This is a genomic window from Methylobacterium sp. 092160098-2, from assembly GCF_028920805.1.
Classification (GTDB): Bacteria; Pseudomonadota; Alphaproteobacteria; order Rhizobiales; family Beijerinckiaceae; genus Methylobacterium; species Methylobacterium fujisawaense.
Window position 1 is genome coordinate 746847 of sequence record NZ_JAQPZJ010000001.1, and the last position, 54165, is coordinate 801011.

The window sequence follows — 54165 nt, forward strand, 5'->3', positions numbered from 1 at the left end:
CGCAGCCCCTTCGACATCCGCATCGCGCGGCCGATATCCTGCGTCCAAACGCCGGCGGCGAGCCCGTAGATCACGTCGTTGCCGAGCCGGAGCGCCTCGGCCTCGTCCTCGAAGCCGATGATCGACAGGACCGGGCCGAACACCTCCTCCTGGGCGATGCGCATGTCGTTGGTGACGCCGGTGAAAATCGTCGGCTCGACGAACTGGCCGCCGAGCACGCCGGGACCGGAGGCGGGATTGCCGCCGAAGACGCAGCGGGCCCCTTCGCTCTTGGCCAGCGCGATGTAGTCGAGCACCTTCGTGTATTGCGGCGGCGTGGTGATCGGCCCGATATTGGTGTCCGCCTGCATCGGGTCGCCGAGCTTGGCGGTTCGGGCGAGTTCGATCAGTCGGTCGGTGAATTCCTGGCGGATGCTGTTCTGAACCAGCAGGCGCGAGCCGGCGATGCAGGTCTGCCCGGTGGCCGCGAAGATGCCCGAGATCGCGCCCGCGGCGGCGGCCTTCAGGTCGGCATCGGCGAAGACGATGTTGGGCGACTTGCCGCCGAGTTCCAGGGAGACGCGCTTGATCTGGCGCGCGGCCGCTTCGTAGACCTTCGCGCCGGTCACGTCAGAGCCCGTGAAAGTGATCTTGGCAACGTCCGGATGCTCGACGATCGCGCTGCCGGCCTCGCCGCCGAAGCCGGTGATGACGTTGAACATCCCGTCGGGCAGGCCGGCCTCCTTGGTGAGCCGGGCGAATTCCAGCGTGCTGGCTGAGGCGAACTCGGAGGGCTTCACCACGACCGCGCAGGCGGCCGCGAGCGCGGGCGCGCATTTCCAGGCCACGAACAGGAGCGGCGAGTTCCACGCCGTCAGCGCCCCGACCACGCCCACCGGCTCGTGCCGGGTGAACGCGAAGGTCTCGGGCTTGTCGATCGGCACCTGGGCGCCCTCGACCTTGTCGGCCAGCCCCGCATAGTACCACCACCATTCCGGCTGGTAGCGGGTCTGGCCGTACATCTCGGCGAACAGCTTGCCGTTGTCGCGGACCTCGACCTCGGCGAGAGCCTTCGCTTCGCGCTCCACGAGGTCGCCGATCCGGCGCAGCACCTTGCCGCGCGCGGTGGCCGTCATGGTGGCCCAGGGGCCCTCCCACATGGCGCGCTTGGCGGCGGCCACTGCCCGGTCGACATCGGCCCGCCCGGCACGCGGGATCCGGGCCCAGGGCTCACCACGATAGGGATCGATGGACTCGAACCACGAGCCCTCGACCGGATCGACGAATTGCCCGTCGATGTAGAGCTGGTAGGTCTTCACGGCGCGCTCCTCCGACTGCGGATGCGCGCCATATGGATCCGGGGCCCGCCTCCGGCGAGCCCGGCCGTCTCAGGCGTTGGCGCTGAGGCGCTTGATGTCGGCGTCGACCATCTCGGTGATCAGGGCCTCCAGGCTGGTCTCGGCCTCCCAGCCGAAGGTCGCCTTCGCCTTGGCGGGGTTGCCGAGCAACACCTCCACCTCCGCGGGCCGGAACAGCGCCGGGTCGATGACAAGGTGGTCGTCCATGGTCAGGCCGACATGCTTGAACGCGATCGCGCACATGTCCCGCACCGTCGTGGTCCGGCCGGTGGCGATCACGTAATCGTCCGGGCGGTCCTGCTGCAGCATCAGCCACATCGCCTGCACGTAGTCGCGGGCGTGACCCCAGTCGCGCTTGGCGTCGATGTTGCCGAGCCGCAGCTCCTTCTGCGTGCCGAGCTTGATCCGCGCCACCGCGTCCGTGACCTTGCGGGTCACGAACTCGACCCCGCGCAGCGGGCTCTCGTGGTTGAACAGGATCCCGTTCGAGGCGTGCAGCCCGAAGCTCTCGCGGTAGTTGATGGTCATCCAGTGGGCGTAGAGCTTGGCCACACCGTAGGGCGAGCGCGGGTAGAACGGCGTCGACTCGCTCTGCTTGGCCTCCTGGATCAGGCCGAACATCTCCGAGGTCGAGGCCTGGTAGTAGCGCGCCTGGGGGGCGACCGAGCGCAGGCATTCCAGCATGTGCGCGGCGCCGAGGCCGGTCACCTGCCCGGTGAGAAGCGGCTGCTGCCACGACGAGGTCACGAAGGACTGGGCGGCGAGGTTATAGATCTCGTCGGGCTTGGCGGCCTGGACGATGCGCATCAGCGCCGAGAGGTCGAGCAGGTTGCCGTCGACCAGCTCGACATCGTCGAGGATGCCGAGCCACTTCAACCGGTGGTCGAACACGCCGGCATGACTGGAACGCCGCACGATGCCGGTGACGGCGTAGCCCTTCTGCAGCAGCAGCTGTGCCAGATACGCGCCGTCCTGGCCCGTCACACCCGTGATCAGCGCTCGCTTGGCCGTCATGAACCCGTCCCGTCCCGAAGATGCCCGGCTGCTACGACCGCAACGGGCCGCGCGTCAAGGCGAGGTGTCGACATCAGTATTGTGCCAGGCGAGCGGGGCCGGACTGGCCCATCACCAGACTAGCGTCGCAGAGGCACGGCCAACCGCAATGGATGTGCGGCATATGTGCGGCGTGACTAAGGTCGCGCGAGCCAGTCCGTCACACCGCTGAGCGAGCGGAATTCCTCGACGGCGTGGACGCGTGCCGCCGGGAGGGCGGCCCGGGCCATCGTGGCGAGGGCATGCCCCGGTCCGAGTTCGAGCACGCGGTCCGCGCCGTACTCGCGACACGCCTCAAGGCAGGCGGCCCAGTCGATCGTGCGCGAGATCTGAAGCGCCAGCTTCTCGCGACCGTCCGCGTCGCGAAACACCGCGCTCCCGTCCAGCCCGCTGACCAGGCGCGGCGCGCGGGCCGGCGGACGGCGCGGCGACACCGCGGCGAGCGCGTCCCGGAAGGCCACCGTTGCGGCATCCAGCAGGGGCGTATGCGACGGCGTGTGGACGGGCAGGACCACGGCCCGCTGCGCGCCCGAGCCGGTCGCATCCCGGCACAGCGCCGCCAGCGCCTCGCGCGGACCGCCGACGACGCCGCTGTCGGCCGCGTTGCGGATGGCGATGTGGCAACCGTGGCGTGCCGCAAGATCCGCGAGCGCGTCGAGGCTCAGACCGCGGATCCCCGCCAGCCCGAACCCCGCGCCGGAAGCGGCATCCATGGCCTCCGCGCGTCGCGCAGCGAGAGCGAGCACGTCCGCGTGGTCGAGGCGTCCGGCGACGCCCCAGGCCGCGAGATCGCCGATGCTGTAGCCGGCCACGATCGAGCGGTCCGATGCCGCCCCGGCCAGCGCCCGCCACGCCGTCAGGGCGGCGACGCAGCACAGGATCTGACCGGTCCGATTCGCCTGCAGGTTGTCGCCGCCCGCGCGGGCCAAGTCGCGCGGATCGGTGCCGCCGAGAAGCGGTCTGGCGGAAGCGAACACGTCCTGCGCGGCCGGATGATCGGCCGTGAGGTCGAACATGGCCGGGTGCTGGCCGCCCTGCCCGGAGAGGAGGATCGCGAGGGTCATGCCGGGCCGGGGCCGCGCAGGCCCGCGACCGCCTGCAGGGCCAGACGGCCCAGGCTCTTGGCGAGCACCGAACCGTCTTCAGGCGCGTCGCGCAGCTCGCGCCAGTGCAGACCGGCGCCGTCCGGCAGCAGGATCTCCCCATCGATGCCCATCGGTGCCGTCTCAGCCACGGCGGCGATACCGTCGAGAAGACCGACCGGCACCGGAACTCGGCACGGCCAGAGCAGGTCGAGGTCGGAGGCGGCGCTCAGGTAGGTGAGGCCCGTGACAGCCTGCCAGAGGAGGCTGCCGAAGGGGCGCGGCACCAGGCCGTGCCGTCGGCCGAGCGCCGTGAGGGCGTCGACGGCCGGACCCCAGCACGCCGGGGCGTGGGCGGTGGCCTCGGTGAGGCTCACCGCCGGTACGGGCGACAGCGCGGATGCCGGCAGGGCAAGCCCGATCCGCCGCTTACCGTCCGCGGGCGGCAGCGGCAGGCCGAGCGGCACCGCGTCGCCGGTCTCCCCGGGAACACGGCGGCGGACGATCAAGGGCCGGCCCGCCGCGGCCCAGCCCTCCAGATGGGGGACGGCGCAGAGATCGGGCCGGTCCGCGCGCCACGCCGCCCAGGCCGCCGGATCGACGCGGACGAGGTCGTGGCGTCGGAAGGGCTCAGCCAAGGCGCGCCTGATCGGCGACGGCCGCCGCGACGGTGTGGGCGACCGGGCGGCCGCCCCGCTCGGCGCCCAGCCGGTCGCGGACGTCCTCCGCCTCCATCGTGTCGATCACCGCGCGGATCTGGCCGCCAAGGGGCCGGTCCGGGTCCAGAACGACGTGAACGGCACCGGCCGCCACCATGTTGTCGAGGCCGGGGGCGAAGACGGGGGTCGACTTGGCCATCTCCTCAAGGGTGTCGAGGGGCAGCTTGGTCACCCGGGCGACGGACGGCAGATCCATGACGCTGGGATTGGCCCCGGGCAGTGCCGCCAGGACCCGCGTCGCGAGGGCCGTGGCGATGAAGGCGCCGGCGGCCGAGTGGCCGTAGATCAGCCCGATCGTCGGATGGCCCGACCGATCCGCCAGGAGCAGCGCCTTGGCGAGATGGGCGAGGCATTCGTTGAGACCCAAAAGCTCGTCACGGCGGCTCATGCGTTGGCTGTCGGAATCCACCGCCACCAGGATCGGCGCGCGGTCGCCGGTGCGCACGGCATTGAGCACGGCGCGCGACAGGACGAGCGCCCCGTCGACGCCGAGGGGCGTGTCGCCGTCGATGCCCACCACGTGCATCGGGCCGTCCCCGAACGGACCGGTGCCGGTCACGAGGCCCTCGCGCACCGCGACCGCGTGGCCCTGCGGGAAGAGGGAGGCGAGGATCTCAGCGAGCGTCATGGTCGGCCTCCGGGCTCCGCGCCACGGTCTCCGCGAAGGCGTCCGTATCCATCGCCGGCACGGATTCTGGATCGTTCACGCCCAGGCGGGCCCAGACATCCGTGGCGTCGCGGCAATCGCCGAACCGGTCGATCCGGGTTTCCAGGCGGGCCTGCTCGGCCTCAAGGGTGTCCAGGTCGAAGGCCGGCGCGCGGCCGACGAGATCGCGGGCGGCCTTGCGGAAGGCCGAGACGGTGTCGGCGCAGAAGGCGTCGGCACCCCCGATCAGGCGGCGGTGCTTGCCGCCCATGGTGCGCCAGACTAGCGCCCGGTCGCGGGAATCGAATTCCTCCGCGCCCTTGTTGGTCTCGATGACCTCGGGGCCGGACACCGAGATGCGGCCGCCCTCCGAGACCGCGAGCCGCGAGCAGGTGCCGGCGATCAGGCCGCCGCCGCCGTAGCAGCCGGCCCGGCCGCCGATCAGCCCGATCACCGGGATGCCTGCGGCGCGCACATCGACGATGGCCCGCATGGCCTCGGCGATGGCCGTCTCGCCGGCATTAGCCTCCTGCAGGCGGACGCCGCCGGTGTCGAACAGGATCAGCACCGCCTTCGGCTTCAGCGCCAGGGCCGCCCGGAGCAGGCCGACCAGCTTGCCCCCATGCACCTCGCCGAAGGCCCCGCCCATGAAGCGGCCCTCCTGGGCGGCGATCAGGACCGGTTCGCCGTCGAGGCGCGCGCGGCCGACCACGATGCCGTCGTCGAAGGCGCGCGGCAGGTCGAACAGCGGCAGGTGCGGGCTCATGCGCCGCTCCGTCGGCGGCAGGAACTCGCGGAAGCTTCCCGGATCGGTGAGCGCCAGCACCCTCTGGCGGGCGGTGGCCTCGTACCAGCTCAGGGCGTCCGGATCGATGCTCGCGGCGCGGTCGCCAGCCATGGTCAGGCCTCCATCAGCCGCGCGCCCTGGAGCAGGCGCAGCGACACGGTGTCGGGGCGGGCACCGCCGTCGTTGATGCTGATGCGCAGGCCCCCGGGCTGCGCCCGGGCGACGAAATCGGCCACCACCGCCTCCCAGACGTCGCCGTAGCCGGCGATCGGGGTCTCGACGGCCACCTCGCAGGCATCCGGCGGCAGGACGCGCTCCAGCAGAATCTCCAGGTTGCCGGACGCCACGACGCCGGTGATCGCGCTCGGCACCGAGCCGGGCAGCGGCTTCTTCGTGGTGTGGCGGAAGGTCAGAGATTCCATGGCCGGCTCCTTGCCAGAGGACCCTTCATCGCGCGCCGCTCACCAGTTCCGGAACCGGGCCGGCGGCTCGTAGAGCCCGCCGGACCAATGCACGAGATCCTTGATCGACTTCGCGGCGAGCAGCGCCCGGTCGGCGTCCAGGGGCTCGATGCCGAGATCCTCGGGGCGACGGATGACACCCCGGGCGCGGAGCGCCTCCACCTTCGCCCGGTCCCGGCCGCGACCGACCTCGGTGTAGCCGGCGACGCCCCGGATCGCCTGCTCGCGCTCGTCCGCGTCCCGGCAGAGCAGGAGGTTCGCGATACCCTCCTCGGTGACGATGTGGGTCACGTCGTCGGCGTAGATCATGACCGGCGCCAGTTCGAGGCCGATTTTCTTCGCCAGTTCGAGGGCGTCGAGCTTCTCCACGAAGGTCGGGACCAGCTTGTCGCCGAAGGTCTCCACCAGCTGCACCACGAGTTTGCGCCCGCGCATCAGCGCCGGGTCGCCGACGATCTGGCCCTCACGGCCGGCCTTCATCCAGGCATCGGAGGGATGGCGCCGGCCATGCGGGTCCGAGCCCATGTTGGGGGCGCCCCCGAAACCCGCCACCCGGGACTGCGTGACGGTCGAGGAATGGCCCATCAGGTCGATCTGGAGCGTCGCCCCGATGAACATGTCGCAGGCGTAGAGACCGGCGGTCTGACAGAAGGCCCGGTTCGAGCGCAGACTTCCATCCGCGCCGGTGAAGAAGATGTCGGGCCGCTCACGGATGTAGCGGTCCATCCCGACCTCGGAGCCGAAGCAGTGGACCTGCTTGACCCAGCCGGATTCGATCGCCGGGATGAGGGTCGGGTGCGGGTTGAGCGCCCAGTGGGTGGCGATCTTGCCTTTCAGGCCGAGCTTCTCGCCGTAGGTCGGCAGCAGCAGCTCGATCGCCGCGGTCCCGAAACCGATTCCGTGGTTCAGCCGGCGGATGCCGTACTCGGCGTAGATCCCCTTGATCGCCATCATGGCGATTAGGATCTGGGTCTCGGTCATCGCCGCCGGATCGCGGGTGAAGAGCGGCTCGACGTAGAACGGCGTGTCGGCCTCGACCACGAAGTCCACCCGGTCGCCCGGGATGTCGACCCGCGGCACCGTGTCGACGATCTCGTTGACCTGCGCGACCACGACGCCGTTCTTGAAGGCGGTCGCCTCCACGACGGTCGGCGTGTCCTCGGTGTTCGGCCCCGTATACAGGTTGCCGTTCCGGTCGGCCGAAACGCCGGCGATCAGCGCCACGTTGGGCGTCAGATCGACGAAGTAGCGGGCGAACAGCTCCAGGTAGGTGTGGACCGCGCCGAGCTCGATCTGGCCGCCGTAGAGCATCTTGGCGATGCGGGCGCCCTGCGGACCGGAATACGAGTAGTCGAGCCGCTTCGCGATCCCGGTCTCGAACACGTCGAGGTGCTCGGGCAGCACGATCCCCGACTGGACCATGTGCAGGTCGTGGATCTTGTCGGGATCGCAGGCGCTCAGGCCGCGGGCGAGGCAGTCGGCCTGCTTCTGATTATCGCCCTCGAGACAGACACGGTCGCCGGGCCGCAGGATCGACTCCAGCAGGTCGACCACGGCCCCGGCCGGCACGACCTTGCCGTCCGCGTGGGCGCGCCCCGCCGCGATGCGCGCGTCCCGCGCCCGCCTCTCACCGCGCCACTCGCCCATCCGCGTGCTCCAACCGGTGTACCAAATGATATCTAGCGGTTGTTCCGGTATTTTCAAACCCGGCGCAATCACAGTTTCGTATACGGGATTGCGTGCGTGTGAACATATTGCATACTTCGCGCAACGGCCCCCGAGGCCGATCCGGGAAGGGAACGCGCCATGTTGCACGCGTCCACACGGCTGTCGGATGCGGCCGGAAGCGCCGCTCCAGTGAACGGGCAACGCCGATGATCGTCCTCGGTGTCGCCCTGCTCGCCGCCGCCACGCTGATCGGCGTGTATCTCGGCGACCTTCTTGGCCTCGCTCTCGGCGTCAAGGCGAATGTCGGCGGCGTCGGCATCGCCATGATCCTGCTCATCGCCGCGCGCCTGTGGCTGTCGCACCGGGGTCGCCTGACCAAAGGGGTCCAGTTCGGCGTCGAATTCTGGGCGGGGATGTACATCCCGATCGTGGTCGCCATGGCGGCCCAGCAGAACGTCGTGGCGGCCGTGAGCGGCGGTCCGATCGTGCTGATCGCGGCGACAGGCTCCCTGGTCCTGTGCTTCGGCGCCGTCGCCCTGCTCAGCCGGATCGGACGGCGCGATCCCGGCAGCGACGCCGTGGAGCATGGCGGCTCCGTGATCGGCGGCGACGCCGAGCCCGAAGCGGTGGCGCCGGCCGCCGCGCCCGGCGCCAGGAAGGGGTGAACGCCATGGGACACGACATCTGGCACGGCATCGAGCACGTCTTCGTCGAGCAGAGCCTCGTGGCCGCCTTCGCGGTGGTCGGCGCGCTGATCCTCGTCTCGAACTACGCCGCCAAGCGCCTCACCAAGGGCCGCGTCCACGGCTCCGCGATCGCGATCGTGCTGGGGCTGGCGCTCGCCTATCTCGGCGGGCTCTACACGGGCGGGAAGAAGGGCCTCGCCGACATCCCGGCGCTTGCCGGGATCGGCCTGATGGGCGGGGCGATGCTGCGCGACTTCGCCATCGTCGCCACCGCCTTCGAGGTGGACGTGATCGAGGCGCGGCGTGCGGGCCTGCTGGGCGTCCTGGCCCTCGCCCTCGGGACGATCCTGCCGTTCATCGTCGGCACCCTGACCGCCGTGGCCTTCGGCTATCACGACGCGGTCTCGATCACGACGATCGGCGCGGGGGCGATCACCTACATCGTCGGGCCCGTCACCGGCGCGGCGATCGGCGCGGATTCCACCGTGATGGCGCTGTCCATCGCGACCGGGGTGACCAAGGCGGTCATGGTCATGGTCGGGACGCCCCTGGTGGCCCGGTTGATCGGCCTCGACAACCCGCGCTCCGCGATGGCGTATGGTGGCCTGATGGGCACGGTCAGCGGGGTCGCGGGCGGCCTCGCGGCGACCGATCCGAAGCTCGTCCCCTACGGCGCGCTGACGGCGACGTTCCACACCGGAATCGGCTGCCTCGTCGGCCCCTCGATCCTGTTCCTGACGGTGCGGGCCCTGGTCGGCTGAAGCGGCTTCGTTCCGGCGCGTCCGGTCGCGATGCGGATTCGCCCGTGCGGATTAGGGTATGGTTCCGCATCGTCTTCCCGAAGACTGGCAGGCGCCGCTCATGGGATGATTGAGGAACGGCGGATGCACGGCGACTTTCAGAAGATCGACAGCGGGCTGCTCTCGGACCGGATCCGCGACGCGCTCACCGACGCCATCGCGTCAGGGACTATCGCGGCCGGCACGGCCCTCGACGAGCAGAACCTGGCCGATCGCTACGGCGCGTCGCGCACGCCCGTCCGGGAGGCGCTGCGCCAGCTCGCGGCCTCGGGGCTCGTGGAGATCCGGCCCCGCCGGGGCGTCGTGGTGGTGCGCCTCACGCCGCAGCGGATCGCCGACATGTTCGAGACGACCGCCGAGATCGAGGCGATGTGCGCCCGGCTCGCCACCTACCGGATGACGCCCCTGGAGCGCGGGGAGCTCATGGAGCTTCACGAGGAATCCGCCAAGGCGGTCGAGGCGGGCGACGTCGACGCCTACGACCGGTTCAACCGCGCCTTCCACGAGGCGCTCTACACGGCGACCCACAACGGCTTCATGGCCGAGCAGGCCCTGGCGATCCGCGAGCGCCTCGCCGCGTTCCGGCGCACGCAGCTCCGCCACGCCGACCGGATCCGCCGTTCGCGGGAGGAACACGGCGAGATCCTGGCGGCGATCGCCGAAGGGGACGGCGAGACGGCCGCCCGGCGAATGCGCGCGCACATGCTCCGGGCGGCGGCGGCGCTGGGGCGCTACATCGCCGAGACGGAATGAGGTTTTCGGCGGCGATGATCGGTCCGGCGCGGCAACCCGGCCCCGGACGGTCTCACGGTTGCGCGAAGACCAGTCCGACCACGAACCGAAAGGGCCTCGAACGGTCGATCAGCACCGGCAGCCGGTGACGGTCGTGTTCAAGGGGACCGGCGTCGTGCCCGCATCCACGTCAGTCCAGAGGGGGTGAGGCTTCCCGGCAATCCCGCCGCTGTCGGCGCCGCCGGGGTCGGATTGCGGTCCGCGAATGGCTCGCGCGCGGCGTCGGAATGCGAACCGGTTCGACAGTGCAGGCGTCCGGCTCCTTTTCGTTCACGTGGTGTCGTTCACGTGCGCGGACTCACCCCGCCGAGCGCGTCGGCGAGCTTTCCGATATGCTCGGCCGCCCGCCCGATTCCGACGGCCGCCCGCTCGGCATCCTCCGCTCGCCCACGCTCGGCAGCCTCGGCAGCGGCGCGCAGCGCCGCGACGTCGGTCTCTAGGGTCGCGTACCGCATGCGCAGCTCCGCGAGCTCGTCGACGATGGTCAACGCCGCCATGACCTGAAGGCGCATGTCCCCGATCTCGCCGAAGCTCTTGCGCATCTCGCCGATGCGCCCATCGAGGGTGGCGGCGAGGCCGGTGAGATGCGCCTCCTCCCCCTCCCCGCAGGCCATGCGGTAAGAGCGGCCATCAATGGTCACGTTGATCTGCGGCAAAGGCGGCTCCGCTGTGCGCTCGACAGGCGTAGGCGTGGGGATCAGGCGCGCCCGAGCACATCCTGGACGGTCTCGATCGCCCGGTCGAGCCGATGCCCGACCTCCCCCGTGGTCGCCGAGACGGTGGCGAGACGGGCGCTCGCAGCGTCGAGAGCCGCGGCGAGGCGGGCCCGATCCTCGTCCATCAGCGCGAGTTCCGCATCCCGGTCGTCGGGCTGCGCGGCCACCTCAAGGCGGCGCTGGACGACGGCATCCAGGCGGTTGATGGCCGCCTCGAGGCGGCGGAGGGCGTCGTCGATGGAACGGAGCTCGGTCTCGTCGGCCATGGTTCTGTGTCTACCTCGACAGCAAGCTTTCCGTCGAATGCAGCCGAAATTCCAGGGGGAAATGGCCTTCGATCCCCGATCCGGGTGAACTCCGAATGGATCGTGCCGATCCCTGTTTATTGGACGGTGGATCGAAGGTCTTTGTCACGGCGACGCGTTTGACAGGTCGAGGCTCCATGCTAGACAGCCGCGCGATCCCGAGAGGGACCGCGCGAGACATGCCGGAGGGCCGGTCCGCGACAGTTCCGAGGCCTCAGCCGGCACCGTCCGATCCGACGGTCACGCGCGTGGAAGCCCGGCCTCTCCCGGTCCGGTTCATCGCAGGTTCAAACCCGCCCGCACAGATCCCGCCCGGCCCGGCCCGGACGGTATGGCGGGCCGCCGAGACCGCTCCGCGGACCATCCCCCAGGTCCGGCGCGCGGCGAGCCGCATCAGGAAGGAGTCACGCCGTGACGAAGGTTGCCATCAACGGGTTCGGACGCATCGGCCGCAACGTCCTGCGCGCGATCGCGGAGGCCGGCCGCAGCGACATCGAGGTCGTGGCGATCAACGATCTCGGCCCGGTGGAGACCAACGCCCACCTGCTCCGCTACGACTCAGTGCACGGCCGCTTCCCCGGCGAGGTCGCCGTGGACGGCGAGTTCCTGGTGGTGAACGGCAAGCGCATCAAGGTCACGGCCGTGCGCAACCCGGCCGAGCTGCCGCACCGCGACCTCGGCGTCGACATCGCGCTGGAATGCACCGGCATCTTCACCTCGAAGGACAAGGCGAAGGCCCATCTCGACGCCGGCGCCAAGCGCGTCCTCGTCTCGGCCCCGGCCGACGGCGCCGACCTGACGGTGGTCTACGGCGTCAACCACGACAAGCTCACGGGCGAGCACCACGTCGTGTCGAACGCCTCCTGCACCACCAACTGCCTGGCGCCGGTCGCCCAGGTGCTGGACGCCGCGGTCGGCATCGAGCGCGGCTTCATGACCACGATCCACTCCTACACCAACGACCAGCCCTCGCTGGACCAGATGCACAAGGATCTCTACCGGGCCCGCGCCGCGGCGCTCTCGATGATCCCGACCTCGACCGGCGCCGCGAAGGCCGTCGGCCTCGTGCTGCCGGAGCTGAAGGGCAAGCTCGACGGGACCGCGATCCGCGTGCCGACCCCGAACGTCTCGGCGGTGGACCTCGTCTTCACGGCCAAGCGCGCGACGACGGTCCAGGAGATCAACGACGCCATCAAGGCCGCCGCAGCCGGCCCGCTCAAGGGCGTGCTGGGCGTCACCGACCGGCCGAACGTCTCGATCGACTTCAACCACGATCCCCATTCCTCGACCTTCCACCTCGACCAGACCAAGGTGATGGACGGCGTGCTGGTGCGCATCCTGACCTGGTACGACAACGAGTGGGGCTTCTCGAACCGCATGGCCGACACCGCCGTGGCGATGGCCAAGCTCATCTGAGCCGGACTGCAGCGGTCGCCGCCTCCTGAGAGGTCGGCGGCCGCACCACTCTTCGGACGGCCTTTCTTCGAACCAGGGACTCTCCAGGGATGACCGACGCTTCGCAGGGCACGTCGAGCGGGCCGGCTGCCGTGCCGCCCGCCCCCAAGCCGGCTCCGCCGCCGCCCGCCACACCCGCCGCCGCACCGACCGCGGCCCCTGCCGCACCCGCGGTCCCATCCCACCCGCTTCCGGCCAACCAGCTCTTCGATCAGCTCGCGCGGATCGAGGACAAGTGTTCGCGGATCGAGGACAAGTATGCCCGCTCCGAGGCACTGCTGTCCCGAGTCGAGGACAAGGTCGAGAATGCGGCGAACCGGATGAATGAATCGGCGCGCCAGTCCGACCTGGCGGCGCTCCGGACGGAGATGCGCGGCCTCGCCGAGCGCACCCGGCGCCTGCCCGGGACCGGCGCCCTCGTCCTTACCGCCGTGATCACCGCCATCCTGACCGTGGTCCTGATGGTCGCCGTCCAGCGTCTGAATCTCGACCGCCTGCTGCCGCAGCGGGCCACCATCGGCACCACCGCGCAGTAATCGCCCTCGCCCCGCACAGGACCGCACCAGACCGCATGAGCGCCTTCCGCACCCTCGACGATGCCGGCTCCCTCAAGGGCAAGCGGGTACTCATGCGCGTCGATCTGAACGTGCCCATGGAAAACGGGCGGGTGACCGACGCGACCCGCATCGCGCGCGTCGCGCCGACGATACGCGAGGTCGCCGAGCAGGGCGCCAGGGTGATCCTGCTGGCTCATTTCGGCCGGCCGAAGGGCAAGCGCGAGCCGAAGGATTCGCTGGAGCCGGTAGTCCCGGCCCTCGGCGCGGCCCTCGGGCACACCGTCGCCTTCGCGGCGGATTGCGTGGGCGACGCCGCCGCGCAGGCGGTGGCGGCCCTGAAGGACGGCGACGTCCTCCTCCTGGAGAACACCCGCTATCATCCCGGCGAGGAGAAGAACGACGCGGCTTTCGCGGACGCCCTGGCGGCGAACGGCGACGTCTACGTCAACGAGGCCTTCTCGGCAGCCCACCGCGCCCACGCCTCCACCGAGGGTCTGGCGCACCGGTTGCCGGCCTATGCCGGCCGCGAGATGCAGGCCGAGCTCGACGCGCTGACCAAGGGCCTGGAATCGCCCCAGCGCCCGGTGATCGCGCTGGTCGGCGGCGCCAAGGTCTCGTCCAAGATCGATCTCCTGGAGAACCTCGTCGCCAAGGTCGACATGCTGGTGATCGGCGGCGGCATGGCCAACACGTTCCTGCACGCGCAGGGCAAGGCGGTGGGCAAGTCCCTCTGTGAGAAGGATCTCGCCGAGACCGCCACGCGCATCCTGGCGGCGGCCGAGAAGGCCGGCTGCCGGATCATCCTGCCGGTCGACGCGGTCGCCGCGACCGAGTTCAAGGCGCAGGCTCCCCACGAGACCGTGCCGGTGGATTCCGTGCCGGACGCGAGCATGATCCTCGATGCCGGTCCGCGCTCGGTCGCCGAGATCAATGCCGCCATCGACGGGGCCAAGACCCTGGTGTGGAACGGCCCGCTGGGCGCCTTCGAGCTGACCCCATTCGACGCCGCCACCGTGGCCGCCGCCAAGCACGCGGCCGCGCGGACGAAGGATGGCCAGCTCGTCTCGGTTGCGGGCGGCGGCGACACCGTGGCCGCGCTCAACCATGCCGGCGTGGCGCAGGACTTCACCTACGTCTCGACCGCCGGCGGCGCCTTCCTCGAATGGCTTGAGGGCAAGGCCCTCCCGGGCGTCGAGGCGCTGCGGGCGAAGGGCTGAGACGGCCACCTTGCGCTCCTCCCCCATTGGCCCGACCCTATCTATACTGCCGGCCTTGATCAGCCGGGGGGCCGGGGCGATGGGTGACGATGGGGAGAACGGGACCCTCAAGAATCTAAGGGGCATCCAGGCGAGCCTGGCGGATCTGCGGTCCGAGACGGTGACGCGCTTCGACAGGCTCGAGGCGCGGATCGATCGTCTGAACGCGGCCGGGATGCGCGTGACGATGCGGGCCACGGCGGTAAGGTCTGACGCGCGGGTCAGCGAGGTCGAGGACCGCGTCGCGTCCCTGGTGAGCCGGACCGACCGGGGATCATCCGCCGAAAGAATGGCCTGCGCCGCGTCGGAGATTGACCGAAAGCAAGGCACCCGGCAGAGCGAAACGATACAGCCCAGCTGAGGGCCTCACCGCGCCTCCGGCGATCGGTCGGACAACGAAACGGGAAACGGGAAGACACGCACGATGGCACGCATCACCCTCCGGCAGCTCCTTGATCACGCCGCTGAGTACGAGTACGGCGTGCCCGCCTTCAACCTGAACAACATGGAACAGGGGCTCGCCATCATGGCGGCCGCCGATGCCACCGACTCGCCGGTGATCCTCCAGGCGAGCCGTGGCGCCCGCGCCTACGCCAACGACGTCGTGCTGGCCAAGCTGATCGACGGCCTCGTCGAGATCTACCCGCACATCCCCGTCTGCATGCATCTCGACCACGGCAACAACGAAGCCACCTGCGCCACCGCGATCCAGTATGGCTTCACCTCGGTGATGATGGACGGCTCGCTGAAGGCCGACGGCAAGACCCCGGCCGACTACAACTACAACGTCGAGATCACCCGCAACGTCACCAAGATGGCCCACTGGGCCGGCGTCTCGGTCGAGGGTGAGCTGGGCGTGCTCGGCTCGCTGGAGAGCGGCCAGGGCGAGGCCGAGGACGGCCACGGCGCCGAGGGTACGCTCAGCCACGACCAGCTCCTGACCGACCCGGAGGAGGCCGTGAAGTTCGTCGAGGCCACCAAGGTGGACGCGCTGGCGGTGGCCATGGGCACGAGCCACGGCGCCTACAAGTTCACCCGCAAGCCCGACGGCGAGGTGCTGGCGATGAACGTGATCGAGGAGATCCACCGCCGCCTGCCGACGACCCACCTCGTCATGCACGGCTCCTCGTCGGTGCCGCAGGACCTGCAGGACATCATCAACCAGTACGGCGGCCAGATGAAGCCGACCTGGGGTGTTCCGGTCGAGGAGATCCAGCGCGGCATCAAGCACGGCGTGCGCAAGATCAACATCGACACCGACAACCGCATGGCGATGACCGGTCAGATCCGGAAGGTCCTCACCGAGAACCCCTCCGAGTTCGACCCGCGCAAGTACCTGAAGCCCGCCATGGAGGCGATGACCAAGCTCTGCAAGCAGCGCTTCGAGGAGTTCAACACCGCCGGCAAGGGCTCGAAGATCCGGCCGATCTCGGTCGCCGAGATGGCCAAGCGCTACGCCAGCGGCGCCCTGGATCCGAAGATCGGCGCGCGGTAAGGCGCCGGTTGTCGCCCCCGATGAGCACCAGTGCCCGCCTCGCCCTTCTCGGACCGCACGGTCTCGACGCCGAGGGACTCGAAGGCTTCGTGGCGGCCCTGAAGGCCGCCTGCGAAGCGGGCGATGTCGCCGCCGTAATCCTGCGGCTCGCCGCCACCGACGAGCGCGGGCTGACGGCCCGCGTGAAGGCGGTCGCTCCGGTGGCGCAGGAGCGGGGCGCGGCCCTGGTCGTGGCCTGTCCGGGTTTCACGGGTGATCTCGCCACGGTGGCGATCCGCGGCGGCGCCGACGGCATCCATGTCGACAAGCCGCGCGACCTGAAGGATCTGCGCGGCCGGCTGCGCGACGGGCGCATCCTCGGTGCTGGAGGCATCGAGACCAAGCATGGCGCCATGGAAGCCGGCGAGGCGGGTATCGACTATCTGATGTTCGGCGGGCTGTATCCGGACGGTGTCGCGCCGGAGGCTGAGACCGTCCGGGCCCGCGCCACCTGGTGGGCTGAAATCTTCGAGACGCCGTGCATCGCGGTGGCCGTCGCCGCCGACGAGATCGGGCCGCTCGGCGCGACAGGCGCGGAGTTCGTGGGATTGGAGAGCGGCCTCTGGCTGTCGGATCCGGCAGCTGTCGAGCGGGCCCAGCGCGTCCTTCGGGAGGCTGCCGCGTGAGGCGCCGCAACGCCCGTCATCTGTTGGCTTTCGTCGGAGCGGCAGTGCTCGCACTGCCGACCTGGGCCGTCTCCGCTCCGGCCGACCCGGCCGCGGCCGCGGCGCCCGGATCGATCGGGTCCCCCGCGCAGACCGGCAAGAAGCCGATGCCGGAACTGCCGAGCCCCTATACGCCGAACTACACCCGGGGCGCCGTGCCGCCGCAGGGCGGTCAGCCGCCGGATCTCGCCTACGGCGCCTATCAGAAGGGCCAGTACGTCACGGCCTTCCGCGAGGCGACGAAGCGCATCGAGGCGAATCCGAAGGACGCCGCCGCCATGACGCTTCTCGGGGAGCTGTACAACCAGGGCCTCGGCGTGAAGCAGGACCCGGTGAAGGCCGCCGACTGGTATCGTCTGGCCGCCGCACAGAACGACCCGTCCGCCATGGCATCCCTCGGGCTCATGGCGCTCGACGGACGCGGTATGCCGAAGGATCCGAAGGCCGGGCGCCGATGGCTGGAACAGGCCACGTCCCAAGGCTCGCCGACCGCCGCCTACAATCTCGGCCTGATCCTGATCGGCACCGGGGCCACGGCCGACGAGGCGGCGGCCGCCGCGCAGTTCCGCAAGGCGGCCGATGCGGAGATCGGCCCCGCCCAGCACGATCTGGGCGTTCTCTACCTCCAGGGTCGCGGGGTACCGAAGGATCCGTCCAAGGCGGCGGAGTTGTTCAGGCGCGGCGCCGACAATGGCGATCTCGCCAGTGAGGTCGAGTACGCGATCCTTCTGTTCAACGGCACCGGCGTCACCAAGGACGAGCGGGCGGCCGCCCGCTATTTCCTGCACGCAGCCTCGCGCGGCAACGCCATCGCGCAGAACCGCGTCGCGCGCCTCTACGCGGTCGGCCGTGGCATCGCCAAGAATCCCGTCGAGGCTGCGGCCTGGAACCTTGCCGCTGCCGGACAGGGCCTGTCCGACGCGTGGCTGGATCAGACGCTGTCCGGCCTTTCCGCCGACGAGCGCTCGCGCGCCGAGCGCCTCGCCAATGAGCGGATCGAACAGCGCTGAGCGCTACCCCTCGGCCTTGGACCAGTCGACGCCGGCCTCGAGGTGCGGCAGCAGGACGACGCTCTCCTGCTCGTTGGGATCCGTCCGGGCGATCACGGCGGTGACGGGCTCCGTCTGGCTGCGGTTGTAAGGCAGGTGCGGCACGTCGGCGGCGATATAGACGAACTCGCCGGCCCCCGCGATCGCGTGATGCTCCAGCCGCTCGCCCCAGAAACAGCCTGACACCCCCGACAGCACGTAGATTGCCGTCTCGTGCGATTCGTGCTTGTGCGCATGGGCACGCTCCCCAGGCGGTATCTCCAGGAGCTGCATGTGCAGCGCCTTCGAGCCCACGGCTTCGGCGGAGACCGCCGGCCGGTAGATGTGCCCCTGCTTGCCGCGGAAGGGCGCACTCTCGCGAAGCACCCGGAAACCCTGCTCCCCTTGACCGGACACGGAACTCATGGACCTTCCTCCACTCTGAAGGCGGGATCGACCGGGATCTGCATGCCGTTCACCAGCGCGTTGGTCTGGTTGGCCATGCCGACCACCGCCAGGAACTCGCCGTGCTGCGCGTCCGTCAAGCCCTTGGCCCGCGCAGCGGCGGTGTGGGAATGGATGCAGTACGGGCATCCATTGGCGATCGAGACCGCGATGTAGACCAGCTCTTTGGTCAGGGGATCGAGTGTTCCCGGTCCCATGACGGTCTTCAGGACGGACCAAGTCCGTTCGAGCAGTGCCGGATCGTTGGCGAGGCCCCGCCAGAAATTGTTGATGAAGTCGGAGCCGCGGGTCGCCCGGATGTCGGCGAACACGGCGCCGATGCGCGGGTCGGTTTCGGCCTCGGCATCGGACCAGAGTTTGACGGTGGCCATCGTGCCCCCTCCCCGCGAAGCTCGTCCTCAGAGTTTGCAGGCCCCTTCGAGGGCCCGGTTCTCCGCGTCGGAGAACAGGCGCGAGCGAATATGGAAGCGCTTCTCGCGTCCATTCTCCAGCGAGAACATGCCGCCGCGCCCCGGCACCACATCGAGGAGCAGGTGGGTGTGCTTCCAGACCTCGAATTGCGACCGGCTGATGAAGAACTCGGCGCCGCCGACGGTGCCGAGTCGGACGTCCCCGTCGCTCACCAGGAAATCACCGACGGGGTAGCACATGGGCGAAGAGCCGTCGCAGCAGCCGCCGGACTGATGGAACATGACCGGGCCGTACTCGCTCCGCAACTCGTCGATGAGGGCGAGAGCCGCCGGGGTGGCGGTCACCCGCAGGGGTGTTCCGTCGGCGCCGGCCTGCTCGGCGACGTTGGCGTCCAAGGTCTGATCCGAATTCATGCCATCCTCCCCAGTCGATGTTGAAATATGCGCGGTTGCCGGCGGGTTTCCACCGCAACGCGAGCGAATGCAGGTCCCGAAACGTCGCGATGCGCGTTGTGTCGACGGAGGGCGGCGGTTGCCGCCCGACGCCTCGGGAGCGCCCGTCATGTCAGTTCTCAGAAAAGCCGCCTGCGTTGTCCTTGCCCTGACCGGTCTTGCCGGGCCCGCCGCCGCCGAACCGCTGTCGCTCCGCGTCCAGCCGCGCGAACAGCCGCTGTTCGTCCAGCATGCGTGGCGCGTCGCGGGGAATCCCAACGTCACGCCCGACAATCCCATGGGTGTCGTCGGCTGGGACGGTCCGCCGGACGACGTGCCCAGCGTCAGCGGCGATGCCGGCCCGATGGCGCCGGGCTCGATCGTCAACGCCCCCTTCGAGGGCTACGGCTACGGCCTCTACTGAGCGCGGTGTTGCTGGATCGAAAAAGCCCCGGCCGTGAGGCCGGGGCTGAAGTTGTCTCGGGGGGTTAACCCGGGAAGAAGCTCAGAAGAAACCGAGCTTCTTGGCCGAGTAGCTGACCAGCATGTTCTTGGTCTGCTGGTAGTGATCGAGCATCATCTTGTGGGTCTCACGGCCGATGCCGGACTGCTTGTAGCCGCCGAAGGCCGCGTGAGCCGGGTAGGCGTGGTAGCAGTTCGTCCAGACGCGGCCGGCCTGGATCGCCCGGCCGAAGCGATAGGCGCGGGTTCCGTCGCGGGTCCAGACGCCGGCGCCGAGGCCGTAGAGCGTGTCGTTGGCGATCGCGAGCGCCTCGGCATCGTCCTTGAAGGTCGTGACCGACAGGACCGGGCCGAAGATCTCCTCCTGGAAGATCCGCATCTTGTTGTGGCCGCGGAACACCGTCGGCTTCACGTAGAAGCCCTCGGCGAACTCGCCCTCCTTGACGTTGCGCTCGCCGCCGGTGAGCAGCTGGGCGCCCTCCTGCTTGCCGATGTCGATGTAGCTGAGGATCTTCTCCATCTGCTCGCCCGAAGCCTGGGCGCCGATCATCGTGGCCGGATCGAGGGGCGAGCCCTGCGTGATCGCCTCGACGCGCTTCACCGCCCGCTCCATGAAGCGGTCGTAGATCGACTCATGGACGAGCGCGCGGCTCGGGCAGGTGCAGACCTCGCCCTGGTTGAGGGCGAACATCGTGAAGCCTTCGAGCGCCTTGTCGAAGAAGTCGTCGTCCTCGTTCGCCACGTCGGCAAAGAAGATGTTCGGCGACTTGCCACCGAGTTCCAGCGTCACCGGGATCAGGTTCTGCGACGCATACTGCATGATGAGGCGGCCGGTGGTCGTCTCACCCGTGAAGGCGATCTTGGCGATCCGCGGCGAGGAGGCGAGCGGCTTGCCGGCCTCCAGGCCGAAGCCGTTGACGATGTTGAGCACGCCCGGCGGCAGCAGGTCGCCGATGATCTCGGCCAGCACCAGCACAGAGGCCGGGGTCTGCTCGGCGGGCTTCAAGACCACGCAATTGCCGGCGGCGAGCGCCGGGGCGAGCTTCCACACCGCCATCAGGATCGGGAAGTTCCACGGGATGATCTGGCCGACCACGCCCAGCGGCTCGTGGAAATGGTAGGCGACCGTGTCGTGGTCGATCTCGGAGATCGAGCCTTCCTGCGCCCGCACGCAGCCGGCGAAGTAGCGGAAATGGTCGATGGCCAGCGGGATGTCGGCGTGGGTCGTCTCGCGGATCGGCTTGCCGTTGTCCCAGGTCTCGGCGAGGGCGAGCAGATCGAGGTTCTCCTCCATCCGGTCGGCCATCTTGAGGAGGATGCGGGCGCGCTCGGCCGGCGCCGTGCGGCCCCAGGCCTCCTTTGCGGCGTGGGCGGCGTCGAGCGCCTTCTCGACGTCCTGCGCGTCGGAGCGGGCCACCTCGCACACCACCTTGCCGGTAATCGGGGAGGTGTTCTCGAAGTAGCGGCCGGCCGCGGGGGCGACCCACTGGCCGCCGATGAAGTTCTCGTAGCGGGCCGAGAACGGCGACTTGACCTTGGCGTCGCCGAGGAATTCCGGCTTGTTCATCGCTGTGTTCCCTCCATAGGCCCCGGCCTCGCGAACCGCGGCTCTTGGGCTTAAGCTGGCGCTCGGGCGACCGATCGTCGGGGCCGCATCCGCTTCCGCTCTGTTCGCAGCCAATGGCTTTTGGCCTGCCGAATCAAGGTGGACTTTTGGCCAGTGCGCGAGTGGGCCGATCCTACGCTCTTCCGGACCTCACCGCGAGCGGACAGATATCCTCGGCGTCGGAGTGGTCCGAGCCGCCTTCAAAGGCCATTCCAGCGTCCCGATGACCGTTCGACTCACCACCGATCGACGAAGACTCCGATGCGCCTGCTTACCTGAGCAGGGCGAGCGGAGCGGCCGCCGCCGCGAGCGGCAGCGCCGCCAGTGCCGCGTTGCGCAGCCAGGTCGGCCGATAGGCGATGAACGCCACCACGATTAAGGCGGACCCGGTCAGCGATCCGATCCACTGCACCGGGCCGAAATTCCAGCCAGCCGCCGCGATGGCCGCCGCGAACGAGAGGGCGAGCCCGCACCAGCCTGCCATCCGCAAGCTGGCGACGCGCCGGTCCGGGACGCTGATCCGGTAGGCCGCCCGGTGATGCCGGTCGAGGCTGAGGGCCAGGGCGGCGAAGCCCGAGAAGCTCAGGAGAAGGCTGAGGATCAGTGCGGCCGCGGTCATGCCTCCGCCGCCCGGGACAGGCTGGGCTGGCCGTGCCGCGATTCCGCCGGCCGTCGCCGTGCCGCCAGCCGGGAGCCCGCGACAAGGGCCAGACCCACAGCCGCCATCGCCGCATCGAAACCGAGGAACCGGTTCTGGCCGACGAGGACCGCATCGACCAACGGGATCGCCAGGAAGGCGCAGGCCGCCACCCCGAGGGCGATCGGCCACGCTCGCTGTCGCGGATACAGGGCTGCGGCGAGCGCCGCGGCGACCCAGGCGGCGAAGAATACGCGGACCTCCCAATCGGCCCGGGCCTCGAGCCCGTAGGGCAGCAGACGGTTGGCCAGAAAATAGGCCGCGAGTCCCACCGGCAGCCCCGCGATGGTGCCGAGGTTGAGGAATCGCACGAGCCGTAGACCGAATCGGTCGGGATCCGCGCCCTTGGGCGCCCGCGCCACGGTCCAGAGGACCAGCCCGCTCGCAACCGTGGCCGCGCCCATCACGCCGCAGAGGAAGAACACGAGACGCAACGGAGCGGACGCGAAATGCGCCTCGTGCAGCCCCGCCATCACGGCGGCCGTCCGGGTCGCAGCGCCGGCTTCGCTGACGCGCGCGAGTTCCGCGCCGGTTCCGGCCGCATAGACGATCTGCGGATGGAGATGCGCGAGCCCATGCGGCTCCTCGAAATACGCCGTCGCGGTCGCGTTGGCGTCCCCGGGAAGCGTCACCATCAGCATCTCGGGCGTCTCGCCGCCCGCCGCGCTGGCGCGCGCCACGATCTCGCCCAAGGGGAGCGGCACGCCCGGACGCCCGGCGGGGCCGGCTCCCGGCGCCGCCAATCCCGCCTCCGCATAGTACCGGAGCAGGTCGTCGCCGTAGACGGCCTTCACGCCCCAGGGCATGAGCATCGACGACAGGGTGACGAGGCCCGTGTAGACGATCATCAGGTGGAAGGGCAGCGCCAGAACGCCCATCACGTTGTGGGCGTCGAGCCAGCCGCGCTGGACGGACTTGTCCCGGCGGAAGGTGAAGAAGTCGGCGAAAATGCGCCGGTGCGTCACGATCCCGGAGATCAGCGCGATCAGCAGGATCATCGCGCAGCCCGAGACGATCCAGCGCCCCCAGATCGGCGGCAGGCTCAACTCGAAGTGAAAGCGGTAGAGGAAGTCGCCGCCCCGCGTGTCGCGGACGCGTGCGGGTTCGCCCGTCAACGGATCGAGCAGCGCCTGATGGTAGGGCCCATCCAGGTTCTGCCACCAGTAGACCTCGACGACCGAAGCCTCGGCGTTCGGCAGCTTGACCGACCAGCCGGCGGCGTCCGGCATGGTTTTGCGCAGGAACACACCGGCGCGCGTTGCCGCCGCCACCGGATCCGGCGCCTCCTCGGACAGCTCGGGCCGCATCCATCGCGAGATGTCGCTGCGGTAATAGCTGGCCGTCCCGGTGACGAAGATGGCGAACAGCACCCAGCCGACCACGAGGCCGGACCACGTGTGCAGCCACGCCATGGACTGGCGGAAGCTCCGCGCGCGGCTCACAGGGCGACCCCGTGCCTGAAGCCGCCGGCCAGCCACAAGGCCACGGTCAGCAGAAGCGCCGCAGCCCCTAGGACCAGGGTGGCGCGCGCGATCGTCCGGGCGGCGAACACCCAGATCACGGCCGCCGCCATGATGCTGAAGCTCGCGAGGGTCGCGGCGGATACTGCTTCGGCCCTCGGGCCGGGGAGAATCAGCGCCAGCCAGGCGCACGCGAGTGCGGCAACGGCATAACCGCCGAACGCCGCCAGAAGCACCCGGCCGGCGACCGCCAAGCGATCGGCCAGCGTGGGCACGGCATGGGCACTCATCGCGCCCCCTCTCGCTTCCGTAAAGTCATATCGCGACCTAGCAGCGGCTGCGCCCGGCAGGCAACGCGTATGTTCCAGAACGATTCCAGTGTGAATTGAGGCGGTTAGGATGGCCCGGGTCGGGCCGAGAGATGAAAGTCCCGGCTTGCGCGGCAGCCCGTCTCAACGACCGGTCGTTCCGGGCGTTGCGGATCGGTCGGATCCGCGGATCGCGATGGCGGCATTCCGGGCACTCGGCGGCAGATCGGGGCCGGCCTCCGGCTTGGAGAGGGCCGACGATCCGGCGGTCACGGGGCGGCCTCCCTCAGGGCCGCGGTGCCCGGTGCCCCAGCCGTAGCCCGCGTTGATCCCGGCATAAAAGCCCGTGAAATCCTCAGCCCGGGCGCTGCCCGAAAGCAGGAGCAGAGCCGTCGGCAGCATCAAGCAGCGCATCGATCGTCCAGGAACGAGAAAGGCGACGGTCCCAGACAGGACCGCCGCCTCGTAGTCTTCTCAGGATCGCGGCGGCAAAGCGACCGCCGCGCGCCCTCAATCCTCGACGTTGATGCTCTGAGCCTCGCGGCCCTTCTGACCCTCGACCACGCCGAGCGTGACCTGCTGGCCTTCGGCGAGCGAATCGAGCCCGGCGCGGGACAGAGCGGAGCGGTGCACGAAGACGTCCTTACCGCCGTCGTTCACCGACACGAAGCCGAAGCCCTTGGCGGGATCGTACCACTTCACGGTGCCGCTCATCTCGACGGACGGGCCGCTGGCGAAGCGGCCACCACCGCCACCACCACCGAAACCGCCGCCGCCGCCGTAACCACCACCGCCGCCGCGGTCGCGGTCACCGTAGCCGCCGCCAGCGCCACCACCGAAGCCGCCGGTGCGCGGACGGAACTCGCGCCGGGGCGCAGGCGCCTCGGCCGTGGACGTGTCAACGCTGGTGACGCTGGTCACCTGCGGACCCTTCTGACCCTGGGCCGTCGTGACCGTCAGCCGGGTGCCCGGCATCAGGTCATCGTGGCCTGCCGCCTCGACGGCGCGGATGTGGAGGAAGGCATCGCCCGAACCGTCGCCGAGTTCGACGAAGCCGAAGCCCTTCTCCTTGTTGAACCACTTGACCGTCGCATCGCGCTCCGGTCCGGACGCGACCGGTGCCGCGCCGCGCGCCGGACCACGGTCGAAACCGCCGCCGCCGAAACCGCCGCCGCCACCGCCGAAACCGCCGCCGCCGTATCCGCCGCTCGGGGGTGCCTGATCAGGCCATCTCGGCTCGCCACCCTCGTCGAAGCCGCGCTTCTGCGGCCCCCTGAAATCACGACCACGTCCCATCGAAAGCTCGCAAAAACCGTCCGCCGCCCTTGTCTCGAATACCGCGTGCGCGCCATCCCAGACAGCCCACGCCCCGCACTATCATTACCCCAGGTCGCGGTAACCAAGAATAACGCCCCAGTCCTGACGCAATCGGGCCTTGACCGCAAGGACCTTCTTGGCTCAGACGCGCCCGTTTCGTTACTTTCTTGCGGCAAACAACGGAGTCCGCCCCCGATCCCGGGTCGGTCCTTACTCATTCGAGGGAAGGCGTTAGCGAAACGCAAAGGCTGTCCCGCCTAGACTCGGCGCCGCGCCCCGCAGAGCCCGCCGGCCATGATCGCAACCCCGACCTTCCCCGATCTCTCGGCCCTCGTCGTCGACGAGAGTCTCTACATCCGCCGAATCGTGCGCGACATGCTGATGCGCGTCGGTATCAAGCGGGTCCTGGAGGCGCCGGACGGGGCGGAGGCGCTGGGCGTGCTGGCCGAGAGCAAACCCGATATCAGCATCATCGACTGGGATCTGTCGATCCTGTCGGGCGAGGAGTTCATCCGGCTCGCGCGGACGCCGACCACCTCTCCCTGCCCCACGATCCCGATCATCCTGATGCTGGCCCAGCCGCGCCGGAACGTGGTCGACCGTGCGGTGGCGCTCGGCGTCAACGAGATCATCGCCAAGCCGTTCTCGCCGAAGACCCTGTGGTCTCGCCTGGACGAGGTGATCAACCGGCCCCGCCCCTATTCCCAGGTGAAGAGTCTCCTGCGCCCGATCCCGCGCCGGGCCAGCGCCATGAAGGCCGTCGCCTGATCGCGACCGCGATGGGGCGTTGCAGTTCCCCGCTGAGCCTGTAGGGTCACAGATCAACAAAGGCCGAGCGCGACGCTCACGGCCGACCCGAAGGATCGACGGCCGCGCCGATGAGGGACGAGACCGCCGCGGCCGCGCCGTCCCGAATCCAGACCGGCGCGGTGCCGCTTCAGACGCCAGCCCCATTGCCGGGCCGTGAGCGTCGGCGCGCCGCCTACGCGGCGCTCGACCTCGGCACCAACAATTGCCGCCTGCTGGTCGCGGAGCCGACCTTCAGCGGCTTCCGGGTGATCGATGCGTTCTCACGGATCGTCCGTCTCGGCGAAGGCCTCGGCACGTCGGACCGCCTGAGCGAGGCGGCGATCGAGCGGACCGTGGAGGCCCTGCGGATCTGCAGGTCCAAGATGCAGGCGCGCGGCGTGCAGCGGGCCAAGATCATCGCCACGGAGGCCTGCCGCCTCGCGGTGAACGGGGCCGCCTTCGTGGAGCGCGTCCGCCGCGGCGTCGGCCTCGACCTCGAGATCGTCGATCGGCAGACCGAGGCCTATCTCGCGGTCACCGGCTGCGCGGCGCTGGCGGATCCGCTGGCCGAATCGGTGATCATCTTCGACATCGGCGGCGGCTCGACCGAGATCGCGTGGCTGGACGGCGCGGCGGCCAATCCGTCGACCGATCCGACGCTCAGGATCCGCGCCTGGGATTCGCTGCCCGTGGGCGTGGTGACCCTGGCCGAGCGCCACGGCGGCGCCGAGGTCACCCGCCGCATGTTCGAGGGCATGGTCGAGGAAGTGGCCGAGAAGCTGTCCGCCTTCGCCCTTCGGGCCGCTGCCGCCGCGACCGCGCCCCATTTCCACCTTCTCGGCACGTCTGGCACCGTCACGACCATCGCGGCGATGCATCTGCGGCTCGCGCGCTACGAGCGCCGGCGGGTCGATGGATTGTGGATGAGCGACGCCGCAGTCTCCACCGCCATCGACGACCTGCTCGACACGCGGCTGGAACAGCGCGCCGACAACCCCTGCATCGGCCGCGACCGCGCCGATCTCGTGCTCGCGGGCTGCGCGATCCTCGAGGCGATCCGCCGGGCGTTCCCCTCGGAGCGCCTGCGCATCGCCGATCGCGGCCTGCGCGAAGGATTGCTGATGAACATGATGCGGGAGGACGGGGTCTGGAACCGGAAGGCTGTCCGATGAGGGCCCCACGATGAGCGACCGGCGCGGCGGCGCGAGCTCCGGCGGTGGGGTCCGGGGCGACCTGAAGCAGCGGGTGAAGACCGGGCGTGGACGGACCCTGTCGCAGAAGCGCTGGCTGGAGCGCCAGCTCAACGATCCCTATGTGGCGCGGGCCAAGCGCGAGGGCTATCGCTCGCGGGCGGCCTACAAGCTGCTGGAGATCGACGAGCGCTACAAGCTGCTCCGGCCCGGCCAGAAGATCGTCGACCTCGGCGCGGCTCCCGGCGGCTGGTCGCAGGTGGCCGCCCGGGTGGTCGGACCGTCGGGCCGGGTCGTGGGCATCGATCTCCTGGAGATCGAGCCTATGGCCGGGGTCGAGTTCATCACCCTGGATTTCCTCGATCCCGAGGCGCCGGCGCGGCTGACCGGCATGCTCGGCGGCCCGGCCGACATCGTGATGTCCGACATGGCCGCCAACGCCACCGGCCACAAGAAGACCGACCATCTGCGCATCATCGGCCTCGCCGAGACGGCGGCGGAATTCGCCCGGGAGATCCTTGGGCCGGGCGGCGCCTACTTGGCCAAGGTGCTTCAGGGCGGGACCGAGGGAGCCCTGCTCACCGACCTGAAGCGCGACTTCGCCACGGTCCGCCACGTCAAGCCCGCGGCCAGCCGGGCCGATTCCAGCGAGCTCTACGTCCTCGCGACCGGCTATCGCGGCACCTCGGCGCACACCGCGCCCTCCGACGCGGAGTGAGCCGGCCGGCGATGCTGGTCGCCTGGGCCCTGTCGGTCGTCAATCCAGCGCCGTGGCCCCTGCGCAGGCTTGGCTATGTTCGGCAGAGCGGCCTGCTTCACGCCCGGTAGCGCCGCTGCCGGGCGGTCTGGGCGCCGCATCTCGCGCAGGCGCAGGGCAGGATCGCGGCGGCGGCCGAGGGAACGGGGCATTGCCGACATGCGGTCGTGCTCGGCTCCGGCCTGCTCGACGACGTGCCGCTGGACGATCTCGCCCGCCTGTTCGATCGGATCGGCCTCGTGGATGCCGTGCATCCCTGGCCGGCCCGGCTCGCCGCACGCCGATACCCGAACGTGGCGCTGGTGACCGCCGAGATCAGTGCAGGCCTCGCCGGGGCCTGGGCGGATCTCTGCACGGGCGCCGACCTGATCGTTTCGGCAGACCTGCTGTCGCAGCTTCCGATCGTCCCGATCGAGGCCCACGAGGCCCGGGGCCGCGCGGCCCCGCCCCTTCTTGGGGCACATCTGGTTGAGACCCACCTCAGAGTCCTGGACACCCTGGCAGGCCGGGTCGAGCGCGTCTGCCTGATCACCGACGCGGTGCAGCGCGCGGAGGATCGGTCGGGCCGCTTCACCGACAGCCTCGATATGCTGTTAGGGTCCGAGCTCCCGCCTACGGAAGCGGCTTGGGACTGGGAGCTCGGGCCGTTCGGCGCGAGCGGCCGGCGGCACCGTCTGATCCACCGGGTCCAGGCCTGCCCGGACTGGAAAGCCGTACCACGCTGAGCCCGTAACGACAGAGGCCGCTCCGGTTGCCCGGAACGGCCTCTCTTCAGTGCTTCCTGCAGCTTTCGCTCACTCGGTCGGCACGTCTGCCGGCGACGTGTTGGCGTTGCCCTCGTCCGCGGCGCTCTCGAAACGCGGGCGGCGGCGGCGGCGGGGCTTGGCGGCCGGAGTTTCCTCGGCCGCAGCCTCCGGCTCGGAAGCAGGCGACGGTTCAGCCGGCGGGGCGGGACGCGCAGGGGCCATCAGGAATGCCGGCAGGCCGGTCGGCTCCTCGGCCTCCACGACAGGCGCAGGCTCGCGGCGGCGCTCACGGCGGGGCGCCGTCTCGCCCTGACGTCCGGCCTCGCCGCGGGGAGCCCGCTCGGGCCGCCCCTCAAGACGCGTTTCCTGCCGGGCTTCGGACCGCGGAGCCTCGCTGCGGCCGCTCTCGTAACGCCCCTGATCGCCGCGCGTGTCCTGGCGGGCGTCTTGCCGATCATTCTGCCGAGCATCCTGGCGCGTATCTTGGCGAGGATCCTGCCGGACGTCCTGGCGGTCCTGCCGGACGTCCTGGCGGTCCTGCCGGCCGTCGTGACGCTCCTGGCGATAATCCGGACGCCCGTAATCCTGACGGTCCTGCCGGTTCTCCTGCCGATAGTCCGGCCGTTGATAATCCTGGCGCTGATAGTCCTGACGCGGCTGGTCCTGACGCCGGTAATCCTGGCGCCCGCCGTTGTCGAACCGCCGTTGATCGCGGTTCTGGAACCGGTCACGGCCCTGCCGACCGTCCTGGTTTCCGTCCTGACGACCCTCGTAGGGCTGCGGCTGCTGGCCGGGATCGGCGTCATCATAGCCGCTATAGCCGTGACCGTTCTGCGATCCGCCGTTGCCCTGGGCCTCGTCGTCGCCCTCTTCCATGTCGTCATCATAGGGACGACTGGCGTAACCGGCGGTATTAGCCGGGCGATTCTGTTCCTGGGCACCGGAAACGATGCGGAAATAGTGCTCCCCGTGCTGGAAGTAGTTTTCAGCAGCAACTGGATCGCCGGCCGCCAGAGCATCCCGCGCAAGCTGCGCGTACTTGTCGGCGATGTGCTGCGCCGTGCCGCGGATTTTGACGTCGGGACCGTTGGATTCGTACGAGCGCGTCAGCGGATTCGGACCCTTCGGCCGGTTCCGGCCGCGCATCCGTCGATTCTGGTTTGGTCTCATCGGTCTGTAATGACCCTCGTTCACGCAAACGACTGTCTACGGAGGCGCCCGGGCGGATCTCCTGGCGCAGTCCGGCCAAGCGCATCCGGCGGCGCCGCGCGTGCGACCGCTCTTCGGTCCGCGCGTCTGCCTGACCATCCCTCGAAGCGGGCGCCCGGTTAAAGCCGCCGATCCTCAGTTGATTGTCAGGTTCGATTGTGTCGCACCGCCGCGCTGGCACCGGCGCGTTCTGGTTCGACGGTTAAGGGGGATCAGCGAACCAATCGGCGACCCATGGTCACCACCGACCTTACAGCCGTCCGTCTTAACGGACGGTTCGCGATCTTCAAGCCGACTCTAGCGTTCCCCGGTTGATGCAACAAGCAATTTTTCGGTGACGCGATGCTCGACCCTGACTTAGGCATCCCTGTGGCCGGATAAAAGACCCTGTGGCCGGTCGAAACTCACGACGCGGTCGCGGCCGGCGAGGTCGCGGGTCAATCCCCGATCCGGGAAGCCCGCCGCGCATGCAAGGGCCCGCACCGCCGAGGCCTGATCGTAGCCGATCTCCAGGACGAGCCTGCCGCCCGGGGCGAGCAGCCCAGCCGCACCGTCGAGGATTCTCCGGTAGGCGTCGAGACCGTCCACGCCGCCATCCAGGGCCGCCGCCGGATCGTGCATGCGGACTTCGCGGTCGAGGGTCGCGATCACGTCCTGGGCGATGTAGGGCGGATTCGAGACGACGAGGTCGAAGGTCCCGCTCAGGGCCTCGCACCAATCGCCGACGACGAAGCGGGCCCGGTCGCCGACGCCGTTGGCGACGGCATTGTCCCGGGCGACGCGCAGGGCCCCGTCCGAGCGTTCGAGCCCGACCCCGCTGGCCCGGGGCAGTTCCGAGAGAAGGGCCGTCAGGATGCAGCCCGTTCCGGTGCCGAGGTCCAGGCAGCGCACCGGCGCGGTCCGGTCGGGCACCGCCGCCAGCGCGACCTCGACCAGGATTTCGGTGTCCGGGCGCGGCACCAGGGTGTCGGGACCGAGCCGGAAGGGCAGGCCCCAGAACTCCCAGGCGCCCAGGATGCGGGCCACCGGCTCGCCGGCGAGGCGCCGGGCGAGCGCCGCGTCGAGGGCCGCGGCTTCGTCCGCGCTGACGCGGCGCTCGCCCTCGATCAGAAGGTCGCGCGTCTCCAGGCCGAGGATTCCGAGCAGGAGGAACCGGGCATCGCCCGCCGCCTCGACGACGCCCGCGGCCTGCAGCCGCGCCGTGCAGGCACGCAGCGCCTCGCGGCGCGATCTGTTCTGCATCGCGGCCGGCATCACGACATGGCTCAGGCCATACCCTCGGCGGCGAGCAGCTCCGCCTGATGCTCGGTGATCAGGGCGTCGACCACCTCGTCGAGGGCCGTCCCGGCCATAACCTCCTCGAGCTTGTAGAGGGTCAGGTTGATCCGGTGATCGGTCACCCTTCCTTGCGGGAAATTGTAGGTCCGGATCCGCTCGCTGCGATCGCCGGAGCCGACCTGGGCCTTCCGATCGGCCGCCCGGGCCGAATCCTTCACGCTGCGCTCGGCGTCGTAGAGCCGTGCGCGCAGCAGTGCCATCGCACGGGCGCGGTTCTTGTGCTGCGACCGTTCCTCCTGAACGAACACCACGATGCCGGTCGGCAGGTGGGTGATGCGGATCGCCGATTCGGTCTTGTTGACGTGCTGGCCGCCCGCGCCCTGGGCCCGCATCGTGTCGATCTTCAGGTCCGCATCGTTGACGTGGATGTCGACCTCCTCGGCCTCCGGGAGTACCGCCACGGTGGCGGCGGAGGTGTGGATCCGCCCCTGCGTCTCGGTGTCGGGCACGCGCTGCACCCGGTGAGCGCCGCTCTCGTACTTGAGGCGGGCGAAGACGCCCCGGCCCTTCACCTCGGCCACGACCTCGCGGAAGCCGCCGACCGTGCCCTCGCTCTCGGAGATCACCTCGACCCGCCAGCCCTTCGATTCGGCGTATTTGGCGTACATCCGGAACAGGTCGCCAGCGAAGAGGGCCGCCTCGTCGCCACCGGTCCCGGCGCGGACTTCCAGGATCGCGCTCTTCTCGTCGGCGGCGTCTTTCGGAAGGAGCAGCACCTGCAGGGCCCGGTGCGCGGCTTCGAGCGCCTCCTGCGCCTCCGGCTTCTCATCGGCGGCGAGGGCCCGCATCTCCGGATCCGTGCCCGGCTCGTCGATGAGGGCCTCGACGCCCGCGAGGTTGTCCAGGGCCGCGCGGTAGCCGCGGATCGCCGCCACGACGGGGTCGAGGTCGGACAGCTCGCGGGAGAGCTGGACCACGGTCTCCGGGTCGATCTCGCCGGAGCCGAGCTGCGCGGTGACGATGTCGTGCCGCGCCAGGATGGCGTCGAGGCGCTCGGTGGGAAAGGGGATCATCGCCCGTGTTTCTGCAGGTCTGCGCGTGCCGTTCCGGGCTGGGCGCGGGTCTCGTCTCGGGGGGAAGAGACGCGTGGCTTGGAGGGACCGTGACCCGGCAGGACTTCCCCCAAATCCACGCCCCTTCCGTTCGAGAGCGGAAGCCGCGGCGCGTCGGCCGAAAGCGTCGTGGCGTTGCCGTACAACCCCGGCCGAATGTTCGGCAAGGGTCGCGGTTAAATAGGGATGCCGTGGGCGTGCGCGAAGGCCGTGAGCGCCGGGCGCAGGGAGTCGCCGTCATGCATCCGCGCCATCTCGGCGTCGATGAGTTCGGCGATGGCACCCGCATCGAGGCTCAGCACCATGGCCTTGACCGGCCCGATCGCGGCCGGCGACATCGACAGCTGCCGGTAGCCGAGGCCGATCAGCGCCATGGCGTCGAGGGGGCGGCCGCCGATCTCGCCGCAGACCGTCACCGGGCAGGAGGCCGCGTTGGCCCGCTCGGCGATCAGCCGGAAGGCGCGGAGGGCCGCCACGCTCAACGGATCGAAGCGGTCGGCGACCCGGCGATTCTCCCGGTCCACAGCGAACAGAAACTGCATCAGGTCGTTCGAGCCGACCGACAGGAAGTCGGCCTCCCGGGCGATCTCGTCGATCTGGAACAGGAGCGAGGGCACCTCGATCATCGCGCCGAGGCGGCAATCGGTGGGAAGCCGGTAGCCGTGGCGCTTCAGGTAGGCCTTTTCCCGTTCGACGATGCCGCGGGCGCGCACAAATTCATCCACCGTGGCGACCATCGGGAACATGATCTTGAGCGGGTCGCCGTCGGCGGCCTTCAGCAGGGCGCGCAGCTGCATGCGCAGCAAAGCCGGCCGGTCGAGGCCGATGCGGATCGCCCGCCAGCCGAGGGCGGGGTTCTCCTCCTCGAGCTTGGCCATGTAGGGCAGGATCTTGTCGCCGCCGATGTCGAGGGTGCGGACGGTGACGGACTTGCCCGCCGAGGCGGCGAAGACCTTGCGGTACAGTTCCTCCTGCTCGGCCGCCGACGGCATGCGCTGCGCCACCATGAACTGCAGCTCAGTGCGGAACAGGCCCACGCCCTCGGCGCCCGTCTCCTGCAGGTGGCTGAAATCGACCAGCAGGCCGGCATTGAGGTGCAGGCCGACGCGCACGCCGTCGCGGGTCTGGGCGGGCACGTCCCGCAGCGCCCGATACTGCTCCTGCCGCCGGGCGCGCAGGCGCACCATCTCGGCATAGGCGGCCTCGACCTCGGGACCGGGCCGGACATGGATCTCGCCGGCCACGCCGTCGACGATGATGGCATCGCCCGCGTCGCACAGGGCGGTGGCATTCTCCACCTCGCCCACGGCCGGGATGCCCAGCGCCCGGGCGACGATCGCCACGTGGCTGGTCGGACCACCCTCCTCCAGGACGATGCCGCGCAGGGTCGAGGCCTCGTAGTCGAGGAGGGCCGCCGGACCCATGGTGCGCGCCACCAGGATGGCGTTCTCCGGCAGCACCATGGTTCCGGCCGCTTCGGAGCCGATCAGGGTGCGCAGGACGCGGTTGGCGAGATCGTCGAGATCGTGCAGCCGCTCCCGCAGATACGGATCCGACTGGCGCATCATCCGCGCGCGGTTGTCCGACTGGACCCGCTCGACCGCGGCTTCTGCGGTCAGGCCCGACGCCACGGCCTCCCGCATGCGCCGGAGCCAGCCCTTGTCGTGGGCGAACATTCGGACGGTCTCGAGAACCTCGCGGCTCTCCGCGGTACCGATCCGGTCGCCGCGCTCCACCAGCGCGTCGATCGCCGAGCGGACCTCCTCGATGGCCGCGTCGAGGCGCGCGACCTCGCGGTCGACGTTCTCGGCGATCAGCGTCTTCACGACGACGCGGGGCTCGTGCAGCACCACGTAGCCGAGGCCGATGCCGTCGGCCAGCGCGATGCCCCGCGCCAGGACCGGGCGGCGGGCCGCGGTGCCGGCATCGGGGGCCAGCCCCTCGAGCTCGCCCGAGGCGATCATCTCCGAGAGCACCATGGCGGTGGTCTGGAGCGCCTCGATCTCCTCCTCGGAGTAGACGCGATAGGTCTTGTTCTGGACCGTCAGGACGCCGAGCGTGTTGCCCGCCCGCAGCAGCGGCACGCCCAGGAAGGCGTGATAGGCCTCCTCGCCGGTCTCCGGACGGTACGAGAAGGCCGGGTGGTTCTGCGCATCCGAAAGGGAAAGCGGCTCCGCCGTGCGGGCGATCAGGCCGACCAGGCCCTCGTCGGTCCGCATGCGGGTCTGGTGGACCGCTTCGCGGTTGAGGCCCTCGGTGGCGAACAGTTCGAGGGTGTTGTCATCGCGCAGCACATAGACCGAGCAGACCTCGGCCACGACATTGGCGGCGATCAGGACGACGATGCGATCCAGGCGCGCCTGGGGGCTGACCGGCTCCGCCATCGCTTCGCGGAGGCGGCGCAGCAGCAGGCGCGGGCCTCCGGGCGCAGCGGGCATCGGTTCGTCGTTCCAGCGTCGGTGAGTGGCCTTGGCGTCGACCACCCTGCAACCTTGGCGCCAAACCCGGGACGGCTGGCACCGGATGGACCGGACCGCTGGTCCCAGAGACGCTCTGAGATCGGCGGATCGGCCCGTGACTGTCTAGTTCACACCACGCGACCCGCTCGAACCCGCGTCGTCCCAGGCTCAGGCCTGGTCCAGGCCGTATAGCGAGTGAAGCGTGCGCACGGCAAGCTCCGTATAGGCGGCGTCGATCAGCACGGAGAACTTGATCTCCGAGGTGGTGATCGCGCGGATGTTGATCCCCTTCTCGGCAAGCGCCCTGAACGCCTTGGCGGCCACGCCCGCATGGCTGCGCATGCCGACGCCGATCGCCGATACCTTCACGACATCGGTGGCCCCCTCGATCTGGGCGTAGCCGATCTGCGTGCGGGCCTCGTCGAGGATGGCGCGCGAGCGCTGGTACTCGGAAGCCGGCACCGTGAAGGTCATGTCGGTGGTCGACTGGTCGCCCGACACGGTCTGGATGATCATGTCGACGTTGATGTTGGCGTCAGCCAGCGGCCCGAAGATCGCGGCGGCCACGCCGGGGCTGTCCTTGACACGGCGCAGGGTGATCTGCGCCTCGTCCCGGGAGAAGGCGATCCCGGTGATGATCTGCTGTTCCACGATGTCGTCCTCGTCGCAGATGAGGGTGCCCGGGCGCGCGGCGTCCGGCGGATCGAAGGAGGACCGGACCGTGGTCGGCACCCGGTGGACCATGGCAAGCTCCACCGAGCGGACCTGCAGCACCTTGGCGCCCAGCGAGGCCATCTCCAGCATTTCTTCGAAGGTCACCCGCTCCATGCGGCGGGCCTTCGGCACGATGCGCGGATCGGTGGTGTAGACGCCGTCCACGTCCGTGTAGATGTCGCAGCGCTCGGCCCCGATCGCGGCCGCGACCGCCACCGCCGAGGTGTCGGAGCCGCCACGGCCCAGCGTCGTCACGCGGCCGGTCTCGGCATGGACGCCCTGGAAGCCGGCGATCACCGCGACCTCGCCCTTTGCGAAACCCGCCTCGAGGTTCTTGGGATCGATCTCGGCAATCCGCGCCGAGCCATGGGCGTCCGAGGTCACGACCGGAATCTGCCAGCCCTGCCAGGAGCGGGCCTTGACCCCGTCCTTCTGGAGGGCGATCGCCAGGAGGCCCGCGGTGACGAGTTCGCCCGAGGCCACGACGGCGTCGTATTCCCGCGGGTCGTAGAGCGCGTTCGCGTCCTTGACCCAGTCGACCAGCTCGTTGGTCTTGCCTGACATGGCCGAGACGATCACGGCAACGTCGTAGCCGGCCGCCACCTCGCGGGCGACGTGGCGCGCCACGTTGCGGATGCGATCGACGTTGGCGACGGAGGTGCCGCCGAATTTCATCACCAGACGGGGCATGGTCTCTCGGTCGCGGGTTCCCGGTGGCGATTGGACGGACCGCTGCAGCCCGGTCCGGACGGTGCCCGGCGGGTACAAGCGGCTCGGTAGAGTGTCAACAACCAGCCAAGCATGGCGCCCGCGCGCCGCGGCGACTTCCGAGCGATCTCCATGCTAGAGCGCGGACACGACGCATCGCGGCGGATCCGGCCTACCCGGCCAGCCCGGATAGAGGGGCGGACCGGATCGGGGCGGCGCCGGCATGAGGACGGAACGCGCATGGACAGGGCAGCCACGGATCGGGCCACGGACGGGTTCGTCGACCGCGGTGAGGTTGCGCGCTTCGATGCGCTCGCCGCCACGTGGTGGGACGAGACCGGCCCGATGCGCGTCCTCCACCGGTTCAATCCGGTGCGGCTCGCCTATATCCGCGACGCCCTGTGCCGGCGGTTCGGACGCGATCCGCGCGCGCCCTTTCCGCTGGACGGGCTTTCGATCTGCGACGTCGGCTGCGGCGGCGGCGTCCTCTCGGAACCCCTCGCCCGGCTCGGCGCACGCGTGATCGGGCTCGATCCGGCCGAGCAGAACATCGCGGTGGCCCGGGCCCATGCCGAGGCGGCGGGCGTGCCGGTCGATTATCGCGGCGCGACCATCGAAGCGGTGGTCGCCGGCGGCGAGCGTTTCGACGCCGTGCTGATCATGGAGGTGGTGGAGCACGTCTCCGACATGCAGGCCTTCGTGCGGACCGCCTGCGCGGGGGTTAAGCCCGGCGGACTGCTGTTCGGGGCCACCCTGAACCGGACTCTGCGCTCCTTCGCGCTGGCCATCGTCGGCGCCGAATACGTGCTCGGCTGGCTGCCGCGGGGCACGCATGACTGGCAGAAATTCGTGACGCCCGACGAACTCGCCCGCGCCATCCGGGCGGGAGGGCTCGCCGTCACCGACACGGTCGGGGTCGTCTACAACCCGCTCACGGATGGTTGGCGCACGAGCCGCGACACGGCCGTGAACTATATGGTCGCAGCCGAACGCTCTGCGTGAACGGGTTGCGTCCCCCGCCGTTGGAGACGGGACGGAGGGCGCGGCGATGCTTGAGAAAATCCCCGGGGCGGTCGGCGAAGCCCTGTCGGGCCTGAAGGCCGGCCGGGACAAGACGGCGGTCCATTCGGACTTCTCCGACATTGCCGACACCGTGACGCTGACCAGTCCGGCCTTCGCGGACGGGGCGGACATGCCGGCCCGCTTCACCGCGGACGGTGCGGGCGTGTCCCCGCCGCTCGCCTGGAGCGGCCTGCCCGCGGGCACCGCTGCCCTGGTGATCCTCGTCGAGGACGCCGGGAGCCCGACGCCGCGTCCGCTGGTCCACCTGATTGCCTGGGCGATCCCGCCCGAGCCGGCCGAATTGCCCGAAGGTGCCTTGGCGAGCCCCGGGCACCCGGGCTCAGGCCACGCGTTGGGCCAAAACAGCTTCCTGCGCGCGGAATGGTTGCCGCCGGATCCTCCGACGGGCCACGGGCCGCACGACTACGTCTTCCAGATCTTCGCGCTGCGGCAGTCTCTCGCCCTGGCCGAGGCGCCGGGCCGGGGCGCACTGATCGATGCGATGCGCGGGCACGTCCTCGCAAAGGGCACGCTGACCGGCGTTTACTATCGTTCCTGATGGCGTCGCTACCCTCGAACACCATCCTGATCTGTCACTCCCATGCGTTGTGCCGTTTCGGCAGTCCCAGTATTGTGTCGACCAAATAAGTCGGCCGGGCAAAGCGTCCGGACGGACCTGGAGATCGAGTCTGTGGGCGTCGGTGTGCACACGAAGCGGCGGAGCGGCCGCATGGGGATGCGTGCCCTGGCCGAATCGGATGTCGGGACCTGGACTTGGCACATCGCCGACGACGTCCTCGAATGCGACGCCGCCGCCGCGACGGTCCTGGGCCTGCCGCGGCCGAAAGGCGGCCGGGGGACGCCCTTCGCGGCGTTCCTGGAGCACATCCATCCCGAGGACCGGCGACGGATCGGGTGCATCATCGCTGACCTTCGCCGCGAGGGCGGCCTGTATATCGCGCAGTACCGGACCGTACCGGTACCCGGCGAAGTCCGCTGGGTGCTCGTGCGCGGCCGGTATATCCGGAACGCCGAGGGCGTCGTGGACGAGGCCCACGGGATCGTCATCGATGTGACCGCGTGCAGCCGTGAGGGCTTTCTCGACGAATCGGCGTTCTACGCGACGGATGCCGCCGCCGGCGGCATCGATCAGGTCGCCGAGATGGCGCTGGCCCTGTACACGGCTGCGGAGAATGGCCTCTCCCGGCCGGGTTTCGACCGTCTGAAACCGCTCCTCGACATGCTGCTGCACCAGATCGGCCGGCAGCTCGTGATCGCCCCGGCGGTGCCGGATCTCGACAGCGTCCATTGAGCAGGACCGGCAGCACGATGCCCGCTGCGCCTTGCCTTGTGGGGGCGACTCCTGATATGGCCGCGCCATCCCGCGATGCGTGAGCCGTGATCGCCGGACGCGACTGCGCGTCCTGCCTCAAGGCTACGTTCCCGATCCCTTACCGATGGACGGCCCTCCGGGCTCGAAAGACCGATGAAGATCCGCAACTCCCTCAAGTCCCTGCGTGGCCGCCACCGCGACAACCAGCTCGTGCGCCGCAAGGGGCGGGTCTACGTGATCAACAAGACCCAGAAGCGCTTCAAGGCCCGCCAGGGCTGAGACCGTTCCGACCGGCCGAGGCCGGACGGAGAACGGCACCGATCGAGGAAACGGCCGTGTCCACCGGGTGCGGCCGTTTCCGCGTGCGCGCGGCACCGCGGCACGTTGACGGACGTGGCGACGGCGCACAGTCTGGCTGCATGATGCCGACCCGTTTCATCGCCGCCCTGGTCTGCCTGCCGGCCCTCGCGGCGACACTGCCGGCGGCCCAGGCAGCGCCGCAATCGACCCGGCCCGGCCGGCCGACCGCCGAAGCGAAGCCGGCACCGAAGCCGCCGAGCCTCGATGACCTGTTCGCGCGCCTGCGCGCCAGCGAGGATCCAGCGGAGGCCAAGGGCATCGCGCGCCTGATCGAGCGGCACATGGCCGGATCCGGCAGCCCGACCGTCGACCTGCTGACCGACCGCGCCCGCCAAGCCGTCACCGCCCACGACTTCCCCCTGGCGGCCGAGCTGATGGACCGCGTCACCGCCCTCGAACCGAATTGGTCAGAGGGCTGGAACCGCCGCGCGACGGTGTTCTGGCTCCTCACCGATAAGGACGATGCGCTGGCCGATCTGCAGCGGGCCCTGGTCCTGGAGCCGCGCCACTTCGAGGCCTGGGCCGCCATGGGCCGGATCTACGAATCCCTCGACGACAAGGCGCGTGCGCTGGCAGCGTTCCGGCGGGCGAAAGCGCTCTACCCGCAGATGGAGAAGGTCGGCGAGGCGATCAACCGCCTCACCCCGGAGGTCGACGGCCGCGACCTGTGACCCGGGTGATCGCCGTCCTCCTGACCCTCCTTGCCCTGCCCTTCGCCCTCGCCGGCCTCGTTCTGGCGATCGGGGCCCTGGCGGCGCTGGTGATCACGCTCCGGGTCGGCGCGGCCAACCCGCCCGCGGGTCCGTTCGTGACGATCACCGGCGGGCGGCTCGCGACCCTGCAGGACGGCCCGGCGAACGGGCCGCCCGTCGTCCTCCTGCACGGGGCCTCGGCCAACGCGTCGGATCCTATGGAGGGGATCGGCCGCCGCCTCGCCGCGCAGGGCTTCCGGGTGATCGCCTTCGACCGGCCGGGATTCGGATGGAGCGACCGGATTGCCGGCGGCGACGCCGCGGCACCCTCCGTGCAGGCCGGGATGATCGCGGAAGCGCTGAACCGCATGGGCGTCGGGCCGGCGGTGGTGTTCGGTCATTCCTGGGCCGGCGCCCTCGCTTTAGCCCTCGCACTGGATCACCCGGAGCGGGTTTCCGCCCTCGCCCTCGCCGCGCCTGTGGCGATGCCCATGCCGGACCGGATGCCGGATCTGCCGTGGTACTGGCGGTTCGCCATAAAGCCCCCGGTGGCGTGGGTGCTCAGCCGGACGATCGGACCGCCGATCGCGCGGCGGTTCCTGCCTGAGGCGGCGCGCCGGGTCTTCAAGCCGCAGCCCGCGCAGGCGGATTATCCGGACTTGGCCAGATCCGACCTGGTTCTGCGACCGGAGACGCTGCTCGCCAACGTCCAGGATCTGCTCGGCCTGTCGCGAGCCCTCGCGGCGCAGAGCCCGCGCTACGGCAGGATCCACATCCCGACCCTGGTGATCTCCGGCGAGGCCGACCCGATCGTCCGCGCCGACGCGCAGGCGGTGCCGCTCGCGCGGGCGATCCCGGGGGCGCGGCTCGTGCTGCTGCCGGGCATCGGCCACATGCTCCAGTATGTCGCCGCCGAGCGGGTCACGGAGGAGATTATCCGGCTGGCCGCGGCGACCAATGCGGCCGGTTCGGAACCGGCCGTCGCGCATTGAACCGCGGGCCGGTCAGGACACGTCCGTCCGCCTCCTCCCGGGGCAACGGTGGCAAGCCCGGTTTTGAGAATTGCTGTCCGCGCAAGATCCCGCCGCGTCGGCGGCCGGCATCCCGATCGCAATCGGGATGCCGGCAGTGCTGGAGGCCTGCCGCCTCACGCCTTCTCGGCGTGCTCGCGGGTGATGAAGGTCAGCCGCACGAGGTTGGTGGCGCCCGGCGTGCCGAACGGCAGGCCGGCGACGACGATCACCCGGTCGCCCACCGCGGCAAACTTCTCGCGGACGGCGAACTTGGCGGCGCGGAAGGACATGTCGTCCACGTCGCTGGCATCCTTGGTGACGATCGGGTGCGTGCCCCAGGCCAGGGCGAGGCGCCGCGCCGTCTCGCGCCGGGGTGTCAGCGCGATCACGGTGGCGTTCGGGCGCTCGCGCGACAGGCGGAGCGCCGTGGAGCCGGAATTGGTCCAGGCCATGATCGCGTCGAGGTTCAGGGCATCGACCATCTGGTGGGCCGCCGCCGCGATGGCATCGGCGGCCGTCTCGTCGGGGGTCGCGCTCTGCGCCCGGATGATCGACCAGTAGATCGCGTCCCGCTCCACCTGCTCGGCGATGCGGTTCATGGTCTCCACGGCCCCAATCGGGTGGGCCCCCGAGGCGCTCTCCGCAGAGAGCATCACGGCATCCGCCCCCTCGTAGACCGCCGTGGCGACGTCCGAGACCTCGGCGCGGGTCGGGACCGGAGCCGTGATCATCGATTCGAGCATCTGGGTGGCCACGACCACCGGCTTGCCGTAGCGCCGGGCGCCGCGGGTGATGCGCTTCTGCACCCCCGGGACCTGCTCCAGGGGCATCTCCACGCCGAGATCGCCGCGGGCGACCATCAGGCCGTCGGAGATCTCGATGATCTCGTCGAGGCGCGCCAGCGCCTGCGGCTTCTCGATCTTGGCCATCACCAGGGCGCGGCCGGCGCAAACCTTCTTCACCTCGGCCACATCCTCGGGCCGCTGGACGAACGAGACGGCGATCCAGTCGGCGCCCGCGTTCAGGCCGGCATCGAGGTCCGCCCGGTCCTTGTCGGTCATCGCCGGGACCGGGATCACCGTATGCGGCAGGGATACGCCCTTCCGGTTCGAGATCCGCCCGCCGACCTCGACGCGGGTCACGGCGCGGTTGTGCGAGGTCTCGACCACCGTTAGCCGGAGCTTGCCGTCATCGAGCAGGATGGCGTGGCCCGGCTCCAGCGCCTCGAGGATCTCGGGATGGGGTAGGTGGCAGCGGGCGGCATCACCCGGCGTCGGATCGCCGTCGAGCACGAAGGTGGCGCCGGCCTCGATCATCGCGGCCCCCTCCGCGAAGGTGCCGAGCCGCAGCTTCGGCCCCTGAAGGTCGACCAGGATGCCGATCGGCCGCTTGGCCTCCCGCTCGATGGTGCGGATCGCCTCCACCTTCTCGGGCAGCTTCTCGCGCGGCAGGTGGCTCATGTTGAGCCGGAACACGTCGACGCCCGCGCGGAACAGCCGCTCGATCATCTCCGGCGAATCGGAGGCCGGGCCCAGGGTGGCGACGATCTTCGTGCGGCGTGACCGTTTCAAGCGTATTCCTCCGGTTGTTCGTTGCCGTGCAGCATGAAGCGCCGCCGGTTCAAAGGTTTGGCCACGGGTGTGAGCATCCCGCGCCGGACAGCGTCAAGGCCGCCGCCTTCACGTTACGGTTTTGCCGGCGCCTCGGCCCGGTTGGGATCGGTGAGCTGGATGGTCCAGCTCTTCTGCTCGCCGGTATCGACTTCGAAGAAGCCGTTCCGGTCGTAGCCGCGGGCGAGACAATCCTCGATCCCGCGGATCGTGAATTCCGAATCACGGGTGCACATCAGCGAGCGGCCGCTCCACTCGCCGCCGCGCGTGTAGTCGACTGCGAACACGTAGTAGAACCGCGCCGCCAGCGCGCCCTTGAGAAGCGTCTCGCAGGCCTTCGGCGCCAGATCCCACCAGCCCTCCGTCACCCAGCCCTGCGGGTCGCGATAGCCCAGCGAGATCCCGACCTTGCTGGCGGTCTGGTTGCATAGGCGCAGGTCCGCCCGGGCGGGGCTCGCGCCGAGGAGCGCGAGGCCGAGGACCGTGACTGCCGGGAGGAGCTGAGCCGCCGAGACGCGCGACCTAGTTGACGAGGATGATGCGGCAGTCGTTGACATTGGTACAGGTCGGACCGGGGTTCACGAGGTCGCCGAGGGCCGCGAAGAACGCGGTGGAGTCGTTCTGCTCCAGCATCGCGGCCGGGTCGAGGCCGGCGGCCCGGGCCCGCTCCAGGGTCGTCGGATCGATGAGGCCGCCCGCCGGGTCGGTGGCGAGGCCCCGGCCGCCGTCGGTCCCGTCGGTATCGGCACTGATACCGAAGATGCCGGGCTCGCCGTCCAAGGCCACCGCCAGCGCCAGGGCGTATTCCTGGTTCGGGCCGCCATGGCCCTCACCGCGGATCGTGACGGTGAGCTCGCCGCCGGAGATCAGTGCCACGCGCCGGCCCTCGGCCTTGAGGCGCTTGGCCTCGGCCGCGTGCTCGGCAGCGACCTCGCGGGCCTCGCCTTCGAGATCGGCGCCGAGCAGGATCGGCTCGTAGCCGGCCGCGCGGGCGGCCTCGGCGGCGGCATTCAGGGCGTCGATCGGCCGGGCGATGATCCGGTACTCGGCGCGGGCGAAGGCGGGGTCGCCGGCCTTCGGCGTCTCGTTGTTCGGGTCGTTGAGGAGCCGCGAAGCCTCCTCGGGCAGCGGGATGCCGCGCTTCTCACAGATGGCGCGGGCATCGGCGAGCGTGGACGGATCGGGCACCGTCGGGCCCGACGCGATCACCGCCGGATCGTCGAACGGCACGTCGGAGATCGCCAGCGTCAGGATGCGCCGGGCGTTGCGGGCCGCGAGGGCGAGGCGTCCGCCCTTGATCCGCGAGATGTGCTTGCGCACCGTGTTGATCTCGCCGATCGGCGCGCCGGAGCGGAGCATCGCCCGGGTGATCGCCTGCTTCTCGACGAGCGTCAGGTCGCCGGCCGGGGCGATCCAGTTGGCCGAGCCACCGCCCGACAGCAGGACCAGGACCTCGTCGTCCGGCCCCGCCTCGGTGGCGAGCCGCAGGGCCTCCCGGGTCGCCGAGATGCCGGCCTCGTCGGGCACCGGATGGCCCGCCTCGACCATGTGGATGCCCGGCGCGTCCTGTCCGTAGCCGTGGCGGGCCACTGCGAGGCCGACGATCCGGTCGTCGCCGAGTCCATGCTGCCGGCGGTAGAACCGGCTCGCCACGGCGCTCATGCTGCCGGCGGCCTTGCCGGCCGCCAGGATGATCAGACGGCCGGGGCTCGGCTCCGGCAGGTGGGGCGGCAGGCAGAGATCCGGATGGGCGGCGCGGATCGCGGCCGTGAGAATCGAGTCGAGGAGCGCGCGCTGATCCCAGATGGCCGCATTGGCGACGGGCGGAACGGTCTCGGTCATGGCGTCGAACGGGCTCCTCTCTTGTTTGTGTCGCACACTCCCCGCCCGTTTCTTCCCTGGGCGGCGGGCCCGTTTCTTGCCGTGAGCGCACGATCCTTGATAGGTGATCTGCCCGAGCGGCCGCGCGACGGCAAGCGCCATCCGCGCCCTCGCACAGATCTGAAGACCTCGGAGCCCCGTGACCCGTCCGGAGACAGAAACGGCCCTCCCGCCCGCGCATCCCTGCGAGATCATCCCCGGCGACCCCGCCTGCGGCCTCGTCATCGCCTGCGATCACGCCTCGAATTTCGTGCCGCCGGATATCGAGCTCGGTTTGCCGGAGTCGGAATACGCCCGGCACATCGCTTACGATATCGGCGCGGCGGCGGTGACGCGGAGCCTCGCGGCGCAGCTCGGGGTCCCGGCGATCCTCACGAACTTCTCGCGGCTGATCATCGACCCGAATCGCGGGCGCGCCGACCCGACGCTGGTGATGCGCCTGTCCGACGGCGCCGTGGTTCCTGGCAATGCCCGGATCGACGAGGCCGGCAAGCAGGCGCGGATCGCCCGGTTCTACGCCCCGTTCGACGCGGCCATCGACGACGCGATCGCCGCCGCCGCGGCGGCCGGCCGTCCGCCCGTGCTCCTGACCCTGCACAGCTTCACGCCCTACTGGCGCGGCATCGCGCGGCCCTGGCAGGTCGGCATCCTGTACGACGGGGACGAGCGCTTTGCCCGCCCCCTCATCCGCGCGCTGGAGGCGGATCCCGCCGGGCTGACCGTCGGCGACAACCAGCCCTATGGCGGCGGCCTGCCGGGCGACACGATCGACCGTCACGCCACCGCGCGGGGCCTCGCCAACGCCCTCGTGGAGATCCGCCAGGATCTGATTGCCGGCGCGGACGGACAGGCCGAGTGGGCCGCACGCTTCGCCCGCATCCTTCGCCCGCTCCTCGCGGCTTGATCTCCGTCCGGCCGCTCCCGAAATCGGGAACGGGCCGCCCGACCTGAAGAGAGTTGCCACCGATGAGCGCGATCGATCCCCGGACCCAGACGGAACTCGAAGCCGCGGTGTTCCGCCGCCTCGTCGCGCATCTGCGCAATCGGACGGATGTGCAGAACATCGACCTGATGAATCTGGCGGGCTTCTGCCGGAACTGCCTGTCGAACTGGCTCAAGGACGCCGCCGATGAGACAGGCGTGCCGCTGACCAAGGACGAGAGCCGCGAGGCCGTCTACGGGATGCCTTACGCCGAGTGGAAGGCGCGCTTCCAGACCGAGGCAACCCCGCAGCAGCAGGCGGGCTTCGCGGCGGCGCAGGCCAAGGAGCATTGAGGCGGCGGCCGGCAGGCAGCGAATCGGCTAAGCTTCCAGTAAGGCCGGCCCATTAACCACGGGTCCAGGGCGCAACCGCGCCGTGCATTCGGGAGAGCCCCATGAACGCCCATTCGATGCCCATCGCCGCGCAGCGGCCCGGCGGCGACGTCTCGTCGGCCGAGGGCGTAGCGGCCGACGAGCTGAAGCAGTTCATCGAGCGCCTGGAGCGCCTCGAGGAGGAAAAGGCCGGCATCATGGGCGACATCAAAGAGGTGTTCGCCGAGCTGAAGGGCCGGGGCTTCGACGCGAAGGCCGTCCGCACGATTCTCCGCATCCGCAAGCAGGATCACAGCGAGCGCCAGGAGCAGGAGGCGATCCTCGAGCTCTACATGCAGGCCCTCGGCATGGCGTAGTCGGACCAGGCGGCACCGCACGCCCACCCGTCCGCGCCATCCTCTGCCTGAGGGCCTGCAGCCCAGCGGAGGTCTCGACGGAGCAGACCAGGGAGCGCCGTGCTCCCTGGAGCTCGCCTTCGAGGCCCGCAAACGCGGGCATCTCGGGACGAGGGGGTTGGGTTGGACAGCGTTCCCTGCGCTCCGCCCCGCGGGCCGGACGGTGCGACGCTCAGTGCGCCTCCGCGGCGGCCGGGACGGCGGTACTGTCGAGGCCGAGGGTGCGGCCGGGATACCCGGCGGCATCGAAGTAGCGGATCTCGCCCACCGACTGGTAGGCGAGCGCCGTCACGTGGCCGGTTGCGTCCGGCTCCGAGCGCAGCTCCGCCCGGGCGAAGGTCGGCGTGCTGCCATTGGCCAACGCCTCGGTGAGGACGCGGCCGACCAGCCGGCCTTTGCCGGGAATCGTGAGGCCCAGGAGCTGGGCGATGGTCTTGCCGAGGTCGGCATTGCTCGCCGGCACCGCGCTCGCGAGGCCCGCCCGGAAGCTCGGCCCTGCCGCGCCCATGACGTTGCGGGTATCGGCGCGGGAGAAGCTGCCGTGCATGCCCTGCCCCTGCTGCAGCCCGGTATCGGAGACCTCGACCCCGCAGGTGGTCGGATCGGCGCAGCCGGTCGAGAAGCTCCGGAAATTGACCACGATGGCCGGCATCGGCGTCAGCGCCGACCCATCGAGGGCGATCGCCGAGAGGGGCAGCGTTCCCGGGATCGGGCCGAGGGTCGCGCTGACGAACAGGCCGCTCACGTAGTCCTGACGCGCCAGGGCGTCGACCACGCGGCGCGCCAGCGCCCGGTCGCCGTTCGGCAGGTAAACGAGATCCGAGCCGCCATTGGCCGCGACCACCACCTCGGGCTTGGCCGGATCCGCGCCGATCAGGCCGTTGGCCCGGCTCGGAAAGGCGTCGGCGGCGAGCCTGATGCCCCTGGCATCCGGATCGAACAGGCCGAGCCCGAGCTCATGCGCGAGATCGATGGCGAGGAAGCCCGGCGGAAGCTGGCCCTTCGGCACGCCTTTATAGGCCTGCGACGCGGCGAAGCTGGTCCCGCTCTCCTTGGAGATGGTGGAGAAGCCGTGATCGGAGGTGACGATCACATCCGTGGTCTCCGCCAGACCGAGCGCCTTCAGCGCGCCGAGCAGCGCGGCCAGGTTGGCATCCGCGTTGCGGATCGCCGCAAGGCTCGTCGGTCCGTTGATCCCCGGGACGAGCCGGCCGAGACTGTCGCCCTGATTGTGCTGCGTCCCGTCGGGATCGCGCGACCAGTAGACGAGCACGAAGGGTTTTCCGCGGGCTTTGAACAGCGGCAGGACCGCCTTCGTCGCCACATCGGTGAAGTAGCCCTGCTGTTCGACATTGGCGGCGAGCGTCCCGGGCGAATCGGCGGTTCCGGCCAGGCCGTTGGCGCCCCGCGTCGGCGCCTGCAGCGGAAGCCCGGCCGCATCCAGGCGCGTACGCAGGTCGTCGCTCAGCGGGATGCCGCTCGGCCGGCCCGTGCTGTCGTCGACCAGGATGCTGTCCTGTCCGGAGCGCGCCGTGTGGTCGAAGATCAGGGAGGGGCCGAGCTTGCCGATGCTGGCCGTGGAGAGCCCCTGGGCGTGAGCCGCCCGCAGGATCGTCTCCTCGTTGAGGTAGTTGCCGGCGAAATGCGCGTCGACGTCGCCGAGGACGGGGTCGCTCTCCAGAAACGGCGTGAGGCTCTCTCCGGCCCCGGGGACCGGGAAGGCCGTGTAGATCGTGTTCCCGAATTGGCCGGTGTCGCCGAGCATGTGGCCGGTCGCCATCGCGGTGGCGTTCGGCATCGTGAAAGTCGGGAACAGGGAGTGCGTGTTGGTGAACCGCACCCCGGCCTTCATCAGGCCATCCATCGCCGGCGCGTTCGCGGCGTTCACCATGCCGTCGCGGAGCCCGTCGGCGATGAATAGGACGACATTCCGGGGCTGCGGCTGAGCCTGAGCCTGAGCCGCGCCGAGGATCGACAGACCGACAAGACAGGACACAAAGAAACGCCGCATACCGAATCTCCACGTGATCCGGTCTGCGGCGTGAGCCTGAACGATGACGGGCGCGTGACAAATCCTAGGGACGTTGTCCCAAGGATCTTGGTGCTGGCTCCTCCTCCCGCCGGGAGGAGGACCGGCCTCAGGCCGCGCGCTTGGCCCGGTTCAGGAGCTTGCGGTTCACCAGAATCTCGGCGATCTGCACCGCGTTGAGGGCCGCGCCCTTGCGCAGGTTGTCCGAGACACACCAGAGGTTCAGGCCGTTCTCCACGGTCGCGTCCTCGCGGATGCGCGAGATGTAGGTCGCATCCTCGCCGGCCGCCTCGTGGGGCGTCATGTAGCCGCCGTTCTCGCGCTTATCGATCACCAGGACCCCGGGGGCGGCGCGCAGGATCTCGGTGGCCTTCTCGGCCGAGAGCGGCCGCTCGAACTCGATGTTGACCGCTTCCGCGTGCCCGATGAAGACCGGAACGCGGACGGCGGTCGCCGTCAGCTTGATCTTCGGGTCGAGCATCTTCTTGGTCTCGGCGACCATCTTCCACTCTTCCTTCGTGTAGCCATCCTCCATGAAGACGTCGATGTGGGGGATGACGTTGAAGGCGATCCGCTTGGTGAACTTGCCGCCCTGCTTGATCTCGCCGGCGGTGAAGACGGCGCGGGTCTGGTTGAACAGCTCGTCCATCGCCTCCTTGCCGGCGCCGGAGACCGACTGGTAGGTCGAGACCACGACGCGCTTGATCGTCGCCGCTTCGTGGAGGGGCTTGAGCGCGACGACCAGCTGCGCGGTCGAGCAGTTCGGGTTGGCGATGATGTTGCGCTTGGTGAAGCCCACCACCGCGTCGGCATTCACCTCGGGCACGATCAGCGGCACGTCGGCGTCGTAGCGGAAGGCCGACGAGTTATCGATGACCACGCAACCCTGCTGGCCGATGCGGGGCGACCATTCCTTCGACGCCTCGCCGCCGGCCGACATCAGGCAGATATCGGTGTCGGTGAAGTCGTAGGTGTCGAGCGTTTTGACCTTGAGCGTCTTGTCGCCGTAGGAGACTTCCTGCCCCTGGCTGCGGCGCGAGGCCAGCGCCACGACCTCGTCGGCGGGAAAGGCCCGCTCGGCCAGGATATCGAGCATCTCGCGGCCCACGTTGCCCGTGGCGCCGACGACGGCGACCTTGTAACCCATCTCTTGTCTCCGCGCGGAAAACCCCGACCGATCCGGGTGCCGCGCTCCTGCCAGCAAAATCGGCCGAAGGATCGTTCGTGCCGGACGCGCCCGCAAAACGGGCGCGGCCGCAGACCCCGTCCTCAGCGGAGGTGGGGGCGACGGCCGCGCCGAGCAAGGCGCGCATGTGCCCATGCTGTCAAGGCCGACGACCGCGCAACGCTTGATTCACCCTGCGCGGAGGAATCCGGTGACGGACCCGGTCCGGGAACGGGCATGCAGTCCTGCCGTGCGAGGCTGACCGCCCAATCCCGCGTCCCGCCTTCGGTACGGAGCACGATGCTGATCGGAACAGCGCCTCTCGTCGATCGAGTCGGACTCCGCCCGCCCGCGGCACGCGCAGGCTGGTCACCGGGATCCCTCGGCCTGCGTCTCGCGCTGGCATCGGCCGCGATCGCCCTGGTGTGCGTGTTCGCCCGGTTGCACGGCCCCCTCCCCGGCATCCAACGCGCTCCGGATCTCGAGACCGCCTTCGTGCCGTCCGTCCGGGCTTCGCCGGCGCAGCCGGCGATCGCGCCCGCCCGGTTCGGCCTCGCCGAGCCTGGGCCCGATCCGGTGCGGGTCGCCGCCCGGGTCGATCCGCGGACGGGCCTGCGCGAGGACACGCTGATGCGCGGCGATGTGGCTGCGATCGAGGCGCCTGCGCTGCGGATCGTCCTCACGCGCGGAACGCTCACCGGACCGCCGCCGTCGCTGTTCGTCCTGATGGCCCGGCGGGCCGCCAACGGCCCAGCCCTCGACCGCCCTGCCCTTGCGGTCGCGCGGACCGGAGCCCGCGGCCAGATCCGGACCCGGTTCGGCGCGGTCGAGACCCTGGAGATGACCTTCGCCGGACCGACGCAGCGGAGCTGCACGGGTTTCGTCACACGGGAGACGGGGTTTCAGCTCGATGGATGGCTCTGCGCCCCCCTCGGCCATCCTCCGGAACCGCAGGCCGTGGCCTGCCTGCTGGATGCGCTGAGCCTCGTCGATCTTGCCGATCCCGACACGACGGCGGCCTTCGCTGCCGTGCCCGACCCCGCGAGCGCCTGCCCGGCGACAGCCGGCGCGGAACCTTCGAGCCGGACCGGATCGTTAATCCGACGGCCGCAAAATAAAAAATGAGGCCACAGTGTGGCAAATCGCACAAGCTCAGCCATAAGGGCGGAACAACAGCCTCGCCCAAGCGTCTTCTTGTCAAAGGCGGCGAACTGTTAAGCTTCGGTCGCCATACTGATGGCACTCATACACAAGGTTGGCCATGCGCTCGCTCAAGATCGCCCTTCTCGGCGTTGTCGCCGCCACCGGCCTCGGCGTTCTGGCCTCCGCGCCGGCTGAGGCGCAGGATGGTTTCGTTTCCGGCCCGATCTACCGGGTCAGCCGCCCGCTCCCGATCCGGGTGCGCCCGCGCAGCTGGCTGGATGCCGGCAATGTGCCGCTCACCTCGAACGTCCCGGGTGCCGGCGGTTCGCGGAATCCGGCTCTGAACCCCTACCTGATCGCAGCGTCCAACCAGCTGACCCCGCCCTACGGCCCGACCGACCGCTTCGGTCGCGGGATCCTGCCGGACCCGATCACCAACGGACCGTTCATCGGCGCCCGTTCGAGCGCGATCCGCAACGTCGATCTCTCCTTCGTCGATCGCCTGGATCCGACCTCGCCGCTCTACGGCCGCCCCTACTGAGCGGCTCCCACAAACAGCGTGAACGTCGCGAAGCGCGGGTCCTCGGGCCCGCGTTTTTCGTTTGGCATGCATCCCGGGCACGCCTTCACCGGCGCCGGATATCCTGTATGCCAAGTGCCGCGGGAGCAGATCCGCTGCCGAGGCCGGGAACAGTGCCATGAAGCCGTTCGACTGGGTGACCGGGTATCCGTCCCTGCGCATGCCGATGTTCGGGCGCAACTGTGTCGCCACCTCGCACGCGCTGGCGGCACAGGCCGGCATCCAGATGCTCCAGGCCGGCGGGAACGCGGTCGATGCCGCGATCGCCGCGGCGGCCGCCAAGACCGTGACCGAGCCGTGCAGCAACGGCCTCGGCTCCGACGCCTTCTGCATCCTGTGGGACGGGAAGGCGCTGCACGGACTCAACGCCTCGGGCGGGGCTCCGGCCGCTTGGAGCCCGGACTATTTCCTGCGGAAATACGGTCCGGCGGAACGGACGCCGATGCGCGGCTGGGATTCGGTCACCGTACCGGGGGCGGTGGGCGCCTGGGTCGCGCTCAGCGAGCGCTTCGGCCGCCTCCCCTTCGCCGATCTGATGCAGCCGGCGATCCGCATCGCCGAGCGCGGCTATCTCGCGCCGGTCGTCGTGCAGCAGAAATGGGCGGCCGCCGCCGGGATCGAGGCGATCACCCGCCAGCCGGGCTTCGCGGAGTTCTTTCTGCCACGCGGCCGAGCGCCGGATGTCGGCGAGCTGGTGACCTTTCCCGGCGCCGAGCGGACTTTGCGGCTGATTGGCGAGACCAAGGGCGAGGCCTTCTACCGGGGCGAGATAGCCGAGGCGATCGCCGCGCACGCGCGGGCCCATGGCGGCGCCATGACGGCCGCCGACCTCGCGGCGTACCGCCCCGAATGGGTGACGCCGACCGCCAAGGATTACCACGGCTACACGCTGCACGAGATCCCGCCGAACGGCCAGGGCATCGCGGCACAGATCGCGCTCGGCATCCTGGAGCAGTTCGACCTCGGCAGCCTGCCGGTGGACGGACCGGAGGCGCAGCACCTCCAGATCGAGGCGATGAAGCTCGCCTTCAGCGACACCTACCGGTACGTCGCCGACCCGCGCGGGATGGAGGTGACGCCCGAAGCCATGCTGGACCGCGCCTATCTGGCGGAGCGCGCCAAGCTGATCGACCGGAACCGCGCCCAGGTCTTCGGCCCCGGCAAGCCGCCCGCGGGCGGCACGATCTACCTCACCGCCGCGGATGAATCCGGGATGATGGTGAGCTTCATCCAGTCGAACTTCATGGGCTTCGGCTCGGGCGTGGTCGTTCCGGGCTGGGGGATCTCCCTGCAGAACCGCGGCTACGGCTTCGTGCTCGATCCTGCGAGCCCGAACGTGGTGGCGCCGGGCAAGCGCCCGTTCCACACCATCATCCCGGGCTTTCTCACCCGGGACGGCGCGCCGGTGATGAGCTTCGGCGTGATGGGCGGCAACATGCAGCCGCAGGGCCATGTCCAGACCCTGGTGCGGATGATCGACCACGGCCAGAACCCGCAGGCGGCCTGCGACGCGCCGCGGTGGCGGGTGAACGAGGGTCTCGACATCAACGTCGAGGCAGCGATGCCGCGGGCGACCCTGGACCGCCTGAAGGCCCTCGGCCACCGGCTCGAGGTGATCGAGGACAGCTACCAGGATTTCGGCGCCGGCCAGTTCATCTGGCGGATGGGCGATCCGGCGGTCGAAGGCTACGTGGCGGCGAGCGACCCGCGCCGCGACGGGCAGGCCGCCGTGTGGTGAGGCGCTACTTCACCTGCACGCTGTCCACGACCTGGCGGAACTTGGCGAGGACGCCGTCGCGCTGATCCTGCCGCACGACACCGAGGGCGCGGAGATAGCCATCCGGCGCGAACCGGATGGTCTGCATGACGACCACCGGCAGGTTGGTCGGCTGGTCGAGGGCGCGGGCCACGATCTCATGCCAGTCGACGCCGTTCGAGCGGTAGCTCTGGGCCCGCTCGATGACGAAGTCCTTCATGGTCTGGTTCGAGGCCAGGGCGGCGCGGGCGAAGCCGTCCCGCTGCTCGGCCGAGGGCGGCTGCTGCACGGCCTGGGCGAGGACGAGGATCGGCTGCTCCAGATTCTGCATCTGGTCCTTGGGGCCGCTGGTCAGGAGGATCGAATTGCCGGCCATCACCCGCACCGGCCGGAAGCCCGCCATGTCGGCGATGCGGAAGGGCAGCGCGTCGACCTGCTGGGTCAGCGTCAGCGCAGGCCGGAGGGTGACGCCGGTCACCATCTTGCGCATCGAGGCCTCGGTCTCGGCGTCGGGCAGCGCCTGGGCGATGATCAGTCCGGTCACGCTCGGCGTACCGACCACGAGAATCCACTTCCGGATCGCCGGAGCGGACGAGGCCGGATCGGCGGGCTGCTCACCGGTGTAGAGCATGCCCTCGTTGTCGCCGATCTTGACCTCCTCGCGCTTCTCGACGGCGAAGCCCTGACTCAGCAGGTTGGCGTCGGTGAAGCCGCTGACGAGTTCCGCGAAGGCGTTCGCGGGCAGCTCGACGACCGACACGGTCGCGCCCCCCTCCTTCCGCTCGAAGCCCGAGAAGCGCCGCGACAGCGACATGTCGGCCGGCGGATCGAAGCCGAAGCGCGAGCCCGGCGGGTAGACAGGATCTCCGGCCCAGGCCGCGGAGCCAAGGCTCACCGCAAGCGCGGCAGCGCCGAGAACCCGTCCGAGACGCAGCGTCAGGTTGCGCATCCGCATCGAAAACCGGTTCTCCTCGTGGACCCAACTTGGGGTTAGTCCGCCCGCGATGGGTCTGCCCGGCGACCTGATCTGTCAAGCCGGCAATGCCGCGCGCCTGCGATCACGATGAAAGGAAACCGCCAACGCCGCCGCGACGGCGATCCCGACGGCGTAGGCGCAGAGATTCCACGGGGAGAAGAGTGTGCCGAGCAGGAGCTGGCCCGGCAGGGTTGCCCGGAAGGCGTCGAGCGCCGGGGTATGAACGAGACGGCTCGCTTCGATGAGCCCGGCGCCGAAGAAGGCGGCGATCATGCAGGTGCGCAGACCCCAGCCGGCCGGTCGCAGGGCGGCCACCAGCAGGAACAGCATCGCTCCCCACAGGATGCCGCCGCCGTAGTGGTGAACCGCGAGCGGCAGGTTCCACGCCGGCACGCGCAGCAGCAGCCCCAGCCCGATCACGGCGGCCGCGAGGCCGAGATGGGCTGCCCGGGCCAGCGGCAGATCCATCCGCGCGGGCGCCGGCATCGCGGCCGTCCCGCATTCCGGCGATCGCTCTAGCGCCACGGCGGTGCCGGCGCCGTGACGCGCCGCAGGGTGAGGTTGCAGCGGCCGCCCGGCGGGAGGAAGCCGGGCTCGGCCGTCTCCGCGAGAAGGTCGCCGGCCGGGTAGAGGCGGTCGATGCCGTGGTAGATGAGGCGCGAGGGGCCGCCGATCACCAGCGCGTCGCCGGCCTGCAGACGGATCGAGCGCGTCGGATCCGCGCGGCTCTGGCCGCCGTAGCGGAACAGTGCCGCCGCACCGAGGGAAAGCGAGAGGACGGGCGCCGAGAGATCCGCCTCGTCGCGATCCTGGTGGAGACCCATGCGGGACCCCGGCGCGTAGAGGTTGATGAGACAGGCTTCCGGCGGCACCGGACAGTTCGCCAACACCGCCCAGGCCGCGAGGGCGGTCAGCGGCATCGCCGGCCATGGCCGCCCGGTCTCGGGATGGTCCGGCTGATAGCGGTAGCCCGCGACGTCCGAGACCCAGCCGAGGGGACCGGCATTCGACATCCGTACGGAGAACGGCTTGCCGGTGCGCGGCATCCGCGGCGTCACGGGCGGCGCCGTTTCGAGGATGGCGGCGATCTCGGCGGCGAGCCGGGCGCGGGCCGTCGCATCGAGGAAGCCGGGATGGTGGATCAGGCCGGGGGCGAGTTCCGTCGCCACTCAGCGGCCCGCGTCGACATC

Annotated in this window: 60 protein-coding genes (2 of these 60 running past the window's edge); 27 read left to right on the forward strand and 33 right to left on the reverse strand. The window is 70.1% G+C overall.

Annotated features, from left to right (window positions below; genetic code table 11):
* The 8 genes from PQI07_RS03335 to mdcA all read right to left on the reverse strand — a co-directional run.
* A protein-coding gene (locus PQI07_RS03335; protein WP_274926042.1) for an aldehyde dehydrogenase crosses the window boundary here: on the reverse strand, window positions 1–1298 show its 5' portion. 184 nt of this gene lie to the left of the window's left edge; only the first 1298 of its 1482 coding nucleotides appear in the window; it begins with the start codon at window positions 1296–1298; the stop codon falls past the left edge of the window.
* A 69-nt stretch (window positions 1299–1367) separates the two neighbouring features.
* Window positions 1368–2351: a GDP-mannose 4,6-dehydratase gene (gene gmd / locus PQI07_RS03340; protein WP_043350641.1), complete on the reverse strand. Its 984-nt coding sequence runs from the start codon at window positions 2349–2351 to the stop codon at window positions 1368–1370.
* A gap of 176 nt (window positions 2352–2527) precedes the next feature.
* Complete coding sequence (locus PQI07_RS03345) at window positions 2528–3454, reverse strand: acyltransferase domain-containing protein (RefSeq protein ID WP_274926043.1); 927 nt, start codon at window positions 3452–3454, stop codon at window positions 2528–2530.
* Window positions 3451–4110 carry a malonate decarboxylase holo-[acyl-carrier-protein] synthase gene (gene mdcG, locus PQI07_RS03350; protein WP_274926044.1) on the reverse strand — a complete coding sequence of 220 codons (660 nt, stop codon included), beginning with the start codon at window positions 4108–4110 and terminating at the stop codon, window positions 3451–3453. The genes PQI07_RS03345 and mdcG overlap by 4 nt, the downstream gene beginning before the upstream one ends.
* Window positions 4103–4819 (reverse strand): biotin-independent malonate decarboxylase subunit gamma, encoded by a 717-nt coding sequence (gene mdcE, locus PQI07_RS03355; protein WP_274926045.1) that lies wholly within the window; start codon window positions 4817–4819, stop codon window positions 4103–4105. The genes mdcG and mdcE overlap by 8 nt, the downstream gene beginning before the upstream one ends.
* Window positions 4806–5735 carry a biotin-independent malonate decarboxylase subunit beta gene (locus tag PQI07_RS03360; RefSeq protein WP_274926046.1) on the reverse strand — a complete coding sequence of 310 codons (930 nt, stop codon included), beginning with the start codon at window positions 5733–5735 and terminating at the stop codon, window positions 4806–4808. Before PQI07_RS03360 ends, mdcE begins: the two co-directional genes overlap by 14 nt.
* A gap of 2 nt (window positions 5736–5737) precedes the next feature.
* On the reverse strand, window positions 5738–6046 hold the full coding sequence (gene mdcC / locus PQI07_RS03365) for a malonate decarboxylase acyl carrier protein (protein ID WP_043380229.1): 309 nt from the start codon (window positions 6044–6046) through the stop codon (window positions 5738–5740).
* A 39-nt stretch (window positions 6047–6085) separates the two neighbouring features.
* On the reverse strand, window positions 6086–7732 hold the full coding sequence (gene mdcA / locus PQI07_RS03370; RefSeq protein ID WP_075381533.1) for a malonate decarboxylase subunit alpha: 1647 nt from the start codon (window positions 7730–7732) through the stop codon (window positions 6086–6088).
* Window positions 7733–7959: 227 nt separating this feature from the next.
* Here mdcA and madL point away from each other — a divergent pair, with 227 nt between their 5' ends.
* The 3 genes from madL to PQI07_RS03385 all read left to right on the forward strand — a co-directional run bounded on the left by madL (window position 7960) and on the right by PQI07_RS03385 (window position 9992).
* Complete coding sequence (gene madL, locus PQI07_RS03375; RefSeq protein ID WP_043755057.1) at window positions 7960–8418, forward strand: malonate transporter subunit MadL; 459 nt, start codon at window positions 7960–7962, stop codon at window positions 8416–8418.
* A 17-nt stretch (window positions 8419–8435) separates the two neighbouring features.
* Complete coding sequence (gene madM, locus PQI07_RS03380; protein ID WP_043760600.1) at window positions 8436–9200, forward strand: malonate transporter subunit MadM; 765 nt, start codon at window positions 8436–8438, stop codon at window positions 9198–9200.
* A 123-nt stretch (window positions 9201–9323) separates the two neighbouring features.
* Window positions 9324–9992: a GntR family transcriptional regulator gene (locus PQI07_RS03385; RefSeq protein ID WP_043380236.1), complete on the forward strand. Its 669-nt coding sequence runs from the start codon at window positions 9324–9326 to the stop codon at window positions 9990–9992.
* Window positions 9993–10315: 323 nt separating this feature from the next.
* On the opposite strand, the gene PQI07_RS03390 is transcribed toward PQI07_RS03385, so the two are convergent.
* Entirely contained in the window at window positions 10316–10687 is a 372-nt protein-coding gene (locus PQI07_RS03390) for a cell division protein ZapA (RefSeq protein WP_043345206.1), read from the reverse strand.
* A gap of 41 nt (window positions 10688–10728) precedes the next feature.
* Window positions 10729–11013 (reverse strand): DUF4164 family protein, encoded by a 285-nt coding sequence (locus PQI07_RS03395; RefSeq protein ID WP_043380241.1) that lies wholly within the window; start codon window positions 11011–11013, stop codon window positions 10729–10731.
* A 450-nt stretch (window positions 11014–11463) separates the two neighbouring features.
* On the opposite strand from PQI07_RS03395, the gene gap reads away from it, so the two are divergent.
* The 7 genes from gap (at window position 11464) to PQI07_RS03430 (ending at window position 17529) form a co-directional block, all read left to right on the forward strand.
* Complete coding sequence (gene gap, locus PQI07_RS03400) at window positions 11464–12468, forward strand: type I glyceraldehyde-3-phosphate dehydrogenase (RefSeq protein ID WP_043345211.1); 1005 nt, start codon at window positions 11464–11466, stop codon at window positions 12466–12468.
* A gap of 89 nt (window positions 12469–12557) precedes the next feature.
* Window positions 12558–13043, forward strand: coding sequence for a hypothetical protein (locus PQI07_RS03405; RefSeq protein WP_043755051.1), 486 nt, complete (start codon window positions 12558–12560; stop codon window positions 13041–13043).
* 35 nt (window positions 13044–13078) lie between these two features.
* On the forward strand, window positions 13079–14281 hold the full coding sequence (locus tag PQI07_RS03410) for a phosphoglycerate kinase (protein ID WP_043755049.1): 1203 nt from the start codon (window positions 13079–13081) through the stop codon (window positions 14279–14281).
* Window positions 14282–14441: 160 nt separating this feature from the next.
* Window positions 14442–14681: a hypothetical protein gene (locus tag PQI07_RS03415; RefSeq protein ID WP_274926047.1), complete on the forward strand. Its 240-nt coding sequence runs from the start codon at window positions 14442–14444 to the stop codon at window positions 14679–14681.
* 63 nt (window positions 14682–14744) lie between these two features.
* The gene (gene fba / locus PQI07_RS03420) at window positions 14745–15815 is read left to right on the forward strand and encodes a class II fructose-bisphosphate aldolase (RefSeq protein WP_043345222.1); all 1071 of its coding nucleotides are present in this window, start codon (window positions 14745–14747) and stop codon (window positions 15813–15815) included.
* Between the two features lie 20 nt (window positions 15816–15835).
* Entirely contained in the window at window positions 15836–16480 is a 645-nt protein-coding gene (locus PQI07_RS03425; RefSeq protein ID WP_274926048.1) for a thiamine phosphate synthase, read from the forward strand.
* Between the two features lie 44 nt (window positions 16481–16524).
* Complete coding sequence (locus tag PQI07_RS03430) at window positions 16525–17529, forward strand: tetratricopeptide repeat protein (RefSeq protein WP_342462100.1); 1005 nt, start codon at window positions 16525–16527, stop codon at window positions 17527–17529.
* Between the two features lie 3 nt (window positions 17530–17532).
* On the opposite strand, the gene PQI07_RS03435 is transcribed toward PQI07_RS03430, so the two are convergent.
* From PQI07_RS03435 to PQI07_RS03445, 3 genes are read right to left on the reverse strand one after another with little or no spacing between them, the layout of a single operon-like run.
* Complete coding sequence (locus tag PQI07_RS03435; RefSeq protein ID WP_179697880.1) at window positions 17533–17973, reverse strand: cupin domain-containing protein; 441 nt, start codon at window positions 17971–17973, stop codon at window positions 17533–17535.
* On the reverse strand, window positions 17970–18383 hold the full coding sequence (locus PQI07_RS03440; protein WP_043345227.1) for a carboxymuconolactone decarboxylase family protein: 414 nt from the start codon (window positions 18381–18383) through the stop codon (window positions 17970–17972). Before PQI07_RS03440 ends, PQI07_RS03435 begins: the two co-directional genes overlap by 4 nt.
* 27 nt (window positions 18384–18410) lie before the next feature.
* Window positions 18411–18836, reverse strand: a complete 426-nt coding sequence (locus tag PQI07_RS03445) for a DUF779 domain-containing protein (RefSeq protein WP_043345230.1) — start codon at window positions 18834–18836, stop codon at window positions 18411–18413.
* Between the two features lie 148 nt (window positions 18837–18984).
* Between PQI07_RS03445 and PQI07_RS03450 the strand changes: the two genes are divergently transcribed.
* A complete protein-coding gene (locus PQI07_RS03450) occupies window positions 18985–19278 on the forward strand; it encodes a hypothetical protein (protein ID WP_043380252.1) in 294 nt (97 codons plus the stop codon).
* A gap of 81 nt (window positions 19279–19359) precedes the next feature.
* On the opposite strand, the gene adh is transcribed toward PQI07_RS03450, so the two are convergent.
* The 6 genes from adh to PQI07_RS03480 all read right to left on the reverse strand — a co-directional run bounded on the left by adh (window position 19360) and on the right by PQI07_RS03480 (window position 24683).
* A complete protein-coding gene (adh, locus tag PQI07_RS03455; RefSeq protein WP_043345235.1) occupies window positions 19360–20883 on the reverse strand; it encodes an aldehyde dehydrogenase in 1524 nt (507 codons plus the stop codon).
* Between the two features lie 310 nt (window positions 20884–21193).
* Entirely contained in the window at window positions 21194–21541 is a 348-nt protein-coding gene (locus PQI07_RS03460) for a DUF3325 domain-containing protein (protein WP_043345237.1), read from the reverse strand.
* On the reverse strand, window positions 21538–23031 hold the full coding sequence (locus PQI07_RS03465; RefSeq protein WP_274926050.1) for a PepSY-associated TM helix domain-containing protein: 1494 nt from the start codon (window positions 23029–23031) through the stop codon (window positions 21538–21540). Before PQI07_RS03465 ends, PQI07_RS03460 begins: the two co-directional genes overlap by 4 nt.
* A gap of 26 nt (window positions 23032–23057) precedes the next feature.
* Entirely contained in the window at window positions 23058–23369 is a 312-nt protein-coding gene (locus PQI07_RS03470) for a hypothetical protein (protein ID WP_043345251.1), read from the reverse strand.
* A gap of 162 nt (window positions 23370–23531) precedes the next feature.
* Window positions 23532–23789 carry a hypothetical protein gene (locus tag PQI07_RS03475; RefSeq protein WP_236952815.1) on the reverse strand — a complete coding sequence of 86 codons (258 nt, stop codon included), beginning with the start codon at window positions 23787–23789 and terminating at the stop codon, window positions 23532–23534.
* A gap of 108 nt (window positions 23790–23897) precedes the next feature.
* The gene (locus PQI07_RS03480; RefSeq protein WP_043755040.1) at window positions 23898–24683 is read right to left on the reverse strand and encodes a cold-shock protein; all 786 of its coding nucleotides are present in this window, start codon (window positions 24681–24683) and stop codon (window positions 23898–23900) included.
* A 315-nt stretch (window positions 24684–24998) separates the two neighbouring features.
* Between PQI07_RS03480 and PQI07_RS03485 the strand changes: the two genes are divergently transcribed.
* The 4 genes from PQI07_RS03485 (at window position 24999) to PQI07_RS03500 (ending at window position 28165) form a co-directional block, all read left to right on the forward strand.
* On the forward strand, window positions 24999–25472 hold the full coding sequence (locus PQI07_RS03485) for a response regulator (RefSeq protein WP_012317168.1): 474 nt from the start codon (window positions 24999–25001) through the stop codon (window positions 25470–25472).
* Window positions 25473–25582: 110 nt separating this feature from the next.
* A complete protein-coding gene (locus PQI07_RS03490; RefSeq protein WP_111473158.1) occupies window positions 25583–26665 on the forward strand; it encodes a Ppx/GppA phosphatase family protein in 1083 nt (360 codons plus the stop codon).
* A 10-nt stretch (window positions 26666–26675) separates the two neighbouring features.
* The gene (locus PQI07_RS03495) at window positions 26676–27401 is read left to right on the forward strand and encodes an RlmE family RNA methyltransferase (protein ID WP_274926051.1); all 726 of its coding nucleotides are present in this window, start codon (window positions 26676–26678) and stop codon (window positions 27399–27401) included.
* 206 nt (window positions 27402–27607) lie between these two features.
* The gene (locus PQI07_RS03500; RefSeq protein ID WP_335645388.1) at window positions 27608–28165 is read left to right on the forward strand and encodes a hypothetical protein; all 558 of its coding nucleotides are present in this window, start codon (window positions 27608–27610) and stop codon (window positions 28163–28165) included.
* 69 nt (window positions 28166–28234) lie between these two features.
* Here the strand turns inward: PQI07_RS03500 and PQI07_RS03505 are convergent, their stop codons facing one another.
* The 5 genes from PQI07_RS03505 to PQI07_RS03525 all read right to left on the reverse strand — a co-directional run bounded on the left by PQI07_RS03505 (window position 28235) and on the right by PQI07_RS03525 (window position 35648).
* A complete protein-coding gene (locus PQI07_RS03505; protein ID WP_274926052.1) occupies window positions 28235–29332 on the reverse strand; it encodes a DUF4167 domain-containing protein in 1098 nt (365 codons plus the stop codon).
* Between the two features lie 420 nt (window positions 29333–29752).
* Window positions 29753–30637: a peptide chain release factor N(5)-glutamine methyltransferase gene (prmC, locus tag PQI07_RS03510; protein WP_236961659.1), complete on the reverse strand. Its 885-nt coding sequence runs from the start codon at window positions 30635–30637 to the stop codon at window positions 29753–29755.
* A gap of 23 nt (window positions 30638–30660) precedes the next feature.
* Entirely contained in the window at window positions 30661–31746 is a 1086-nt protein-coding gene (gene prfA, locus PQI07_RS03515; protein WP_111473161.1) for a peptide chain release factor 1, read from the reverse strand.
* Window positions 31747–31961: 215 nt separating this feature from the next.
* On the reverse strand, window positions 31962–34223 hold the full coding sequence (gene ptsP / locus PQI07_RS03520; protein WP_043380280.1) for a phosphoenolpyruvate--protein phosphotransferase: 2262 nt from the start codon (window positions 34221–34223) through the stop codon (window positions 31962–31964).
* A gap of 189 nt (window positions 34224–34412) precedes the next feature.
* The gene (locus PQI07_RS03525) at window positions 34413–35648 is read right to left on the reverse strand and encodes an aspartate kinase (protein WP_053609408.1); all 1236 of its coding nucleotides are present in this window, start codon (window positions 35646–35648) and stop codon (window positions 34413–34415) included.
* A 258-nt stretch (window positions 35649–35906) separates the two neighbouring features.
* Here PQI07_RS03525 and ubiG point away from each other — a divergent pair, with 258 nt between their 5' ends.
* From ubiG to PQI07_RS03555, 6 genes are all read left to right on the forward strand, one after another.
* Window positions 35907–36668: a bifunctional 2-polyprenyl-6-hydroxyphenol methylase/3-demethylubiquinol 3-O-methyltransferase UbiG gene (gene ubiG / locus PQI07_RS03530; RefSeq protein ID WP_053609409.1), complete on the forward strand. Its 762-nt coding sequence runs from the start codon at window positions 35907–35909 to the stop codon at window positions 36666–36668.
* A gap of 46 nt (window positions 36669–36714) precedes the next feature.
* Window positions 36715–37287, forward strand: coding sequence for a YbhB/YbcL family Raf kinase inhibitor-like protein (locus tag PQI07_RS03535; protein WP_043755018.1), 573 nt, complete (start codon window positions 36715–36717; stop codon window positions 37285–37287).
* A 171-nt stretch (window positions 37288–37458) separates the two neighbouring features.
* Window positions 37459–38040: a PAS domain-containing protein gene (locus PQI07_RS03540; protein WP_210281323.1), complete on the forward strand. Its 582-nt coding sequence runs from the start codon at window positions 37459–37461 to the stop codon at window positions 38038–38040.
* A gap of 174 nt (window positions 38041–38214) precedes the next feature.
* Window positions 38215–38340: a type B 50S ribosomal protein L36 gene (gene ykgO / locus PQI07_RS03545; RefSeq protein ID WP_003601867.1), complete on the forward strand. Its 126-nt coding sequence runs from the start codon at window positions 38215–38217 to the stop codon at window positions 38338–38340.
* A gap of 140 nt (window positions 38341–38480) precedes the next feature.
* A complete protein-coding gene (locus PQI07_RS03550; protein ID WP_083683702.1) occupies window positions 38481–39092 on the forward strand; it encodes a tetratricopeptide repeat protein in 612 nt (203 codons plus the stop codon).
* Window positions 39089–40105, forward strand: a complete 1017-nt coding sequence (locus PQI07_RS03555) for an alpha/beta fold hydrolase (RefSeq protein WP_043380290.1) — start codon at window positions 39089–39091, stop codon at window positions 40103–40105. Before PQI07_RS03550 ends, PQI07_RS03555 begins: the two co-directional genes overlap by 4 nt.
* Before the next feature lie 155 nt (window positions 40106–40260).
* Here the strand turns inward: PQI07_RS03555 and pyk are convergent, their stop codons facing one another.
* The 3 genes from pyk to PQI07_RS03570 all read right to left on the reverse strand — a co-directional run bounded on the left by pyk (window position 40261) and on the right by PQI07_RS03570 (window position 43578).
* Window positions 40261–41697, reverse strand: coding sequence for a pyruvate kinase (pyk, locus tag PQI07_RS03560; protein ID WP_043380293.1), 1437 nt, complete (start codon window positions 41695–41697; stop codon window positions 40261–40263).
* A gap of 113 nt (window positions 41698–41810) precedes the next feature.
* Window positions 41811–42293 carry a DUF1036 domain-containing protein gene (locus PQI07_RS03565; protein ID WP_075381519.1) on the reverse strand — a complete coding sequence of 161 codons (483 nt, stop codon included), beginning with the start codon at window positions 42291–42293 and terminating at the stop codon, window positions 41811–41813.
* Window positions 42259–43578 (reverse strand): glycerate kinase type-2 family protein, encoded by a 1320-nt coding sequence (locus PQI07_RS03570; protein WP_274926053.1) that lies wholly within the window; start codon window positions 43576–43578, stop codon window positions 42259–42261. Before PQI07_RS03570 ends, PQI07_RS03565 begins: the two co-directional genes overlap by 35 nt.
* 178 nt (window positions 43579–43756) lie before the next feature.
* Between PQI07_RS03570 and PQI07_RS03575 the strand changes: the two genes are divergently transcribed.
* The 3 genes from PQI07_RS03575 (at window position 43757) to PQI07_RS03585 (ending at window position 45287) form a co-directional block, all read left to right on the forward strand.
* Window positions 43757–44521, forward strand: coding sequence for an N-formylglutamate amidohydrolase (locus PQI07_RS03575; protein ID WP_075381518.1), 765 nt, complete (start codon window positions 43757–43759; stop codon window positions 44519–44521).
* 62 nt (window positions 44522–44583) lie between these two features.
* Complete coding sequence (locus PQI07_RS03580) at window positions 44584–44892, forward strand: DUF1244 domain-containing protein (protein WP_274926054.1); 309 nt, start codon at window positions 44584–44586, stop codon at window positions 44890–44892.
* A gap of 116 nt (window positions 44893–45008) precedes the next feature.
* Complete coding sequence (locus PQI07_RS03585) at window positions 45009–45287, forward strand: DUF2312 domain-containing protein (RefSeq protein ID WP_274927675.1); 279 nt, start codon at window positions 45009–45011, stop codon at window positions 45285–45287.
* Window positions 45288–45498: 211 nt separating this feature from the next.
* On the opposite strand, the gene PQI07_RS03590 is transcribed toward PQI07_RS03585, so the two are convergent.
* Both PQI07_RS03590 and PQI07_RS03595 read right to left on the reverse strand, forming a co-directional pair.
* Window positions 45499–47337: an alkaline phosphatase family protein gene (locus tag PQI07_RS03590; RefSeq protein ID WP_274926055.1), complete on the reverse strand. Its 1839-nt coding sequence runs from the start codon at window positions 47335–47337 to the stop codon at window positions 45499–45501.
* A gap of 127 nt (window positions 47338–47464) precedes the next feature.
* Window positions 47465–48502 (reverse strand): aspartate-semialdehyde dehydrogenase, encoded by a 1038-nt coding sequence (locus PQI07_RS03595; protein ID WP_043380306.1) that lies wholly within the window; start codon window positions 48500–48502, stop codon window positions 47465–47467.
* A 318-nt stretch (window positions 48503–48820) separates the two neighbouring features.
* Between PQI07_RS03595 and PQI07_RS03600 the strand changes: the two genes are divergently transcribed.
* The 3 genes from PQI07_RS03600 (at window position 48821) to PQI07_RS03610 (ending at window position 51981) form a co-directional block, all read left to right on the forward strand.
* The gene (locus PQI07_RS03600; protein WP_274926056.1) at window positions 48821–49645 is read left to right on the forward strand and encodes a hypothetical protein; all 825 of its coding nucleotides are present in this window, start codon (window positions 48821–48823) and stop codon (window positions 49643–49645) included.
* Window positions 49646–49781: 136 nt separating this feature from the next.
* Complete coding sequence (locus PQI07_RS03605; RefSeq protein WP_043350497.1) at window positions 49782–50204, forward strand: hypothetical protein; 423 nt, start codon at window positions 49782–49784, stop codon at window positions 50202–50204.
* Between the two features lie 157 nt (window positions 50205–50361).
* Complete coding sequence (locus tag PQI07_RS03610; protein ID WP_274926057.1) at window positions 50362–51981, forward strand: gamma-glutamyltransferase family protein; 1620 nt, start codon at window positions 50362–50364, stop codon at window positions 51979–51981.
* A 4-nt stretch (window positions 51982–51985) separates the two neighbouring features.
* On the opposite strand, the gene PQI07_RS03615 is transcribed toward PQI07_RS03610, so the two are convergent.
* From PQI07_RS03615 to PQI07_RS03630, 4 genes are all read right to left on the reverse strand, one after another.
* Window positions 51986–52954 (reverse strand): hypothetical protein, encoded by a 969-nt coding sequence (locus PQI07_RS03615; protein ID WP_043380310.1) that lies wholly within the window; start codon window positions 52952–52954, stop codon window positions 51986–51988.
* 75 nt (window positions 52955–53029) lie between these two features.
* Window positions 53030–53443, reverse strand: coding sequence for a ribosomal maturation YjgA family protein (locus PQI07_RS03620; protein WP_246410735.1), 414 nt, complete (start codon window positions 53441–53443; stop codon window positions 53030–53032).
* Between the two features lie 47 nt (window positions 53444–53490).
* A complete protein-coding gene (locus PQI07_RS03625; RefSeq protein WP_274926058.1) occupies window positions 53491–54144 on the reverse strand; it encodes an alpha-ketoglutarate-dependent dioxygenase AlkB in 654 nt (217 codons plus the stop codon).
* Window positions 54145–54165 carry the 3' portion of a 2,3-bisphosphoglycerate-dependent phosphoglycerate mutase gene (locus PQI07_RS03630; protein ID WP_274926059.1) on the reverse strand. 618 nt of this gene lie beyond the right edge of the window, so the window shows 21 of its 639 coding nt (coding positions 619–639); the start codon falls outside the window, past its right edge; its stop codon occupies window positions 54145–54147.

Coding starts and splice junctions, on each gene's coding strand:
- PQI07_RS03405 (WP_043755051.1), top strand. CDS start 12,558: ATGACCGACGCTTCGCAGGGCACGTCGAGCGGGCCGGCTGCCGTGCCG.
- ykgO (WP_003601867.1), top strand. CDS start 38,215: ATGAAGATCCGCAACTCCCTCAAGTCCCTGCGTGGCCGCCACCGCGAC.
- PQI07_RS03570 (WP_274926053.1), bottom strand. CDS start 43,578: ATGACCGAGACCGTTCCGCCCGTCGCCAATGCGGCCATCTGGGATCAG.
- PQI07_RS03470 (WP_043345251.1), bottom strand. CDS start 23,369: ATGAGTGCCCATGCCGTGCCCACGCTGGCCGATCGCTTGGCGGTCGCC.
- PQI07_RS03445 (WP_043345230.1), bottom strand. CDS start 18,836: ATGAATTCGGATCAGACCTTGGACGCCAACGTCGCCGAGCAGGCCGGC.
- PQI07_RS03615 (WP_043380310.1), bottom strand. CDS start 52,954: ATGCGGATGCGCAACCTGACGCTGCGTCTCGGACGGGTTCTCGGCGCT.
- PQI07_RS03565 (WP_075381519.1), bottom strand. CDS start 42,293: ATGTCAACGACTGCCGCATCATCCTCGTCAACTAGGTCGCGCGTCTCG.
- PQI07_RS03345 (WP_274926043.1), bottom strand. CDS start 3,454: ATGACCCTCGCGATCCTCCTCTCCGGGCAGGGCGGCCAGCACCCGGCC.
- ptsP (WP_043380280.1), bottom strand. CDS start 34,223: ATGCCCGCTGCGCCCGGAGGCCCGCGCCTGCTGCTGCGCCGCCTCCGC.
- PQI07_RS03535 (WP_043755018.1), top strand. CDS start 36,715: ATGCTTGAGAAAATCCCCGGGGCGGTCGGCGAAGCCCTGTCGGGCCTG.
- ubiG (WP_053609409.1), top strand. CDS start 35,907: ATGGACAGGGCAGCCACGGATCGGGCCACGGACGGGTTCGTCGACCGC.
- PQI07_RS03580 (WP_274926054.1), top strand. CDS start 44,584: ATGAGCGCGATCGATCCCCGGACCCAGACGGAACTCGAAGCCGCGGTG.
- PQI07_RS03540 (WP_210281323.1), top strand. CDS start 37,459: ATGGGGATGCGTGCCCTGGCCGAATCGGATGTCGGGACCTGGACTTGG.
- mdcA (WP_075381533.1), bottom strand. CDS start 7,732: ATGGGCGAGTGGCGCGGTGAGAGGCGGGCGCGGGACGCGCGCATCGCG.
- mdcE (WP_274926045.1), bottom strand. CDS start 4,819: ATGACGCTCGCTGAGATCCTCGCCTCCCTCTTCCCGCAGGGCCACGCG.
- PQI07_RS03395 (WP_043380241.1), bottom strand. CDS start 11,013: ATGGCCGACGAGACCGAGCTCCGTTCCATCGACGACGCCCTCCGCCGC.
- gmd (WP_043350641.1), bottom strand. CDS start 2,351: ATGACGGCCAAGCGAGCGCTGATCACGGGTGTGACGGGCCAGGACGGC.
- PQI07_RS03450 (WP_043380252.1), top strand. CDS start 18,985: ATGTCAGTTCTCAGAAAAGCCGCCTGCGTTGTCCTTGCCCTGACCGGT.
- PQI07_RS03595 (WP_043380306.1), bottom strand. CDS start 48,502: ATGGGTTACAAGGTCGCCGTCGTCGGCGCCACGGGCAACGTGGGCCGC.
- PQI07_RS03425 (WP_274926048.1), top strand. CDS start 15,836: ATGAGCACCAGTGCCCGCCTCGCCCTTCTCGGACCGCACGGTCTCGAC.
- PQI07_RS03435 (WP_179697880.1), bottom strand. CDS start 17,973: ATGAGTTCCGTGTCCGGTCAAGGGGAGCAGGGTTTCCGGGTGCTTCGC.
- PQI07_RS03485 (WP_012317168.1), top strand. CDS start 24,999: ATGATCGCAACCCCGACCTTCCCCGATCTCTCGGCCCTCGTCGTCGAC.
- PQI07_RS03385 (WP_043380236.1), top strand. CDS start 9,324: ATGCACGGCGACTTTCAGAAGATCGACAGCGGGCTGCTCTCGGACCGG.
- PQI07_RS03465 (WP_274926050.1), bottom strand. CDS start 23,031: ATGGCGTGGCTGCACACGTGGTCCGGCCTCGTGGTCGGCTGGGTGCTG.
- PQI07_RS03440 (WP_043345227.1), bottom strand. CDS start 18,383: ATGGCCACCGTCAAACTCTGGTCCGATGCCGAGGCCGAAACCGACCCG.
- PQI07_RS03490 (WP_111473158.1), top strand. CDS start 25,583: ATGAGGGACGAGACCGCCGCGGCCGCGCCGTCCCGAATCCAGACCGGC.
- PQI07_RS03620 (WP_246410735.1), bottom strand. CDS start 53,443: ATGGATCTGCCGCTGGCCCGGGCAGCCCATCTCGGCCTCGCGGCCGCC.
- PQI07_RS03525 (WP_053609408.1), bottom strand. CDS start 35,648: ATGCCCCGTCTGGTGATGAAATTCGGCGGCACCTCCGTCGCCAACGTC.
- PQI07_RS03505 (WP_274926052.1), bottom strand. CDS start 29,332: ATGCGCGGCCGGAACCGGCCGAAGGGTCCGAATCCGCTGACGCGCTCG.
- PQI07_RS03585 (WP_274927675.1), top strand. CDS start 45,009: ATGCCCATCGCCGCGCAGCGGCCCGGCGGCGACGTCTCGTCGGCCGAG.
- PQI07_RS03550 (WP_083683702.1), top strand. CDS start 38,481: ATGATGCCGACCCGTTTCATCGCCGCCCTGGTCTGCCTGCCGGCCCTC.
- PQI07_RS03605 (WP_043350497.1), top strand. CDS start 49,782: ATGCGCTCGCTCAAGATCGCCCTTCTCGGCGTTGTCGCCGCCACCGGC.
- PQI07_RS03590 (WP_274926055.1), bottom strand. CDS start 47,337: ATGCGGCGTTTCTTTGTGTCCTGTCTTGTCGGTCTGTCGATCCTCGGC.
- PQI07_RS03600 (WP_274926056.1), top strand. CDS start 48,821: ATGCTGATCGGAACAGCGCCTCTCGTCGATCGAGTCGGACTCCGCCCG.
- PQI07_RS03360 (WP_274926046.1), bottom strand. CDS start 5,735: ATGGCTGGCGACCGCGCCGCGAGCATCGATCCGGACGCCCTGAGCTGG.
- prmC (WP_236961659.1), bottom strand. CDS start 30,637: ATGCAGAACAGATCGCGCCGCGAGGCGCTGCGTGCCTGCACGGCGCGG.
- adh (WP_043345235.1), bottom strand. CDS start 20,883: ATGAACAAGCCGGAATTCCTCGGCGACGCCAAGGTCAAGTCGCCGTTC.
- PQI07_RS03475 (WP_236952815.1), bottom strand. CDS start 23,789: ATGCTGCCGACGGCTCTGCTCCTGCTTTCGGGCAGCGCCCGGGCTGAG.
- prfA (WP_111473161.1), bottom strand. CDS start 31,746: ATGATCCCCTTTCCCACCGAGCGCCTCGACGCCATCCTGGCGCGGCAC.
- PQI07_RS03495 (WP_274926051.1), top strand. CDS start 26,676: ATGAGCGACCGGCGCGGCGGCGCGAGCTCCGGCGGTGGGGTCCGGGGC.
- PQI07_RS03410 (WP_043755049.1), top strand. CDS start 13,079: ATGAGCGCCTTCCGCACCCTCGACGATGCCGGCTCCCTCAAGGGCAAG.
- mdcC (WP_043380229.1), bottom strand. CDS start 6,046: ATGGAATCTCTGACCTTCCGCCACACCACGAAGAAGCCGCTGCCCGGC.
- PQI07_RS03460 (WP_043345237.1), bottom strand. CDS start 21,541: ATGACCGCGGCCGCACTGATCCTCAGCCTTCTCCTGAGCTTCTCGGGC.
- madL (WP_043755057.1), top strand. CDS start 7,960: ATGATCGTCCTCGGTGTCGCCCTGCTCGCCGCCGCCACGCTGATCGGC.
- fba (WP_043345222.1), top strand. CDS start 14,745: ATGGCACGCATCACCCTCCGGCAGCTCCTTGATCACGCCGCTGAGTAC.
- PQI07_RS03610 (WP_274926057.1), top strand. CDS start 50,362: ATGAAGCCGTTCGACTGGGTGACCGGGTATCCGTCCCTGCGCATGCCG.
- PQI07_RS03480 (WP_043755040.1), bottom strand. CDS start 24,683: ATGGGACGTGGTCGTGATTTCAGGGGGCCGCAGAAGCGCGGCTTCGAC.